Origin of the sequence: Escherichia sp. AM3, assembly GCF_032029835.1 — a bacterium.
Taxonomy (GTDB): Bacteria; Pseudomonadota; Gammaproteobacteria; order Enterobacterales; family Enterobacteriaceae; genus Escherichia; species Escherichia coli.
On sequence record NZ_JAVUPQ010000030.1, the window covers coordinates 1 to 46,651 of the forward strand.

The 46,651-nt window shown below is 52.2% G+C and carries 40 protein-coding genes, 6 tRNA genes and 3 pseudogenes; 15 read left to right on the forward strand and 34 right to left on the reverse strand.

Annotation, left to right across the window (positions count from 1 at the left end; translation table 11 throughout):
- The 3 genes and pseudogenes from RTW80_RS31360 to cyaY form a co-directional block, all read left to right on the forward strand.
- Positions 1-60, forward strand: a 60-nt coding sequence (locus RTW80_RS31360; protein ID WP_071528444.1) for an IS1 family transposase, incomplete at its 5' end; no start/stop codon positions are given.
- 16 nt (positions 61-76) lie between these two features.
- A pseudogene (locus tag RTW80_RS12745) lies at positions 77-866 on the forward strand (DKNYY family protein); the annotation flags it as partial.
- A gap of 47 nt (positions 867-913) precedes the next feature.
- Positions 914-1,234, forward strand: coding sequence for an iron donor protein CyaY (cyaY, locus tag RTW80_RS12750; protein WP_000999956.1), 321 nt, complete (start codon positions 914-916; stop codon positions 1,232-1,234).
- A gap of 39 nt (positions 1,235-1,273) precedes the next feature.
- Here the strand turns inward: cyaY and cyaA are convergent, their stop codons facing one another.
- On the reverse strand, positions 1,274-3,820 hold the full coding sequence (gene cyaA / locus RTW80_RS12755) for a class I adenylate cyclase (protein ID WP_000281680.1): 2,547 nt from the start codon (positions 3,818-3,820) through the stop codon (positions 1,274-1,276).
- A gap of 386 nt (positions 3,821-4,206) precedes the next feature.
- On the opposite strand from cyaA, the gene hemC reads away from it, so the two are divergent.
- The 5 genes and pseudogenes from hemC to RTW80_RS12780 form a co-directional block, all read left to right on the forward strand.
- The gene (gene hemC / locus RTW80_RS12760; protein ID WP_001338644.1) at positions 4,207-5,148 is read left to right on the forward strand and encodes a hydroxymethylbilane synthase; all 942 of its coding nucleotides are present in this window, start codon (positions 4,207-4,209) and stop codon (positions 5,146-5,148) included.
- Entirely contained in the window at positions 5,145-5,885 is a 741-nt protein-coding gene (gene hemD, locus RTW80_RS12765; protein ID WP_000026069.1) for a uroporphyrinogen-III synthase, read from the forward strand. Before hemC ends, hemD begins: the two co-directional genes overlap by 4 nt.
- Before the next feature lie 21 nt (positions 5,886-5,906).
- A complete protein-coding gene (hemX, locus tag RTW80_RS12770; RefSeq protein ID WP_000139053.1) occupies positions 5,907-7,082 on the forward strand; it encodes a uroporphyrinogen-III C-methyltransferase in 1,176 nt (391 codons plus the stop codon).
- Between the two features lie 2 nt (positions 7,083-7,084).
- Positions 7,085-8,281, forward strand: coding sequence for a protoheme IX biogenesis protein HemY (gene hemY, locus RTW80_RS12775; RefSeq protein WP_000921791.1), 1,197 nt, complete (start codon positions 7,085-7,087; stop codon positions 8,279-8,281).
- Between the two features lie 678 nt (positions 8,282-8,959).
- Positions 8,960-9,097, forward strand: a pseudogene (locus RTW80_RS12780) (arylsulfatase); the annotation flags it as partial.
- A gap of 107 nt (positions 9,098-9,204) precedes the next feature.
- Here the strand turns inward: RTW80_RS12780 and RTW80_RS12785 are convergent.
- The 21 genes from RTW80_RS12785 to trxA form a co-directional block, all read right to left on the reverse strand.
- Entirely contained in the window at positions 9,205-10,440 is a 1,236-nt protein-coding gene (locus RTW80_RS12785) for an anaerobic sulfatase maturase (protein WP_312719252.1), read from the reverse strand.
- A 146-nt stretch (positions 10,441-10,586) separates the two neighbouring features.
- Positions 10,587-10,663: transfer RNA gene (locus tag RTW80_RS12790), tRNA-Pro, on the reverse strand.
- A 42-nt stretch (positions 10,664-10,705) separates the two neighbouring features.
- Positions 10,706-10,792, reverse strand: a tRNA-Leu gene (locus RTW80_RS12795).
- A gap of 20 nt (positions 10,793-10,812) precedes the next feature.
- Positions 10,813-10,888 (reverse strand) — tRNA-His (locus RTW80_RS12800).
- A 58-nt stretch (positions 10,889-10,946) separates the two neighbouring features.
- A tRNA-Arg gene (locus tag RTW80_RS12805) sits at positions 10,947-11,023 on the reverse strand.
- A 102-nt stretch (positions 11,024-11,125) separates the two neighbouring features.
- Positions 11,126-12,511 carry a bifunctional threonine/serine APC transporter ThrP gene (gene thrP / locus RTW80_RS12810; protein WP_000774731.1) on the reverse strand — a complete coding sequence of 462 codons (1,386 nt, stop codon included), beginning with the start codon at positions 12,509-12,511 and terminating at the stop codon, positions 11,126-11,128.
- 190 nt (positions 12,512-12,701) lie between these two features.
- Positions 12,702-13,442: a lipopolysaccharide N-acetylmannosaminouronosyltransferase gene (wecG, locus tag RTW80_RS12815; RefSeq protein ID WP_032247435.1), complete on the reverse strand. Its 741-nt coding sequence runs from the start codon at positions 13,440-13,442 to the stop codon at positions 12,702-12,704.
- A 2-nt stretch (positions 13,443-13,444) separates the two neighbouring features.
- Positions 13,445-14,797 (reverse strand): ECA oligosaccharide polymerase, encoded by a 1,353-nt coding sequence (wzyE, locus tag RTW80_RS12820; RefSeq protein ID WP_000055132.1) that lies wholly within the window; start codon positions 14,795-14,797, stop codon positions 13,445-13,447.
- The gene (rffT, locus tag RTW80_RS12825; RefSeq protein WP_000217248.1) at positions 14,794-15,873 is read right to left on the reverse strand and encodes a TDP-N-acetylfucosamine:lipid II N-acetylfucosaminyltransferase; all 1,080 of its coding nucleotides are present in this window, start codon (positions 15,871-15,873) and stop codon (positions 14,794-14,796) included. The genes wzyE and rffT overlap by 4 nt, the downstream gene beginning before the upstream one ends.
- The gene (wzxE, locus tag RTW80_RS12830) at positions 15,870-17,120 is read right to left on the reverse strand and encodes a lipid III flippase WzxE (RefSeq protein ID WP_000050265.1); all 1,251 of its coding nucleotides are present in this window, start codon (positions 17,118-17,120) and stop codon (positions 15,870-15,872) included. The genes rffT and wzxE overlap by 4 nt, the downstream gene beginning before the upstream one ends.
- Before the next feature lies 1 nt (position 17,121).
- Complete coding sequence (gene rffA, locus RTW80_RS12835) at positions 17,122-18,252, reverse strand: dTDP-4-amino-4,6-dideoxygalactose transaminase (protein ID WP_000612043.1); 1,131 nt, start codon at positions 18,250-18,252, stop codon at positions 17,122-17,124.
- Positions 18,253-18,256: 4 nt separating this feature from the next.
- Positions 18,257-18,931 carry a dTDP-4-amino-4,6-dideoxy-D-galactose acyltransferase gene (gene rffC, locus RTW80_RS12840; RefSeq protein ID WP_001145183.1) on the reverse strand — a complete coding sequence of 225 codons (675 nt, stop codon included), beginning with the start codon at positions 18,929-18,931 and terminating at the stop codon, positions 18,257-18,259.
- The gene (rfbA, locus tag RTW80_RS12845; RefSeq protein ID WP_000676056.1) at positions 18,909-19,790 is read right to left on the reverse strand and encodes a glucose-1-phosphate thymidylyltransferase RfbA; all 882 of its coding nucleotides are present in this window, start codon (positions 19,788-19,790) and stop codon (positions 18,909-18,911) included. Before rfbA ends, rffC begins: the two co-directional genes overlap by 23 nt.
- 18 nt (positions 19,791-19,808) lie before the next feature.
- Positions 19,809-20,876 (reverse strand): dTDP-glucose 4,6-dehydratase, encoded by a 1,068-nt coding sequence (gene rffG / locus RTW80_RS12850; protein WP_001226588.1) that lies wholly within the window; start codon positions 20,874-20,876, stop codon positions 19,809-19,811.
- Entirely contained in the window at positions 20,876-22,138 is a 1,263-nt protein-coding gene (gene wecC, locus RTW80_RS12855; protein WP_000006621.1) for a UDP-N-acetyl-D-mannosamine dehydrogenase, read from the reverse strand. The genes rffG and wecC overlap by 1 nt, the downstream gene beginning before the upstream one ends.
- Positions 22,135-23,265, reverse strand: coding sequence for a non-hydrolyzing UDP-N-acetylglucosamine 2-epimerase (gene wecB / locus RTW80_RS12860; RefSeq protein WP_000866670.1), 1,131 nt, complete (start codon positions 23,263-23,265; stop codon positions 22,135-22,137). Before wecB ends, wecC begins: the two co-directional genes overlap by 4 nt.
- Before the next feature lie 55 nt (positions 23,266-23,320).
- Complete coding sequence (wzzE, locus tag RTW80_RS12865) at positions 23,321-24,367, reverse strand: ECA polysaccharide chain length modulation protein (protein WP_001295256.1); 1,047 nt, start codon at positions 24,365-24,367, stop codon at positions 23,321-23,323.
- An 11-nt stretch (positions 24,368-24,378) separates the two neighbouring features.
- Positions 24,379-25,482 (reverse strand): UDP-N-acetylglucosamine--undecaprenyl-phosphate N-acetylglucosaminephosphotransferase, encoded by a 1,104-nt coding sequence (gene wecA, locus RTW80_RS12870; protein WP_001050943.1) that lies wholly within the window; start codon positions 25,480-25,482, stop codon positions 24,379-24,381.
- Positions 25,483-25,721: 239 nt separating this feature from the next.
- The gene (gene rho / locus RTW80_RS12875) at positions 25,722-26,981 is read right to left on the reverse strand and encodes a transcription termination factor Rho (protein ID WP_001054527.1); all 1,260 of its coding nucleotides are present in this window, start codon (positions 26,979-26,981) and stop codon (positions 25,722-25,724) included.
- Between the two features lie 84 nt (positions 26,982-27,065).
- Entirely contained in the window at positions 27,066-27,167 is a 102-nt protein-coding gene (gene rhoL, locus RTW80_RS12880; protein ID WP_001295255.1) for a rho operon leader peptide RhoL, read from the reverse strand.
- 140 nt (positions 27,168-27,307) lie between these two features.
- Positions 27,308-27,637, reverse strand: coding sequence for a thioredoxin TrxA (trxA, locus tag RTW80_RS12885; RefSeq protein WP_001280776.1), 330 nt, complete (start codon positions 27,635-27,637; stop codon positions 27,308-27,310).
- 130 nt (positions 27,638-27,767) lie between these two features.
- Between trxA and rhlB the strand changes: the two genes are divergently transcribed.
- Complete coding sequence (gene rhlB, locus RTW80_RS12890; protein ID WP_000047499.1) at positions 27,768-29,033, forward strand: ATP-dependent RNA helicase RhlB; 1,266 nt, start codon at positions 27,768-27,770, stop codon at positions 29,031-29,033.
- 135 nt (positions 29,034-29,168) lie between these two features.
- Positions 29,169-30,653, forward strand: a complete 1,485-nt coding sequence (gppA, locus tag RTW80_RS12895; RefSeq protein WP_001295254.1) for a guanosine-5'-triphosphate,3'-diphosphate diphosphatase — start codon at positions 29,169-29,171, stop codon at positions 30,651-30,653.
- A 46-nt stretch (positions 30,654-30,699) separates the two neighbouring features.
- On the opposite strand, the gene rep is transcribed toward gppA, so the two are convergent.
- On the reverse strand, positions 30,700-32,721 hold the full coding sequence (rep, locus tag RTW80_RS12900; RefSeq protein WP_001238886.1) for a DNA helicase Rep: 2,022 nt from the start codon (positions 32,719-32,721) through the stop codon (positions 30,700-30,702).
- A gap of 216 nt (positions 32,722-32,937) precedes the next feature.
- Between rep and RTW80_RS12905 the strand changes: the two are divergent.
- A pseudogene (locus tag RTW80_RS12905) lies at positions 32,938-33,386 on the forward strand (type II toxin-antitoxin system PemK/MazF family toxin).
- Positions 33,387-33,584: 198 nt separating this feature from the next.
- Complete coding sequence (gene ppiC / locus RTW80_RS12910; RefSeq protein ID WP_001140251.1) at positions 33,585-33,866, forward strand: peptidylprolyl isomerase PpiC; 282 nt, start codon at positions 33,585-33,587, stop codon at positions 33,864-33,866.
- A gap of 86 nt (positions 33,867-33,952) precedes the next feature.
- Here ppiC and ilvC read toward each other — a convergent pair whose 3' ends face one another.
- On the reverse strand, positions 33,953-35,428 hold the full coding sequence (gene ilvC, locus RTW80_RS12915; RefSeq protein ID WP_000024939.1) for a ketol-acid reductoisomerase: 1,476 nt from the start codon (positions 35,426-35,428) through the stop codon (positions 33,953-33,955).
- Positions 35,429-35,577: 149 nt separating this feature from the next.
- Here ilvC and ilvY point away from each other — a divergent pair, with 149 nt between their 5' ends.
- Positions 35,578-36,471 (forward strand): HTH-type transcriptional activator IlvY, encoded by an 894-nt coding sequence (ilvY, locus tag RTW80_RS12920; protein ID WP_000365791.1) that lies wholly within the window; start codon positions 35,578-35,580, stop codon positions 36,469-36,471.
- Between the two features lie 51 nt (positions 36,472-36,522).
- Here the strand turns inward: ilvY and ilvA are convergent, their stop codons facing one another.
- The 7 genes from ilvA to ilvL all read right to left on the reverse strand — a co-directional run bounded on the left by ilvA (position 36,523) and on the right by ilvL (position 43,078).
- Complete coding sequence (gene ilvA / locus RTW80_RS12925; protein ID WP_001338652.1) at positions 36,523-38,067, reverse strand: threonine ammonia-lyase, biosynthetic; 1,545 nt, start codon at positions 38,065-38,067, stop codon at positions 36,523-36,525.
- 2 nt (positions 38,068-38,069) lie between these two features.
- Positions 38,070-39,920, reverse strand: a complete 1,851-nt coding sequence (gene ilvD, locus RTW80_RS12930; RefSeq protein ID WP_312719266.1) for a dihydroxy-acid dehydratase — start codon at positions 39,918-39,920, stop codon at positions 38,070-38,072.
- Positions 39,921-39,984: 64 nt separating this feature from the next.
- Positions 39,985-40,914: a branched-chain-amino-acid transaminase gene (gene ilvE, locus RTW80_RS12935; protein ID WP_000208520.1), complete on the reverse strand. Its 930-nt coding sequence runs from the start codon at positions 40,912-40,914 to the stop codon at positions 39,985-39,987.
- Between the two features lie 19 nt (positions 40,915-40,933).
- The gene (gene ilvM / locus RTW80_RS12940; RefSeq protein WP_000983255.1) at positions 40,934-41,197 is read right to left on the reverse strand and encodes an acetolactate synthase 2 small subunit; all 264 of its coding nucleotides are present in this window, start codon (positions 41,195-41,197) and stop codon (positions 40,934-40,936) included.
- Positions 41,194-42,840, reverse strand: coding sequence for an acetolactate synthase 2 catalytic subunit (gene ilvG, locus RTW80_RS12945; RefSeq protein ID WP_001012620.1), 1,647 nt, complete (start codon positions 42,838-42,840; stop codon positions 41,194-41,196). Before ilvG ends, ilvM begins: the two co-directional genes overlap by 4 nt.
- Positions 42,841-42,842: 2 nt before the next feature.
- Positions 42,843-42,893, reverse strand: a complete 51-nt coding sequence (ilvX, locus tag RTW80_RS12950) for a peptide IlvX (protein ID WP_001387183.1) — start codon at positions 42,891-42,893, stop codon at positions 42,843-42,845.
- An 86-nt stretch (positions 42,894-42,979) separates the two neighbouring features.
- Entirely contained in the window at positions 42,980-43,078 is a 99-nt protein-coding gene (gene ilvL, locus RTW80_RS12955; RefSeq protein ID WP_001311244.1) for an ilv operon leader peptide, read from the reverse strand.
- 352 nt (positions 43,079-43,430) lie between these two features.
- Here ilvL and RTW80_RS12960 point away from each other — a divergent pair, with 352 nt between their 5' ends.
- Complete coding sequence (locus tag RTW80_RS12960; RefSeq protein ID WP_000058966.1) at positions 43,431-44,951, forward strand: YifB family Mg chelatase-like AAA ATPase; 1,521 nt, start codon at positions 43,431-43,433, stop codon at positions 44,949-44,951.
- A gap of 24 nt (positions 44,952-44,975) precedes the next feature.
- Here the strand turns inward: RTW80_RS12960 and maoP are convergent, their stop codons facing one another.
- Positions 44,976-45,314: a macrodomain Ori organization protein MaoP gene (gene maoP / locus RTW80_RS12965; protein WP_000841001.1), complete on the reverse strand. Its 339-nt coding sequence runs from the start codon at positions 45,312-45,314 to the stop codon at positions 44,976-44,978.
- A gap of 118 nt (positions 45,315-45,432) precedes the next feature.
- On the opposite strand from maoP, the gene hdfR reads away from it, so the two are divergent.
- Positions 45,433-46,272 (forward strand): HTH-type transcriptional regulator HdfR, encoded by an 840-nt coding sequence (gene hdfR / locus RTW80_RS12970; RefSeq protein WP_000379245.1) that lies wholly within the window; start codon positions 45,433-45,435, stop codon positions 46,270-46,272.
- Between the two features lie 95 nt (positions 46,273-46,367).
- On the opposite strand, the gene RTW80_RS12975 is transcribed toward hdfR, so the two are convergent.
- Positions 46,368-46,443 (reverse strand) — tRNA-Trp (locus RTW80_RS12975).
- Between the two features lie 8 nt (positions 46,444-46,451).
- A tRNA-Asp gene (locus RTW80_RS12980) sits at positions 46,452-46,528 on the reverse strand.
- Between the last annotated feature and the right edge of the window lie 123 nt (positions 46,529-46,651).

Here is a 46,651-nt window from a genome sequence, read left to right on the forward strand (position 1 = left end):
TCGGTGGAGCTGCATGACAAAGTCATCGGGCATTATCTGAACATAAAACACTATCAATAAGTTGGAGTCATTACCCAGTGATGTTACTGTATTAGAAAAAAGATGGTGGGGTATTAATCCACGTCTTATGACGTGTAAACAGAAATTCGTATTCCAATGATCTGCTTATCCGCAGTGGGCAGAATATTTATTTAAATGGCGTTCACCTTACGGCGAATGCAGACTCATTTGAGATAATTCGCTGGATACCTCATTCACTGCTGGTTTTTCGCGACAATAAGGGTCTGCATCGTTATCCCTTTGGTCAATTATCAGGCAAAGCGATACCCGTAGATGATGACGTCTCTTTTGAAGTAGGGGAAAGTCGCGTTCGCTGGCGTAAACAGCTCACGCCCGACCGTCAGTGGAGCAAGTGGATAGACCTACCAGGTATTGAACCTGAACAATTTCATCTGATTACTGGCAATATTGCGCAATATAAAGATCGGCTGTATGTAACAAAATTATCGACATTTGGTGAAGACCAGCTTGAGATAATCCCGCTGGATACGCCAGACCTGGTCATTGATCGCTCATTTAATAGCGGCAAACAGCATGCTTACTTTATCCGCCAATTACGGTCAAAGAGCTTGCAAATTATTCCAGTTAACGGTCCGCTAACTAAAAACGATCGCTTCGCTTATGACGATCGCAATGTTTATACATGGACCGATACAGAGGTAAGGATTACGCCCTCCCCCTGCCCGGCGAAAACTCGTGTCAGAGAGGAGAACGTACGTGAAGTTCAAAACAGAGACATCATTATTCCGGTGACGGATGAATCATGCCGGAACGCAGCAGCAGAGGTGCAAACTTTGAAGCCCTGACCCCATACCGCTATACTGCCGCCATCACTTAAAAACAGGATACAACAATGAACGACAGTGAATTTCATCGCCTGGCTGATCAACTCTGGCTGACCATTGAAGAACGCCTGGACTACTGGGATGGCGACAGCGATATCGACTGCGAAATCAACGGCGGCGTACTGACCATTACCTTTGAAAATGGCAGCAAAATCATTATCAACCGCCAGGAACCGCTGCACCAGGTATGGCTGGCAACCAAACAAGGCGGCTACCATTTTGATCTGAAAGGCGATGAGTGGATTTGCGATCGCAGCGGCGAAACCTTCTGGGATTTGCTGGAACAGGCGGCGACGCAGCAGGCGGGTGAAACAGTCAGTTTCCGCTAAGATTGCATGCCGGATAAGCCTCGCTTTCCGGCACGTTCATCACGAAAAATATTGCTGTAATAGCGGCGTATCGTGATCCTGATTGGCAGGCGGCATGTTACCGATAGATTTTGTGCGGAACGGAATCACCTGTTCACGACCATCAACCTTCACAATCTGATAGAACTGCGGCAGGTTGAAGTTGATGAAGCTTGAGCCGTAGGTAAAACGGTCATGCGATGACGAGTAGAAGCGACTGACGTCACGTACCAGCTCCTCTTTGCTGCCTTCGCAGTGGTGATATACCTCAACCCGGTTGCTTTCGTCGAGAATGTAGATATTAAAGCCATTCTCGTCTTGCGTTTCTTCGAAAAAGAACTGGATGATCCCTTCGCTGGCAAAGCCGTCCACCACCGCCGGTAATTTGACGTGATTGGTTTCAACCTGCACTGACAGGCCGTGCAGTTTGTTATGCGAAATCGCGCCATAAAACTCGATGGCGTTTTCCAGTTTCTGTACCGATACATTCAGGCGTTCGAAGAACAACCCCCAGGTTTGACCAGAAACGCGCAGCGCCTTGAAACGCCCGGTTTCCTGGCGGGTGCTGGAAAGGCGCAGTTCAATACACTCAGAAACCAGTTGCTGCACGCGAGTACGGATTAAGCCGCGCAGATGCTGGCTATAACAGAAGACTTCCACGCTATCTGGCGGTGCGGCGTCCTGATGCATTTTGCCGAGAATAGTTTTCAGGGCTTCGATCATCGATTGCTCGCCGTTGAAGTGCAGCGTACGCACTTCGTTCCACGAGTTGCGGTACAGCAGGTCAACGCTACCTACCAGGCAATTTTGATTCTCGCCAAAGCTGAAGACATCCAGCTTACGGAAATCAAAATGCACCACCTGATTGCGGAACGCCGCTGTCGGGTCATATTCCAGGTTAACGATAATCGCCAGATGGCGGATCTCACACGGGCTGTAGAGCGCCTTCGGTGTCGGTGCAGGTAAGCGCAGCGGGAAATGGTGCGACACGTCGGCGACCATCTCCTGCAACTTAGGCAAATCGACAATGCCGTTACCTTTAATATACAAACGGGTGCGCGAGGTCAGCAGGCCGTTAAACCATGCCCACGCCACCAGTTTATTCAGGTAACGGTTATATTCCAGCGGCTGATGGCTGATGATCGACTCAATATTTGGCGCGCGGTTATACAGATACCAACCTGAACGGTTAGCCCGGCCCGGCGGCACATAAATAAAGGTCAGATTCGGTTCCGAGAGATCGGGTGAAATCTGCGGGTTTACCAGCGTCACTTTACCTGGTAATGCTTCAAACGCGGCATACAGCTTACGCGTCAGCACGCCGATATCCTGCGGACTGGCGGAGACGCTAAGGTTATTGCGACGCGCAAAGCGGATCAGATTACGGTAGCTCTGCATCATCGCGTCGAGCAACTCGTTGTGCGCCTCACGCACCTGATCAATCTTCCAGTTAGCGCGGTTATCGAGCATTGCCAGACGAGCTTCGTCCCAACCCCACTCGCTCACTAACTGGCTCAACACTGCGCGACGCCAGCCTACGCAGGCGCGTTCACGGCTGAGCTTTTCGCACACTTTTAAATAGAAGCAGCGACGTACTAAATCCAGACGGGTAAAATCTTCAATCGCCGTCAGGTATTCAGTAACACGCTCCAGCATCATGCAGTATGGATCGAGACCAAACGATACAATCTCGCCGTCGTGCAAACGCTGTTTGATATCTTTCGCCAGCAGACGTGGGTTCGGGTATTCCCAGGAATAGGCTTCCAGCAGCAGTGTTTTCAGTACCGCTTTGTATGGGGAATCGATACTCTTGTAGAGCTGCCAAAGGCTGGCACCAAAGTACTCTTCAGCAGAAAGCGAGCTTAAGCCACCGAGATCCAGCCATTCATTTGGCGTCAGCACGCCCTGCGCGTAAAGCGTCATCACATAGTCGTCGTAATGCTCTTCTTCGTCGCACGGCACCATATTCCACAGAATACGCTTACCGGCGAGACGCACGGCGGTACGATAAAATTCGTCAAGCAACAGTATATGCTGGGTGGAGCCACAATCTTCGCCCCCCAGACTGCCACTTTCATTATGACGGAAACGGTTTTCATCAATCAGGAAGAAGCTGACTTCCACACCCAGCGAGGCGGCCCAGCTTTCCAGCAGGCTACATTTACGTTGTAGCAACTGGCGCTCTTCGCTATCGAGCCAGGATTGATGACAGACCCAGATATCCAGGTCAGAGGAACAACTTTGCCCTACGGACGAGGTGCTGCCCATGGTGTATACACCAGTAATTGGAAGCTCACCTTTCGGCGGGTCCTGTACTGACATTCCACGATACAGTTCAAGCTCGTTCAGGTAGTGGCGTTGAGTTTCATCAGGCGTGTAAAGGCAAATGCCTTTGGGAACGTTACCATCAAGGTAACCCGGCATTAGCGGATGGTGATAGTGCAACAATGTCGGCAGTAGACTGTAGACCTGTTGGAATGCAGGCCCCATAGCAGCAAGCGCGCGATCCACACGCAATTGATTTATGGCATCCAGTCTCTGTTTCAGAGTCTCAATATAGAGGTACAAGACGTATCGCCTGATTTGCTACCCGTCATGACTGTGATTCCGCCAACATCAACGGTAACACGCGGCATTCGGGATATTTCGTATGTCAAAGGTAACCGTTACCACTTTTCGCGCCTGGTTTTTTTAGTTTCACGACGAAAAAATGGTCTAAAACGTGATCAATTTAACACCTTGCTGATTGACCGTAAAGAAAGATGCGCTACATACAAGTGTAGCACCGTTTATTCTCTGTAAATTCCTTATTACGACGGCGTGAAACGCCTGTCAGGATCCACTGCCAGACCTCATTTTACGGTTTGCGCAGGCGTCTACGTTTCACCACAACACTGACATCACTCTGGCAAGGATGTTAGGATGGACCACGGATGATAATGACGGTAACAAGCATGTTAGACAATGTTTTAAGAATTGCCACACGCCAAAGCCCACTTGCACTCTGGCAGGCACACTATGTCAAAGACAAGTTGATGGCGAGCCATCCGGGCCTGGTCGTTGAACTGGTACCGATGGTGACGCGCGGCGATGTGATTCTTGATACGCCGCTGGCGAAAGTAGGCGGAAAAGGCTTATTTGTAAAAGAGCTGGAAGTCGCGCTCCTCGAAAATCGCGCCGATATCGCCGTACATTCAATGAAAGATGTGCCGGTTGAATTCCCGCAAGGTCTGGGACTGGTCACTATTTGTGAGCGTGAAGATCCTCGCGATGCCTTTGTGTCCAATAACTATGACAGTCTGGATGCGTTACCGGCAGGCAGTATCGTCGGGACGTCCAGTTTACGTCGCCAGTGCCAACTGGCTGAACGCCGTCCGGATCTGATTATCCGCTCCCTGCGCGGCAACGTCGGCACTCGCCTGAGCAAACTGGATAACGGCGAATACGATGCCATCATTCTTGCCGTAGCCGGACTAAAACGTTTAGGTCTGGAGTCACGTATTCGCGCCGCGTTGCCACCCGAGATTTCTCTTCCGGCGGTAGGACAAGGTGCGGTGGGTATTGAATGCCGCCTTGATGATTCACGCACTCGCGAGCTGCTTGCCGCGCTGAATCACCACGAAACTGCACTGCGCGTTACCGCAGAACGCGCCATGAATACCCGTCTCGAAGGCGGATGTCAGGTGCCAATTGGTAGCTACGCCGAGCTTATTGATGGCGAAATCTGGCTGCGTGCGCTGGTCGGCGCGCCGGACGGTTCGCAGATTATTCGCGGTGAACGCCGCGGTGCGCCGCAAGATGCCGAACAAATGGGGATTTCGCTGGCAGAAGAGCTACTGAATAACGGCGCGCGCGAGATCCTCGCTGAAGTCTATAACGGAGACGCCCCGGCATGAGTATCCTGGTCACCCGCCCGTCTCCCGCTGGAGAAGAGTTAGTGAGCCGTCTGCGCACACTGGGGCAGGTGGCCTGGCATTTTCCGCTGATTGAGTTTTCTCCGGGTCGACAATTACCGCAACTTGCTGATCAACTGGCAGCGCTGGGGGAGAGCGATCTGTTGTTTGCCCTCTCGCAACACGCGGTTGCTTTTGCCCAATCACAGCTACATCAGCAAGATCGTAAATGGCCCCGACTACCTAATTATTTCGCCATTGGACGCACCACCGCACTGGCACTACATACCGTAAGCGGACAGAAGATTCTCTACCCGCAGGATCGGGAAATCAGCGAAGTCTTGCTACAATTACCTGAATTACAAAATATTGCGGGCAAACGTGCGCTGATATTACGTGGCAATGGCGGTCGTGAGCTAATTGGGGATACCCTGACGGCGCGCGGTGCTGAGGTCACTTTTTGTGAATGTTATCAACGATGCGCAATCCATTACGATGGTGCCGAAGAAGCGATGCGCTGGCAATCCCGCGAGGTGACGACGGTCGTTGTTACCAGCGGTGAAATGTTGCAGCAACTCTGGTCGCTGATCCCACAATGGTATCGTGAGCACTGGTTACTACACTGTCGACTATTGGTCGTCAGTGAGCGTTTGGCGAAACTCGCCCGGGAACTGGGCTGGCAAGACATTAAGGTCGCCGATAACGCTGACAACGATGCGCTTTTACGGGCATTACAATAACTCTCATAACAGGAAGCCATAATGACGGAACAAGAAAAAACCTCCGCCGTGGTTGAAGAGACCAGGGAGGCCGTGGACACCACGTCACAACCTGTCGCAACAGAAAAAAAGAGTAAGAACAATACCGCATTGATTCTCAGCGCGGTGGCTATCGCTATTGCTCTGGCGGCGGGCGTCGGTTTGTATGGCTGGGGTAAACAACAGGCCGTCAATCAGACCGCCACCAGCGATGCCCTGGCTAACCAACTGACGGCATTGCAAAAAGCCCAGGAGAGCCAAAAAGCCGAGCTGGAAGGCATTATTAAGCAACAAGCTGCACAACTTAAGCAGGCGAATCGTCAGCAAGAAACGCTGGCAAAACAGTTGGATGAAGTCCAACAAAAGGTCGCCACCATTTCCGGCAGCGATGCTAAAACCTGGCTGCTGGCTCAGGCCGATTTTCTGGTGAAACTCGCCGGACGGAAGCTGTGGAGCGATCAGGACGTCACGACCGCTGCAGCGTTGCTGAAAAGTGCAGACGCCAGCCTGGCGGATATGAATGACCCGAGTCTGATTACCGTTCGTCGGGCAATTACCGATGATATCGCCAGCCTTTCTGCAGTATCGCAGGTGGATTATGACGGCATCATCCTTAAGCTTAATCAGCTTTCAAATCAGGTAGATAACCTGCGTCTGGCCGATAATGACAGCGATGGTTCGCCGATGGATTCAGACGGTGAAGAGCTTTCCAGTTCCATCAGCGAATGGCGTATCAATCTGCAAAAAAGCTGGCAGAACTTTATGGACAACTTCATTACGATTCGCCGTCGTGATGACACCGCCGTACCGCTGTTAGCGCCAAATCAGGATATCTATCTGCGCGAAAATATTCGCTCTCGCCTGCTGGTCGCAGCACAAGCTGTACCGCGTCACCAGGAAGAGACTTATCGCCAGGCGCTGGAGAACGTCTCCACCTGGGTACGTGCTTACTACGATACTGATGATGCCACCACCAAAGCGTTCCTCGACGAGGTGGACCAGTTAAGCCAGCAAAATATCTCGATGGATCTTCCGGAAACCCTGCAAAGCCAGGCGATGCTGGAAAAACTGATGCAGACTCGCGTGCGTAACCTGCTGGCACAACCGGCAGCAGGGACAACGGAAGCTAAACCTGCACCGCAAGGTGATACTCCGGCAGCCGCGCCGCAAGGAGAATAACCATGCTAAAAGTGTTATTACTCTTTGTTTTGCTGATTGCGGGGATAGTGGTTGGCCCGATGATTGCCGGTCATCAGGGTTATGTGCTGATCCAAACCGACAACTACAATATCGAAACCAGCGTCACGGGCCTGGCGATCATATTGATTCTGGCGATGGTAGTGCTGTTTGCCATTGAGTGGCTACTGCGGCGGATCTTCCGCACTGGCGCGCACACCCGTGGGTGGTTTGTCGGGCGTAAGCGTCGCCGTGCACGTAAGCAGACCGAACAGGCGCTGCTGAAACTGGCGGAAGGCGATTATCAGCAAGTTGAAAAGCTGATGGCGAAAAATGCCGATCACGCTGAACAACCGGTGGTGAACTATCTACTGGCTGCCGAAGCCGCGCAACAACGTGGTGATGAAGCGCGCGCCAACCAACATCTGGAACGCGCAGCGGAGCTGGCCGGCAATGACACCATTCCGGTAGAAATCACCCGTGTACGTCTGCAACTGGCCCGTAATGAAAACCATGCTGCACGCCACGGCGTGGATAAGCTGCTGGAAGTTACGCCACGCCATCCGGAAGTATTACGTCTGGCGGAACAGGCGTATATCCGCACAGGTGCATGGAGTTCGCTGCTGGATATTATCCCATCAATGGCGAAAGCCCATGTTGGTGATGAAGAACATCGTGCAATGCTGGAACAACAGGCATGGATTGGCCTGATGGATCAGGCTCGTGCCGATAACGGTAGCGAAGGTTTGCGTAACTGGTGGAAAAACCAAAGCCGGAAAACGCGTCATCAGGTAGCGTTGCAGGTGGCAATGGCGGAACATCTTATTGAATGTGACGATCATGATACTGCCCAGCAAATTATCATCGACGGCCTGAAACGCCAGTATGACGATCGCCTACTGCTGCCGATCCCGCGTCTGAAAACCAATAACCCGGAACAGCTGGAAAAAGTGCTACGCCAGCAGATCAAAAACGTCGGCGATCGCCCGCTGTTGTGGAGCACACTGGGCCAGTCACTGATGAAGCACGGAGAATGGCAGGAAGCATCGCTCGCCTTCCGCGCGGCGCTGAAACAACGTCCGGACGCCTACGATTACGCATGGCTTGCCGACGCGCTGGACAGACTGCACAAGCCGGAAGAAGCTGCAGCGATGCGTCGCGACGGTTTGATGTTAACGTTGCAGAACAACCCACCACAGTAGTTCCTTCTCACCCGGAGGCAAGCACCTCCGGGACCTTTCTGATGCATAAAAAAACGCCTGCTCTTATTACGGAGCAGGCGTTAAAACAGGTCTGTATGACAACAAGTGGGTGCTTCACTCAACGTTGTGTCCATGGTGTCTGATGAGGCATAAGCGACATCTGTCAGTGGACGATAAGCACCGTAAACGGCTCTGCGTCATTCCGGAGTTTATGAGGCACTAAGGCGAACATAAGAGATGGAATGAGCATCTACCCGTTTATTATGCCACAGAGAATCGGGAAATAACATCCCTTAACACTTGTTATGAGATAATTCTGTAATCCTCTTTGCTTCCTGAGTAATAACTTCCTGAGTGAATATTTAACCTGAGCTTGATCCTACACATACTTATTATGAATGATAAAATTCATTCAATTAATAACACATATATTAATTGCCGTTAAAACTAAAAAAAGCATCAATAATCAACGCGATATAATAAACCTGCCTTACATATCAACTGCGCCAGAGGTAGGATTGAAAACGCTCTCCTGATTTTCCAATTCATTTTCTGGATAAATAAATAATTTATTTTTGTCACTATTATTTATGTAATCATCCTGTCAGGGAGAGGGATCTCAATTATCAATGCTTAATTACGTCATCATTTTGATGACATGAAACCGGAGCATTTTGCATGGAATTTTCGTTTTCACCCAAACTTCTTGTTGTTGCTGTCGCCGCCGCTCTTCCTCTCATGGCCAGCGCAGCAGATACCCCGTCAACTGCCACCGCACGCAAAGGCTTTGCCGGATACGATCACCCAAACCAGTATCCACAGAACGCTGCAATTTATTGAATTTGCACGATCATGTAGGCCGGATAAGGCGTTTACGCCGCATCCGGCAATCAACCGCAGGCGGCCACAAAATGGCCGCTTTTTTACTTACTCACCACCAGCAAATGCGCATGCATAATGTCACTGGCCGGGCGACCGTGCGCCAGCAAATCAGCCATTGCTTTAAGATATGGCGGTAGATGGCGGAAATAACGCTGATACCCGGCACACAAATAATTCAGCCCCGGTTTGCCGCTGGCATCGAGCATGAAGCGGTGTTTCGGGCAGCCTCCCCAGCACGCTTTTAACACGTTACAACTGCGACACTGCGCCGGTAATTGCTTAAATTTATCTTCACCAAACACCTGCTGTTGCGGGGAATCGATCATTTCTGCAATTGTTTGCTGGTGCATATTCCCCAGCCGATATTGTGGATAAACATAGTGATCGCAGGCGTAAACGTCGCCGTTGTGCTCAACAATCACCGAGCGCCCACAGGTTGGCTGATGATGGCAAACCGTACCCGGCGCACCGACAAAATTGGCAAACGCCCATTCGATATTCATCACGAAAATCTTGCCGACGTCGCGTTTGATCCAGTGGTCGAATATCGCCACCAGAAATTCACCGAACTCCTCGGGGCGCACCGACCATTCCGTTAGCTCACCCTGAATATCACCAGGCGCATGCAATTTCAGTCCTTCGCGGGCAGCCGTTTCATCAGCCAGGCGCTCGACCACCGGAATAAACTGGATGAATTCCACTCCCGCATCGCACAAAAAATCATATACCTGCAACGGTTGCTGCGCGCTGGTGCGATTAACGCAGACCAGCACGTTATAGTCGACATGATGTTTTTGCAGCAGCGTCAGGGCACGCATCACCAGCTTATGCGTGGGTCTGCCACCTTTAGTCACGCGATATTGATTGTGGATCTCAGGCGGACCATCCAGCGATAAACCAACAAGAAAATGATGCTCCGCGAGAAACGCGCACCATTCGTCATCCAGCAGCACGCCGTTAGTCTGGAAGCTGTTACTTATCTTCCTGCCAGCACCATATTTCGCCTGTAGCGCTACGGCACGGCGGTAAAACTCCAGCCCGAGTAGCGTTGGTTCGCCGCCCTGCCAGGTAAAAGCCACTTCGTTTTGCAGTTCGCTGGCGGCGATATAGTGACGGATATACGCTTCCAGCGTGTCATCGTCCATATGCGTGACTGGCTTTTCGCGGTAAAGGGATTGTTTTTCGAGATAAAAACAGTAGTCACAGTTCAGATTACAATCGGAACCACTCGGTTTCGCCATCACATGAAAAGCACGCGTTGGAACCTGTTGCAGCATGGTCACTCCTTGCCTGAAGTCATCCTTCAATACGTTAAGGGCGAAATCATACCGTGGGGCAATGAGTTATTACGGGCGTTTATTGCGAAGGGAGGGTGACGAAATGCACAGAAAACAAAAAACCCCGCCGAAGCGGGGTTCAAAATTGGTCGGCGAGAGAGGATTCGAACCTCCGACCCACTGGTCCCAAACCAGTTGCGCTACCAAGCTGCGCTACTCGCCGAAATACTGCTTTTTGAATTTTTAGTTCAATTCTTTAAAGTCGTGGTGCGAGGGGGGGGACTTGAACCCCCACGTCCGTAAGGACACTAACACCTGAAGCTAGCGCGTCTACCAATTCCGCCACCTTCGCATTGTCACAACTTCTAATAATGGGGTGGCTAATGGGATTCGAACCCACGACAACTGGAATCACAATCCAGGGCTCTACCAACTGAGCTATAGCCACCACTACAAATCTTGTTACGCGGTATTACTACCACCGCAGCTCAAGCGCCGGGACTAAATGGCGCGCCCGACAGGATTCGAACCTGAGACCTCTGCCTCCGGAGGGCAGCGCTCTATCCAGCTGAGCTACGGGCGCTTAGCGCCGTTGCGGGGGTGGATAATACGGACTTCCCACCCCTCTGTCTAGTCCCTTTTTAAATAAATTGCGCGTTTGGTTACGGTTTGTGCGTTTTGCTGCTTATTCCTCCAGTTTATGCGCTTTCCCGTGGCGATTAAGGCCAAAAACTTTATAAATCGCCGTCACCGCCAGCATAAAGATGATGCCAACAAACAGCGACATACGCGTATCTTCATTAAAGTACATGCCGATCAAAACGCAAATCAGGAATGCCATTGTTACGTAGTTGGCCCACGGGAACAGGATTGAGCGGAACGGATGGCTGGCAATCGCCGCTTTATGTGCACGCCGAAAACGCAGCTGGCTTATCAATATCACAAACCATGGCACCATCCCCGGAAGCACGCTGGCACTGTAGACGTAGACAAACACACGCTGCGGATTGGGAATGATGTAGTTCAGGCATGAGCCAATTAGCAGAATAGCAATAGATACTGCCACACCCGCAACTGGTACGCCGTGACGGGAAACTTTCGCCATCGCCGCCGGTAACTGACGGTTTTTCGCCAGTGCGTAGAGCATACGTCCGCAACTGTACATGCCGCTGTTACAGCCAGAGAGCGCAGCCGTCAGCACCACAAAGTTGATAATGCCCGCCGCTGCGGTAATACCGATTTTGGCAAAAGTCAGTACGAACGGGCTGCCGTTGCTGCCAATTTCATTCCACGGGAAGATGGTGACGATAACGAAAATCGCGCCTACGTAGAAAATCAGGATCCGCCACAGCACTTTGCCTACGGCACTGCGCAGTGTCACCTGCGGATTCTTCGCTTCACCGGCAGTAATGCCAATCAGCTCCACGCCCTGGTAGGACGCCACCACAATACACAGCGCGGTCAGGAACCCTTTCCAGCCACCCGCAAAGAAACCGCCATGCTCTGTGAGATTGCTAAAACCAATCGACTGCCCGCCATTGCCAAAGCCAAAGAAAATCACGCCCAGGCCAATGACAATCATCACGATAATCGTGGTGACTTTGATCATCGCGAACCAGAACTCGATTTCGCCGTACAACCGCACCGCCGCCAGATTCGCCAACGCCACCAGCGCCACTGCGATCAATGCGGGTATCCACTGCGCCATCTCCGGGAACCAGAACTGGACATAAACGCCAATGGCGGTGATTTCTGAGATCCCCACCGCCATCCACATAAACCAGTAAGACCAGGCGGTGAGATAACCAAAAAACGGGCTCATATAACGATGCGCATAAACGGCGAACGAACCGGTAACCGGTTCGAGGAACAACATTTCGCCCATTGAACGCATGATGAAAAAGACGAACAGCCCGGCGATGATATAGGCCAACAATACGGATGGCCCGGCCCATTTCAGGGTACTGGCGGCCCCCATAAACAGGCCGACGCCAATGGTGCCCCCCAGGGCGATGAGTTCGATATGTCGAGCTTCCAGCCCACGCTGTAGCTCTGGTTTGTTATCTGCCATAAATCCTCGTGTTGTGTTTGCATGCTTTCCGGTGTTACCGGTTATCGTTATGGGTACATCGAGTGTTGCGAATGTTTTCGTAATTCAGGAGAAATGGCAAATAAAGCATTAAAAATTTGAATGCTTTGTGTAATAAAAAAGCAGACAGGCGACGAAGTGACCACTCCGTCGCTTTACAAAGAGAGGAAAATCAGAGGTTGCCGGTGTAATGCCAGCGTAAATAACGCAGCAAACGAAGCTGACGCTTAATGCGGCTCGGCTGCGAAAGCAGGCGGTAGAGCCACTCCAGTCCCAGCGTTTGCCAGATTTTCGGTGCGCGTTTTACGTGACCGCTGAAAACATCGTAAGTCCCGCCAACGCCCATATACAGCGCATCTGGATGCACCAGACGGCAGTCGCGCATGAAGATCTCCTGCTTTGGCGATCCCATCGCAACGGTGACGATTTGCGCTCCGCTGGCATGAATGCGTTCAAACAGCGCCTGACGCTGCTCGGGTTTAAAATAACCATCCTGACTGCCAACGATATTCACATTCCATTGGTTGCGCAGTTTAGCTTCAGTTTGCGCCAGCACTTCAGGTTTACCGCCCACAAGAAATACCGGCGTCCCTTCTTTGCCTGCGCGCGCCATCAGCTCTTCCCAGAGATCGGCACCGGCAACGCGGGAAACCTGCGCCTGCGGGTACTTTTTACGTACTGAACGTACAACGCTGATGCCATCCGCATATTTAAATTCGGCAGCGTTAATTAGCTCCCTGACCTCAGCATTATCTTCAATGGTCAGCATTTTTTCGGCATTAATGGCAACCAGCGTTCCCTGCTTAAGATGCCCGTCAGCAAACAGATAATCGAGGGCGTGCTGCATATCACGCCAACCAATCAACTGTAAGCCACGCAGCGTATAGGTCGGTGCCGTGGTGTTGTTATTCATTGTTATCCTTCAACCTGCGTCCGGAGCGATGATTTTGTACGTTTATGAATGAGTCCGGCGCTTTCAAAAAGCCAGTACAACAGTTTTGCGATCATCAGACATGCGCCGAAGACCACGATAAAAAAGACTACGCGTGAGACAAACGAATCCAGCCCTTCACGTGCCAGCACGATCATATTGAAGATCGCCCCAAAGCAGAAACTGTGCAATATCGCAGCCTTATAGCGATTAGTCTCGCGGTTGCCCAGCTCATACAGCCAGTCGAACCATTTGATGATCAGTCCAACCACAATCGCCCCGAGCGGGATGAACAACGCGCCGCCCATCACCACCAGTGAGCCTATAAGCGTAGGCGAGATCGCCAGTCCGGAGTGGTTATTCAGCACTTCCCAGGTAAAGTAGTTGGCGGAGTTCAGCACCATACTCGGGCGACCCGGCCACAGCCAGGAAGGGATAAAGACATAGAAATCGCGGACAATTGGAGCCAGGCCCTGGAAGTCGATGTTGTCGTAGTTCTGCAACAGCAACGCCAGATTCTCCCACGGCGAGAAGGTGTCGCGAGTGAGATAGAGAAACGTATAGAACGCTTCATCGCCGCTCACATTCATTCCATAGCGTTTTAGCGCCAGCCAGAACATGCCAACAATCCCCAGCACGCCCGCCGCCGCCAGCATCCACAACGAAATCCAGCCGCGAATAATGCCAATAAACAGGAAGATAGCGAATGCGATGATGATATTGGCGCGAGTGCCACCGACAATCATATAAGTCAGCAAGCCAAAGGCGACCGTGCTGACGAGGAAAAACAGCCACGCTTTGCTGTCCTGGCGCAGAAAGTAGACCACCAGCATCGCCGGGATGAAAAAGTAAAAGAAGCGTTTTAACGCCACGCCGGAGACTTCACTGGAAAAGATCTGACTGTAGGAGTTAAGCCGGAACAGCAAAAAGCCGTTGTGCATGAAGAAGATGCCGACGCTTACCAGCGCGATACCCATCAGGATCACCCACGTAAGATTGGTCTCCACGCGATTCATGGTAAACAGCGGACGGCGCGGTACATCAGCAACGCGTTTGCGTAGGCGGGTTTTGTAGGTGACATAGTAAACCGCGTAGAAGCAGCCCGCAGAAAGCAACGCCTGCAACAAGATTTCTGGCGGCGCGACACCAACATCAAAGCGAAATACCAGCACGCTGGTCAGCGGGAAGCCGAAGAAAAAGGTGAGCAAAAACAGCAATGAAAAGAAGACATTGAAGTTAAAGCGCACACGGCGAAACTCAAACCAGGTCAGCGTGGCAATAAACAGCGTGCAGAGCAGCCAGACCACAAACAGGCCACTGAATTGCAGCAGACTCATGCGACCTCCCCGGCGGCAATCGCCAACGCCCGCTGCCAGCCTTGTAGATAGTTAGGGCTAAAGAAGGCAATGGTGTTTTTATCCACCGACGCCAACTGGCGCTGCGCTTCACGCACAATATCCTCGTTGAGATCGTCGGTAGTAAACAGCACCGGCAAATGCTGTTCCGTCATATCCTGCCAGAACGGATTTTCCCGGTTAAGCACACAAGGAATGCCCGCCTGAATCAGTAAGCACAGCGTACCAATGCCCTGCTGGCGGGCAAAAATAAAGTAACCGAGATCGCACTGACGAAGTAGCGCCAGATAGGCGTCAAATTCCAGTTTTTCGCTCAGAACTTGCAGATTTTCTTCGCTGAATAACTCCAGCCCCGCCTGACGAACTTCCTCAATGTACGCTTCGTTATTAGGCGGATATCCCATCGGCACCACCACTTTTACCGTATCGCCAAATTGCTGATGAACGGCACGTAAGGCGGCGACATGCTCATTGCTGCGGTCGCCGGAGTTCCCCACCAGAATGGTCATTTTCCCTTCACGTTGCCGATCGTTCGCCATCGTATTGAGAGAAGGGTCCATCCGCGTCGGGAAGTACAGCAGTTCGCCCCGCACCTTTGGATGCGTTTTGGCAAAAAAGCTCAAATCGCCGCGGGTGGCAAATACACAGCCGACTCGCTTTTGCGCCAGGCGACGTAGTGGGTAAAAAAGCTTATATCTCAAGCCACTGGAAAGCTCATACAGGTCTGCCCCCCAGATATGCCAGAAAAACTGGCTGGGCTTAATGCCACCACTCAGCAGAGCCAGCCACAGTGTGGGATTGAACTGACCGTGGAAGAAAAAACGCTGCTGACGGTTAGCTTTTGCTTTCGCGATGACCGCTTCCGCCAGCGATTTTTTCCCAGGGAAAAATTGCACAGAAAGCGCCGGACAGCTATCACTTAAGCCGTCGTCCTTGCCAACAACCATAAACTCGCGCGCGTGCTCGCTCGTCGCGGCCAGCGCGTCATTGAAAAACCGCAAAACGGTTCGGTTATGGTGAGGGATATCCGATCCCAGTACGTGAATCAGTACAGTCATGCCCGCCTACGCCAGAGTAAAAACACGCCACAACAAAGAGAAAAATAGACGATATAAGTTGCCATATATGCCTGCGCCGCGCCCAGTGCACCATGCGCAGGGATTAGCCAGTGGGCAAATACCATCAATAAAGTGAACTGGCTGACTTCCGCCAGAATATAAAACCGCAGTGACGCTTTGGCGATCACCAGATAACCAAAGACATAAGCGCCCACTTTTAACACATCACCCACTAACTGCCAGGCAAAGAGATCGCGCATAGCGGTAAATTTATTCGACAACAGCAGCCAGATAGCAAAATCACGCAGCAGCCAGACGGTAAAACTCGCCGCCGCCACTGCCGGTAAGACGAATTTCAGCGATTTAACCACTTCCCGGGTGATATCGCGCTTTTCCGTTAGCCGCGACAACGTGGGCAGCAAATATACGCTGAACGATGCCGTAATAAATTGCAGGTAGGCATCGGAAATACTGCTCACCCCTTGCCAGATCCCCACCTCATCCCAGCTATACTGCGCCGCCAGCAGTTTACGCATCATGATGTAAGCAACAGGCAAGGTCACCGACGTAATCAACGCCATGAGCGTAAATTTGCTCAACTGCCCTGCCAGACCGTTATCCCAGCTGGGTTTCAGATAGCTTAACGGGATGACACCACGTTTGATCAACATGATGGCGGCAGGAATTACCACCAGCGCGGGAATCAGCGCCAGACCCAGCAACGCCCCTTCATAACCGCCCAAACGGTAACTGACGTAGTACGCGAGAACGCCAATCAAGCTGCCGACAATCAGCGATAACGCATTACCTGCGGCATCGCGAAAGCCTTTCATCAGCGCCAGTAACAGGTTGCCCCAGGCGATCCCCATTTGCACCAGCGCCACTAAACGCACCAGCCCCTGATAGTCGGTATTACCAAACAATCCCTGGCTGATTGGCGCAGCTGCCAGCACAAAAACCAGCGCCATCAGCGTAGAGAAACCAAGTACCATCGCTGATGAAGTGCCGACCACGCGGCGCAGCTGTTGCGGATTATCATGGTACTGGGCAACGTATTTGGTTACACCGTTAAAGATGCCAGCTCCGGCAAGCACGCCGAGCACGGTAATCAACTGGCGGAAATTTGCCGCCAGCCCAAGCCCCGCCGGACCAAATGACACAGCCAGCAACTTACCGACCAGTAACCCGGCACCAATCTTGACCAGTGTACTGGCCGCCGTCCACAAGGACGCTTTTGCCAACGACATATCAGGAGAAGTAGTTCAACAAAGTCGCAATTACCGTACGCTGATTGACGGGCGACAGGTTGTAGAACAGCGGCAGGCGCAGCAGGCGCTCGCTCTCTTTGGTGGTGTAGCGATCTTCACCGTGGAACTCACCAAAGTGTTCCCCCGCAGGGCAACCGTGCAGCGGAATGTAATGAAACACCGCCATGATTTCCGCTTCTTTCAGAAAGTTAATCAACGCGCTCCGGTCATCAATATCCCGCAGTTTAATGTAGAACATATGCGCGTTCTGCACGCAGCCATCGGGAATCGACGGCAGCTCGATACGCCCGGCTTTCGCCAGAGGCGCTAACGCATCGTAGTAGTTTTGCCACAGCGCCAGACGTTGCTGGTTGATACGATCCGCTGCTTCCAGTTGCGCCCACAGGTACGCAGCTTGCAGATCGGACATCAAATAGCTGGAGCCAATATCGCGCCATGTATATTTATCGACCTGACCACGGAAGAACTGGCTGCGGTTAGTGCCCTTTTCACGGATGATCTCGGCTCGTTCGATTAACGCTTTATCGTTAATCAGCGTCGCGCCGCCTTCACCACCCGCCGTGTAGTTTTTGGTTTCATGGAAGCTAAAGCAGCCAATATGACCAATGGTTCCCAGTGCACGCCCTTTGTAAGTGGACATCACGCCCTGAGCGGCATCTTCCACCACAAAAAGATTATGCTTTTTCGCCAACGCCATAATGGTGTCCATTTCGCAGGCCACACCCGCGTAATGGACCGGCACGATAACGCGCGTTTTGTCGGTGATCGCCGCTTCAATCAGCGTTTCGTCGATGTTCATGGTGTCCGGGCGAACATCCACAAAAACGATTTTTGCGCCACGCAGCACAAAGGCATTGGCGGTGGAGACAAAGGTGTAGCTCGGCATGATCACTTCATCGCCAGGCTGGATATCGAGCAGCAGCGCCGCCATCTCCAGCGAAGCGGTGCAGGACGGCGTCAGTAACACTTTGGCGCTGCCAAAACGTTGCTCCAGCCACTGCTGGCAGCGACGGGTAAAACCGCCATCGCCACACAGTTTGCCGCTACCCATTGCCGACTGCATATAGTCGAGTTCGGTTCCCACCACCGGCGGTGCGTTAAATGGAATCATGTGATCACCTGTATAACCAGTACGCGGTGCTTTCTACATTCGCACCACTTTGTATGTATCGTTTAAGCGCGGCGGTGTTGCCCATCTGGGTCGCCACCCGCAAAGTTGTTTTACCGCGAGCATACGCCCAGTTTAGCGCCGTTTGCATCAGCTCAGCACCTGCACCGCGTCCAGCCAGCAGGCCAATTCGCGCATCTGTCGCATTGAGTTCCCGTAAAGAGACATAGCCGCGAATATCGCCGGACGCCGCACGTAAAATCAGACATTGATGATCAAAGGTGCCGCGCACGGCATTTTCAATCCACTGTGCATAAAAGCGACTGCTGGCGTCAGGCGCATACCACGGCGCACGAAAACGGCTTTGCGCAAATGCGGCGCTGGCTAACTGACGTAATGCGGGAATATCGGTCTCTTGTGCCACTACAGCACCGCTATCACTGGCATTGTTCACGGGTAGCGCCAAATCAACTTCACCTTCTACCAGGGAGAATCCCAGCTGTTGCAGGGCATCCAGTTCACCCGTATTTGATGCCGCAATTTTGGCCTGCACCCGTGACCACGGCGCTAACGCGTCTGGCGTCAGGAGCGGTGCTTCAGACGTAATGCGCACGATGGCGCTGTTAACACCAAAGAAGGCGTTTTCCCAAGTTAGTGGCTCAATACTGGCGCGGACGGGCACGAAGTAACTCCAGCAGATATTGGCCGTAGCCAGTTTTCGCTAATGAACTGGCAGCACGCTTCACACCCTCGTCATCGAGCCAGCCGTTACGCCAGGCGATCTCTTCCAGGCAGGCAATCTTAAAGCCCTGGCGTTTTTCTACTGTCTGCACAAAAGTGCTGGCCTCAATCAGGCTGTCGTGAGTGCCGGTATCCAGCCAGGCAAATCCGCGCCCGAGCAGTTCAACGGTCAGGTTGCCCGCCTCGAGGTACATCTGGTTGATGGAGGTAATCTCCAGTTCACCGCGCTCCGACGGCTTCACCTGCTTTGCGTACTCCACGACTTTACTGTCGTAGAAATAAAGCCCGGTCACCGCCCAGTTTGACTTCGGCTGTTTTGGCTTTTCTTCCAGCGAGATAGCGCGGAAATTGTCGTCAAATTCCACCACGCCAAAGCGTTCCGGGTCCATCACCTGATAGCCAAAAACCGTCGCCCCTTCCGTGCGCGCCGCAACATGACGCAGCTTCGGACTGAAGCCCTGACCGAAGAAGATGTTATCGCCCAGCACCAGACAAGAAGGTTCACCATTAAGGAAGGTTTCACCGATGATAAAGGCCTGCGCCAGACCGTCCGGGCTGGGCTGTTCGGCATATTCCAGCTGGATACCGAACTCACTACCATCGCCCAGCAGGCGCTGGAAATAACCTTTATCTTCCGGCGTAGTGATGATGAGAATTTCGCGGATACCGGCCAGCATCAGCACCGACAGCGGATAGTAAATCATTGGCTTATCGTAAATCGGCAACAGTTGCTTCGATACGCCGCGCGTAATCGGATGCAATCGGGTGCCGGAACCGCCCGCCAGGATAATACCTTTCATGTTTGCCTCCGCTGAAAATTAGCCTTTCAGACCTAAACGCTCGCCCTGATAGCTGCCGTCCTGCACCTGCTTCCACCAGCTTTCATTAGCCAGATACCACTGCACCGTTTTACGCATTCCACTTTCAAAGGTTTCCTGTGGCAGCCAACCAAGTTCACGGGCAATTTTCGAAGCATCAATGGCATAACGCAGATCATGCCCCGGACGGTCAGCGACAAAGGTGATCAAGTCACGATAGTGCACCACGCCGTGCGGCTTGTTCGGAGCCAGTTCTTCCAGCAGCTCGCAAATGGTTTCCACAACATCGAGATTCTTACGCTCGTTGTGACCACCAATATTATAGGTTTCACCGACTTTCCCGGTGGTCGCCACGCAATACAGCGCGCGGGCGTGATCTTCCACATACAGCCAGTCACGGATTTGCTGCCCGTTGCCATATACCGGCAGCGGTTTACCCGCCAGCGCGTTGAGGATCATCAGCGGGATCAGTTTTTCCGGAAAGTGGTAAGGACCGTAGTTATTCGAGCAGTTGGTGATCAGCGTCGGCAGACCGTAGGTCCGCAGCCAGGCGCGCACCAGATGGTCGCTGCTGGCTTTTGACGCGGAATAAGGGCTGCTCGGCGCATACGGCGTGGTTTCGGTGAAGAAATCATCCGTCGAGTGCAGGTCACCATATACTTCGTCGGTGGAGATATGATGAAAACGGAACGCTGATTTTTTATCTTCCGTCAGCGTATTCCAGTAAGCCCGCGCCGCTTCAAGCAATGTATAAGTCCCGACAATGTTGGTTTCAATAAACGCTGCCGGGCCGTCAATAGAACGGTCAACATGGCTTTCGGCTGCCAGATGCATGACACAGTCTGGCTGATGCTCAGTGAATACGCGTGCCAGTTCTGCCCGATCGCAGATATCAACTTTCTCAAAGGCAAAGTGCTCGCTTTGCGCGACCGGTGCCAGCGACATCAGGTTTCCGGCGTAGGTCAGCTTATCGACCACTACCACCGCATCGCTCGTTTCGTTGATGATATAACGCACCAGCGCCGAGCCAATAAACCCGGCACCACCTGTTATCAGAATTTTTCTCATCAGCGCCAGACTCCTTTGGCATCGACGACATACTGCTGATGGACATTGTCGCCATTGATAACTTTGAACTGACTATGATCGACCAGCATCACCAGCACGTCTGCCGTTGCCAGCGCCTCGTCAAGCTGCGCCAGAGTACAAAGCCCGGTCAGTTTTTTCGGCAACTGGTGGATGTTAGGCTCAACAACCAGCGTTTCGCCGCTGTGCCACTGGGCGATCAGTTCAGCGATTTCCATCGCCGGGCTTTCGCGCAGGTCATCAATATTCGGTTTAAACGCCAGACCAAAGCAGGCGATTTTCAGTTCACTGGCGCGTTTATCGGTAGCAGCAAGGCAGTCGGCAACCGCCGCTTTCACCTGATCGATAACCCAGAACGGTTTGTGATCGTTAACTTCGCGCGCGGTACGGATAAGCCGCGCCTGCTGGGGGTTCTGTGCCACGATAAACCACGGATCAACAGCAATGCAGTGACCGCCCACGCCAGGGCCAGGCTGAAGAATATTAACGCGAGGGTGACGATTCGCCAGGCGAATCAGTTCCCAGACGTTAATCCCCTGATCGGCACAAATCAGCGACAATTCATTAGCAAAAGCGATATTCACATCGCGGAAGCTGTTTTCGGTGAGCTTACACATTTCCGCCGTCCGCGAGTTAGTGACGACACACTCACCTTCGAGGAAAATTTTGTACAGTTCGCTGGCGCGGGCCGAACAAACCGGCGTCATACCACCAATCACGCGATCGTTTTTAATCAGCTCGACCATTACCTGTCCTGGTAACACGCGTTCCGGGCAGTAAGCAATGTTGACGTCCGCCTGCTCGCCCACCTGCTGCGGGAAAGTGAGATCCGGACGCATCTCTGCTAACCATTCTGCCATCTTCTCGGTTGACCCCACCGGCGAGGTGGATTCAAGGATCACCAGCGCGCCTTTTTTCAGCACTGGCGCAATGGAGCGAGCAGCCGATTCAACGTAGGTCATATCTGGCTCATGATCGCCCTTAAACGGCGTGGGTACAGCAATCAGCCAGGCATCCGCTTCAACTGGCGTCGTGCTCGCTCGTAAAAAACCGCCTTCTACGGCAGTTTTTACTACACTCGCCAAATCAGGTTCGACGATATGGATTTCGCCACGATTGATGGTATCAACCGCATGTTGGTTGATATCGACACCAATTACCTGTTTTTGCCGTGAGGCAAACGCTGCTGCCGTTGGCAGCCCGATATAACCCAGTCCGATAACAGAAATGGTCGCAAAACTCATAGTGATATCCGATTATTTTTTAACGCTTCCAGAATGCGAGAGCATGCCTGACCATCACCATACGGGTTATGGGCGCGGCTCATAGCTTGATATTCGTTTTCGTCTTTTAAAAGACGCGTCACTTCCTCGACAATTCGCTGCTTATCCGTGCCTACCAGACGCACCGTACCCGCCGTCACCGCTTCCGGACGCTCAGTGGTATCGCGCATCACCAGCACAGGTTTCCCCAGCGAAGGCGCTTCTTCCTGAATGCCGCCTGAGTCGGTCAAAATCAGCCAGGCGTGGTTCATCAGCCAGACAAACGGTAAATACTCCTGGGGATCGATCAGAATGACATTTTTCACATGCCCCAGAATGCGATTGACCGGCTCTCTGACGTTCGGGTTGAGATGCACCGGATAGACAATCTGGATGTCCTGGTGCGTGGTGGCGATGTCTGCCAGCGCGTGGCAGATTTCTTCAAAGCCACGACCGAAACTCTCACGCCTGTGACCGGTCACCAGAATCATCTTTTTATCGGGGTCGATAAACGGGTAATTTGCCGCCAGTTCTGAACGCAGCGTGTCGCTGCTCATCACCTGGTCACGCACCCATAACAGTGCATCAATGACTGTATTACCGGTAATGAAGATTCGGCTATCCGCAACGTTTTCACGCAGCAAGTTTTGCCGGGAAGTTTCGGTTGGAGAGAAGTGATACATCGCCAGATGCCCGGTCAATGTACGGTTAGCCTCTTCCGGCCACGGCGAATAGAGATCGCCCGTGCGCAGACCAGCCTCAACGTGACCAACAGGAATACGCTGATAAAACGCCGCCAGGCTGGTTGCCAGCGTCGTCGTCGTATCGCCGTGAACCAGCACGACGTCTGGTTTGAACTCGGCAAGAATAGGTTTTAGCCCTTCCAGAATCCGACAGGTTATCTCTGTCAGGCCCTGTCCTGGCTGCATTATGTTGAGATCGTAGTCAGGTACAATGGAAAAGAGTTTCAGCACCTGATCGAGCATCTCCCGATGCTGCGCAGTGACGCAAACTTTAGCCTCAAAAAAAGGATCTTTTGCCAACGCATGCACCAACGGCGCCATCTTGATGGCTTCCGGGCGCGTACCAAATACAGTCAGTACTTTCACATCGATTCTCTTCGAATAAGCGGCGAGCGCCTTTGCGCTCACCGCAGCAGTGTTGCTATTTCGAGCAACGGCGGGTTAATGCGACACCAGCCCCGATCAGCCCCCCGACAATGCCCCACATAATCATCAGGAAGGCACGACGTGGGCTATCGCGTTTTACCGGTTCTTCCGGCGTACGCAAATAGCGATAGGTCTGAAAACGCGGATCCAGGGTTGGACCAACATTCAGGGTGTTTAACATGGCCCGATTCTGATCATAGTCGAGATCAAAGGCCGGACCGACGGCCTGTAAATTTTCCAGTCGAGCCTGAAGCATTGGACGCCCAAGCAGGAACATTTCTGAATCAGGTAATTCCTCGGCAGGTACATCTGTCGCACTGCGCGAAATATTATGCTGCTCAGCAATTTTCAGCGCCTGCTCAATGCTGTTCATCCGGCGGTCGTAGATGGCTTTCGCCACCTCTTCCTGACGCTTCACCTGAGCTTTCATCTGGATGGTACGCGCCGCCCATGCGCCTTTCAGCTCATCATTCAGATGGCTGGCTGCACGCTGGCTGGCAAAAGCAACATACTGACGTAACAGGTTATTAGCGTCAGGCGCGGTTTCGGCAATAAGCTTCACGCTGTCATTGACCGCGCGGGTAAAGTCTCCGGGGATAAACTGGATGTTGTTAATCATTTCATCCAGCAACGCCGCATCGGCTTTGCTGTTGCCCACCATCCGCTGTTTGTAATAGTCGGTTTGCAGCCAGAACTCTCTGCGGGTATCCCACGAGGCCAGTTGCATAACAAACTCTTTATAGGCTTCGTCCATGACCGATGGTTGGTCGGCAGAAGCCATGTTTGAACGGACATCCAGGTTACGCAAAAATTGCTGCTGCGAGTAATATCCCCCCAGCATATTCACCGTTGGACGATCGGTAATCGCCGTCGAGCTCCACTCCTGACGAGCAAAAAACGTATACGCCAGCGCGATTAACGCAAACGCCAGCCCCATGCCAATAATCCATAGCTTCCCAGCCCACAAGGTACGAAACAACCCACGAATATCCAGTTCATTTTCAGCGTCTTCGGCCGGTTTCCCAGGCATTGGTTGTGTCATCACATCCTCATTTATTTGGTTAAATTGGGGCTGCCACCACGATTTCTACGCAGTCTGCGTTTTACGCGCTTAATAAAGCGAGCAACTTTCCAGGCACGCTTAATGCAATATCCATAGAGGAAGAATGCTAGCAAAAAGAGCACCAGCATGACCCACTCCGGGACAAAATGAGAATATTCTGCCAGCACGCCAATGGAAGCGAGCAGTGCTGCGGCAAGGGTAATCAGCACAAACGCCTGACGGGAAGTAAACCCGGCACGCATGATCAAATGGTGAATATGCTGACGGTCAGGAGAGAATGGGCTCATGCCTTTACGCAGGCGACGGTACATAATCGCCACCATATCCATTAGCGGAATGGCGATTATCCACAAAGCGGTAACCGGGCTGATGGGATGGGTTTTGCCCTGGGTCGTTTCGAGCAGGATCCAGATAACGGTAAAACCAATCAGCGTACTGCCCGCATCACCCATAAAGACTTTGTAGCGGCGACCCAGGATACCAAGGTTAAGCATGATGTATGGCAGGATGGCGGCGATCATCGCAAAGCACCAGATTGCGAGGCTGGTTTGCCCGTCGAACCACAAAATCATACCGATTGCTGCAAACGAGACGCAGGACAACCCGCCCAGCAAGCCATCAATGCCATCAACCATGTTGAACGCATTAATGGCCGCCCAGACGGCAAATAGCGTCAGGAAGTAACCAAACGGTCCGAGCACCATCTCCCAGGAGCCAAAGATATAACCCAGGCTACTGAGATAAAGCTTGCCGAACACCATCATAACAATGCCAACAGCGGCCTGTATGGTGGCACGGATTTTTACGCTGATATCAAAACGGTCATCCAGCGCGCCAATGAAAACAAGCACACCGGCACAAGCGAGATAGAGAGATACATGCGGAATATAGTAATCGACAATTCCGAACGTGAAGCAAATCCCTGCGTAAACCGAAATCCCCCCAACGAGAGGTATCAATCCCTGGTGACGTTTGCGGAAGTTTGGTTTATCCACTAAACCGACTTTTTTTGCCACCTTACGGGCAAAAAACAGAAACAGTGTCGTGAATAAAAAAATACTGATGAGATCAATACTCACTGTCAGTAAATTCACAATGCATGCTCTCAGAGAAAATTATTAGCAGAAGTATAACCACGAAGACCTTTATTCAGAAGGGAAAGTCCGTTCCGAACCCACCAGTCCTGTGCAAAAATTAACCATTTGATATGCAAATTGCATAACACGCCAGCAAATTCCAGGAATTTTCCTAACATCGCCAGCGCGGCATTAAGATTACAGATATAAAAGCAAAACGCCACGTAAACACGTGGCGTTTTTGGCATAAGACAAATTTATGAGCGTTTCATCATTTCGAAGAAATCGTCATTGGTCTTGGTCATGGCCAGTTTATTAATGAGGAATTCCATTGCATCGATTTCGCCCATCGGGTGAATGATTTTGCGCAGGATCCACATTTTCTGCAGTTCTTCCTGAGTCGTGAGCAGCTCTTCTTTACGGGTACCGGAACGGTTGTAGTCGATAGCCGGGAAGACGCGTTTTTCAGCGATCTTACGAGAGAGGTGCAGTTCCATGTTGCCTGTACCTTTAAACTCTTCGTAAATAACTTCGTCCATTTTAGAACCGGTATCGATAAGCGCCGTCGCGATAATGGTCAGGCTGCCGCCCTCTTCCACGTTACGCGCCGCACCGAAGAAGCGTTTCGGACGATGAAGGGCATTGGCGTCCACACCACCGGTCAACACTTTACCTGACGCCGGAACAACAGTGTTGTAAGCGCGCGCCAGACGAGTGATGGAGTCGAGCAGAATGATAACGTCTTTCTTGTGCTCAACCAGGCGTTTGGCCTTCTCGATCACCATTTCCGCAACCTGAACGTGGCGAGATGCGGGTTCGTCAAAGGTAGAAGCAACAACTTCACCTTTTACCAGACGCTGCATCTCGGTTACTTCTTCCGGACGTTCGTCGATCAGCAGAACCATCAGCACACAATCCGGGTGGTTGTAAGCAATGCTCTGAGCAATGTTCTGCAGCAGCATAGTTTTACCGGCTTTCGGCGGTGCCACAATCAGACCACGCTGACCACGACCGATAGGTGATGCCAGATCCAGTACGCGAGCGGTTAAATCTTCCGTAGAACCGTTACCACGTTCCATACGCAGACGAGAGTTTGCGTGCAGCGGGGTTAAGTTCTCAAAGAGGATTTTGTTGCGGGCGTTTTCAGGTTTGTCGAAGTTAACTTCGTTAACTTTCAGCAGCGCAAAATAGCGTTCACCTTCTTTCGGCGGGCGAATCTTACCAGAGATGGTATCACCAGTGCGGAGGTTGAAACGGCGGATTTGGCTAGGGGAAACGTAGATGTCATCAGGACCGGCGAGGTAGGAGCTGTCTGCGGAACGGAGGAAACCAAATCCATCCTGCAATATCTCCAGTACGCCATCACCAAAGATATCTTCGCCACTCTTTGCGTGCTGCTTCAGGATGGCAAAAATAATGTCCTGCTTACGCATACGAGCCAGGTTTTCCAGCCCCATATTTTCGCCGAGAGTGATCAGCTCAGAAACCGGCGTATTCTTTAATTCGGTAAGATTCATAGTGGTGTGAGTTCTTAAACTTGGGGTAAATCTCGAACTTAATGTTGTGAATGGTATGGCAGGATCATCCATGCCTGTTTACGGTCATCGACTCATGTCTTTTCGCTGCCTGGTCACAGGAGAGTACGCAGAACTGAAACGACAAGACGGATTGAGTGACGAGCCAGAAATCTGTTCACTTCGCATTTAAGATAAAACGGGAAGCGTTGGAAATTACAAGATTCAAACTTAATAAGGTATGTTTAATACGAAGTCAACACTAAGTTAGCATGACTCACGCCGGGCGTCCAGTTTTTAGCGACGGGGCACCCGAACATGAAATTCCCTTACGCCAGGTTAGCGTCGAGGAACTCTTTCAACTGACCTTTAGACAGTGCACCCACTTTGGTTGCCGCCACTTCACCGTTTTTGAACAGCAGCAGAGTCGGGATACCACGGATGCCATATTTCGGCGCAGTGCCAGGGTTTTGATCGATGTTCAGTTTTGCAACGGTCAGTTTGCCCTGATATTCGTCAGCGATTTCATCCAGAATCGGGGCGATCATTTTGCACGGACCGCACCACTCTGCCCAGAAATCGACGAGGATCGCCCCGTCCGCTTTGAGTACATCCGTGTCAAAACTGTCGTCAGTCAGGTGAATAATTTTATCGCTCATATATAACTCCACAGGAATAAGCCTGGCGTGTTGGTTTCGTTGTTGGTGTAACATTAACCAACTAAAGGTTGACTTTATTTCACCGGATACGCTTTCGTAAAGCAATAGTAAGCTGATATTCTACCACACTATGAGCAAAACACATTTAACAGAACAGAAGTTTTCCGACTTCGCCCTGCATCCGAAGGTTGTAGAAGCCCTTGAAAAAAAAGGGTTTCATAACTGTACGCCCATTCAGGCACTGGCCCTTCCGCTGACGCTGGCGGGTCGTGACGTAGCCGGGCAGGCGCAAACCGGTACCGGGAAAACGATGGCGTTTCTTACGTCAACGTTTCATTATCTTCTCTCTCATCCTGCGATTGCCGATCGCAAGGTGAATCAACCGCGTGCCTTAATTATGGCACCGACGCGTGAACTTGCCGTGCAGATCCATGCCGACGCAGAACCGCTGGCGGAAGCTACTGGCCTGAAGCTGGGTCTGGCTTACGGTGGTGATGGCTACGACAAACAGCTGAAAGTGCTGGAAAGCGGCGTTGACATTCTGATTGGCACCACGGGTCGTTTAATTGACTATGCCAAGCAGAACCATATTAACCTCGGTGCCATTCAGGTAGTGGTACTGGACGAAGCCGATCGCATGTACGATCTGGGCTTTATTAAAGATATCCGCTGGCTGTTCCGCCGTATGCCGCCTGCAAACCAGCGCCTCAACATGCTGTTCTCCGCCACGCTTTCGTACCGGGTACGTGAACTGGCGTTCGAGCAGATGAACAATGCCGAATATATTGAAGTGGAACCGGAACAGAAAACGGGCCACCGTATTAAAGAAGAGCTTTTCTACCCTTCTAACGAAGAAAAAATGCGTTTGCTGCAAACGCTGATCGAAGAAGAGTGGCCAGACAGAGCGATTATTTTCGCCAATACCAAACACCGTTGTGAAGAGATCTGGGGCCACCTGGCGGCAGATGGTCATCGTGTCGGTTTGTTGACAGGCGATGTCGCGCAGAAAAAACGTCTGCGTATTCTTGATGAATTTACCCGTGGCGATCTGGATATTCTGGTTGCCACCGACGTTGCCGCGCGTGGTTTGCATATTCCGGCAGTGACGCACGTCTTTAACTACGATTTACCCGATGACTGTGAAGATTACGTTCACCGTATTGGTCGTACAGGTCGCGCAGGCGCAAGCGGTCACTCTATCAGCCTGGCGTGTGAAGAGTATGCATTGAATTTGCCTGCTATTGAGACCTATATTGGTCACTCAATTCCGGTAAGCAAATACAATCCGGACGCATTGATGACCGATCTGCCAAAACCGCTGCGCCTCACGCGCCCGCGCACAGGCAATGGTCCGCGTCGTACTGGCGCTCCGCGTAATCGTCGTCGTTCAGGTTAAATAAAAAATGTCATACTCAAAATCATTCAAACTGTATCAAGATGGCAAGAGAATGAATCCCGATGAGCTTACTGTAGTAAGTGATTCAGGTGAAAGAATGCAGCCAACACAGAGACAGATTGAAGGATGAAGAGTATGGGTTCCACCTCGTCGCTGTATGCAGCCATTGATCTCGGTTCGAATAGTTTTCATATGCTGGTTGTGCGCGAGGTGGCTGGAAGCATCCAGACGCTGACGCGAATAAAACGCAAAGTGCGTCTGGCTGCTGGCCTGAATAGCGAAAATGCCCTCTCCAATGAAGCAATGGAGCGCGGTTGGCAATGTTTGCGCCTGTTTGCTGAACGTCTGCAAGATATTCCTCCCTCGCAAATTCGCGTTGTCGCTACGGCGACGTTACGCCTTGCCGTCAATGCGGGTGATTTTATTGCCAAAGCGCAGGAAATTCTCGGTTGTCCGGTACAGGTGATCAGCGGTGAAGAGGAAGCACGTCTGATTTATCAGGGCGTTGCTCACACCACTGGTGGTGCCGATCAGCGCCTGGTGGTGGATATAGGCGGAGCCAGTACTGAACTGGTAACCGGCACGGGTGCACAAACCACCTCGTTGTTCAGCCTGTCGATGGGCTGCGTCACTTGGCTGGAACGCTATTTTGCCGATCGTAATCTGGGGCAGGAAAATTTTGATGCTGCAGAAAAAGCGGCACGCGAAGTGTTACGTCCGGTTGCCGATGAATTACGGTATCACGGCTGGAAAGTGTGCGTTGGTGCTTCCGGCACCGTGCAGGCGTTACAGGAAATCATGATGGCACAGGGGATGGATGAACGCATTACCCTGGAAAAGTTGCAGCAATTGAAACAGCGAGCCATTCATTGCGGTCGGCTGGAGGAACTGGAGATTGACGGGCTGACGCTGGAACGTGCGTTAGTGTTCCCGAGTGGTCTGGCGATCCTGATCGCCATTTTTACCGAACTGAATATTCAGTGTATGACCCTGGCGGGCGGTGCGCTGCGTGAAGGCCTGGTCTACGGCATGTTGCATCTGGCCGTCGAGCAGGATATTCGCAGCCGTACGCTGCGTAATATTCAACGCCGCTTTATGATCGATATTGATCAGGCACAGCGCGTAGCCAAAGTTGCGGCTAACTTCTTCGATCAGGTGGAAAACGAATGGCATCTTGAAGCAATAAGCCGCGATTTGCTCATCAGCGCCTGTCAGCTTCATGAAATCGGCCTGAGCGTTGACTTCAAACAAGCGCCGCAACACGCTGCTTATCTGGTGCGTAATCTGGATCTTCCCGGTTTTACCCCCGCACAGAAAAAATTGCTGGCGACGCTACTGCTCAACCAGACTAATCCGGTCGATCTCTCATCGCTGCATCAGCAAAATGCCGTACCGCCGCGCGTCGCAGAACAACTCTGCCGTTTACTACGCCTGGCCATCATTTTTGCCAGCCGTCGCCGTGACGATCTCGTGCCAGAGATGACATTACAGGCTAACCATGAACTGTTGACCTTGACGCTTCCGCAAGGTTGGCTAACCCAACATCCGCTGGGTAAAGAGATTATTGCTCAGGAAAGCCAGTGGCAGAGCTATGTCCACTGGCCGCTGGAAGTGCATTAATGAGTAAGTGCCGGATGCGATGCTGACGCATCTTTTCCGGCCTTGATTATTTCCCTCGTTTTGCCGCCATCATCGCTTTCAGATTCGCCAGATGGCTTTGCCCTTTCTGCATCCGTTCTTCGGCGCTGACCACTTTGCGCTCCTGTTCCCAAATCAGATCATCCTGCGGCAGCTCCAGCAAAAAGCGGCTCGGCTCCGGGCGCACCAGTTCGCCGTACTGACGGCGTTCTTTACACAGCGTAAAGGTCAATTCCTTCTGGGCGCGGGTAATGCCGACATAGGCCAGCCGCCGCTCCTCATCGATATTATCTTCATCGATGCTGCTCTGGTGCGGCAAAAACCCTTCTTCCATACCGACCATGTAGACATAAGGAAACTCCAGCCCTTTCGACGCGTGGAGAGTCATCAGTTGCACCTGATCCAGCTCTTCTTCACTCTCACCACGCTCCATCATGTCGCGCAAAGTAAAGCGCGTCACCACCTGGGTGAGCGTCATCGGCTCATCCAGTTCACTGCCTTCCAGCATCTCCGTCATCCAGCTAAACAGTTGGTTGACGTTCTTCATGCGCATTTCGGCGGCTTTCGGGCTGGGCGATGTTTCGTACAGCCAGGATTCATAATCCATGCCATGGATCAGATCACGCACCGCGGCAATCGGCTCCCGCTCCGCCAGACGCTGGATTTCTGCCAACCAGTGAGTGAAGCGGGTCAATGCTTCATAACCACGTCCGCTAAGCGTCTGACTCAGGCCCATATCAAAGCTGGCGGTAAACATGCTTTTATTGCGCGTCATCGCCCACTCACCCAGCTTTTTCAGCGTAGCCGGGCCAATCTCTCGCTTCGGCGTGTTAACAATACGCAGAAATGCGCTGTCATCGTCCGGGTTAGTCAGCACGCGCAGATAAGCCAGCAAGTCCTTGATTTCAGGACGAGAGAAAAACGACGTACCACCAGATATTTTGTACGGGATGCGGTTTTGCATCAGGAATTTTTCAAACACCCGCGACTGATGGTTACCGCGATAAAGAATGGCGTAATCTTTGTACTGCGTTTTATTGACGAAGTGATGGGCGATCAGCTCGCCAGTAACGCGCTCAGCCTCATGTTCTTCGTTATTCGCGCTTAATACTTTTAGCTCCGCGCCATAACCCAGTTCGGAGAACAGACGCTTTTCAAAGACGTGCGGGTTATTGGCGATCAGGATGTTCGCCGCTTTCAGAATACGCCCGGAAGAGCGATAGTTCTGCTCAAGCTTAATCACCTTCAGCGCCGGAAAATCCTGACTCAGCAGCACCAGGTTTTGCGGACGTGCACCGCGCCAGGAGTAGATCGACTGGTCATCGTCACCCACCACGGTAAAGCGCGCGCGGCTGCCCACCAGCAGTTTCACCAGCTCATACTGGCTGGTGTTGGTGTCCTGATACTCATCCACCAGCAGATAGCGAATTTTGTTCTGCCAGCGCTCGCGGACTTCTTCATTGCGTTGCAGCAGCAACGTCGGCAATAAAATCAGATCATCGAAGTCGAGAACGTTACAGGCTTTCAGGTGTGCATCATACAGCCCATAACAATGGGCAAAAATACGGTCCCGCTCGCCAATCGCACTTGCTGCCGCCTGGGACGGTGTTTTGAGATCATTCTTCCAGTTAGAGATGGTCGAAATCAGTTGTTGCAGGAGAACTTTGTCATCTTCAATCAGCCCCTCGGTCAACTCTTTAAGCAAAGCAAGCTGATCGGTATCGTCAAACAACGAGAAGTTCGCTTTCATCCCAAGCGCCGCATACTCGCGTTTGATGATATCCAGCCCCAACGTATGGAAAGTGGAGATCATCAGCCCACGCGCCTCTTTGCGCCCCAGCGTCTGCCCTACACGCTCTTTCATCTCGCGCGCTGCTTTATTAGTAAAGGTCACCGCCGCAATGTGCCGCGCCTGATAACCGCAACCGCGGATCAGATGGGCGATTTTATTGGTGATAACACGAGTTTTACCGGAACCCGCGCCCGCCAGCACCAGGCAGGGGCCGGTAACGAATTCGACAGCTTGTTGTTGGCCGGGGTTTAGACGCATAGGTGTATTGCTCAATCTTCGAACGGGGGGAGGATTGTAGCAGAATCGCATTTGAATGTGACCGCGTGTAAGCCGCTAACCGGTTGGCTGCGGATGTTTAAATCAGAGAGAGAAGACCGAAATCGGAGTTCATCGTGAATCCATTAGACTTAGAAAATATCGGGTCGTAACGTTGTGTTATTACTTTTTCAGAGTTTACTAAGGAGAGGTTTACTCGTGGCGATTAATTTCAGCCCTAAGGTTGGTGAAATACTGGAATGCAACTTTGGTAACTATCCTGTTAGCCAAAATGGACCGTTCAGCACGACGTATTACGATGGCCGCATTCCTCCTGAAATGATAAAAAACAGGTTAGTTGTCGTGCTCAACGGAAAAATTAATGGCAACGCATGCATCGTCGTTCCATTATCAACCACTCGCGACCAGACAAGTTAAAACGTGGAATGCATGTTGAAATAGCCAGTAATGTTATCAATGACCTGCAATTCTTTGATCAGCAGATTCGTTGGGCCAAAGCCGACCTGGTACAACAAGTCAGTCGAAACAGATTAAACAGAGCAAGGACTTACAGAGGGTATCTTAATCAATGTTTGCCACATGAGTTGGTTGCAGACATACAGAGGGCGGTCATCAAGTCAATCAATGCCATATCGCTCATAAATTGACAATAAAATAACCATCCCCGATAATGACTTTGTAGCCCATAGAGGCCCTAAGTTTTCTCCCCTTGAGGGACCTGCGAAGCCCGGATTTTCCGGGCTTTTGCCATATATGTACCAGCCACTCCCTGACTGACAATTACGTTAGCATCTGCGGATCATGCTAAAATCGCCGCCTGACAATTATTCACTCAAGGCACGATCATGGCAAAAACAGCAGCAGCACTGCATATCCTTGTAAAAGAAGAGAAACTGGCTCTGGATCTTCTCGAGCAGATTAAGAACGGGGCCGATTTCGGCAAGCTGGCGAAGAAACACTCCATTTGCCCATCAGGCAAACGCGGCGGTGATTTAGGTGAATTCCGCCAGGGTCAGATGGTTCCGGCGTTCGATAAAGTGGTTTTCTCTTGTCCGGTACTGGAGCCGACCGGCCCGCTGCACACCCAGTTCGGATATCACATCATTAAGGTGCTGTACCGCAACTAATAGCAAGGCCTTCTCCAGGAGAAGGCCTTGAGTGTTTTCTCCCTCTCCCTGTGGGAGAGGGTCGGGGTGAGGGCATCAGCGCGCACTTAACCCGCAACAGCAATACGTTTCATATCTGTCATATAGCCGCGCAGTTTCTTACCTACCTGCTCAATCGCATGGCTGCGAATCGCTTCGTTCACATCACGCAGTTGCCCGTTATCTACCGCGCCTTCCGGAATAGCTTTACCCAGGTCGCCCGGTTGCAGCTCTGCCATAAACGGTTTCAGCAACGGCACACAAGCGTAAGAGAACAGATAGTTACCGTACTCAGCGGTATCAGAGATAACCACGTTCATTTCGTACAGACGCTTACGGGCGATGGTGTTGGCAATCAGCGGCAGCTCGTGCAGTGATTCATAATATGCAGACTCTTCAATGATGCCGGAATCGACCATGGTTTCGAACGCCAGTTCAACGCCCGCTTTCACCATCGCGATCATCAGTACGCCTTTATCGAAGTACTCCTGCTCGCCGATTTTGCCTTCATACTGCGGCGCGGTTTCAAACGCGGTTTTGCCGGTCTCTTCACGCCAGGTCAGCAGTTTCTTATCATCGTTGGCCCAGTCCGCCATCATACCGGAAGAGAATTCGCCGGAGATGATGTCGTCCATATGTTTCTGGAACAGGGGTGCCATGATCTCTTTCAGCTGTTCAGAAAGCGCATAAGCACGCAGTTTCGCCGGGTTAGAGAGACGGTCCATCATCAGGGTGATGCCGCCCTGTTTCAGTGCTTCGGTGATGGTTTCCCAACCGAACTGAATCAGTTTTTCTGCGTATGCTGGATCGGTACCTTCTTCCACCAGCTTGTCGAAGCACAGCAGAGAGCCAGCCTGCAACATACCGCACAGGATGGTTTGCTCGCCCATCAGGTCAGATTTCACTTCCGCAACGAAGGACGATTCCAGCACACCCGCACGGTGACCACCGGTTGCAGCCGCCCAGGCTTTGGCAATCGCCATGCCTTCGCCTTTCGGATCGTTTTCCGGGTGAACGGCAATCAGCGTCGGTACGCCGAACCCACGTTTGTACTCTTCACGCACTTCGGTGCCTGGGCATTTCGGCGCAACCATCACTACGGTGATATCTTTACGGATCTGCTCGCCCACTTCGACGATGTTGAAACCGTGCGAGTAGCCCAGCGCCGCGCCGTCTTTCATCAGTGGCTGTACGGTGCGCACTACATCAGAGTGCTGCTTGTCCGGCGTCAGGTTAATCACCAGATCCGCCTGTGGGATCAGTTCTTCGTAAGTACCCACTTTAAAACCATTTTCGGTCGCTTTACGCCAGGACGCGCGCTTCTCGGCAATCGCTTCTTTACGCAGAGCGTAGGAGATATCGAGACCAGAATCACGCATGTTCAGGCCCTGGTTCAGACCCTGTGCGCCACAGCCGACGATGACTACTTTTTTACCCTGAAGGTAGCTCGCGCCATCGGCGAATTCATCGCGGCCCATAAAGCGACATTTGCCCAGCTGTGCCAGCTGCTGGCGCAGATTCAGTGTATTGAAGTAGTTAGCCATGGTGATTCCTCGTGATGTTGTGCTTCTTATTGTTCGGTTCGCGTTTGCGAGATTGAATTCACTATATGACAGGAAATTTATTGCGGAAATTGATATATTCACAACGTCACATTGCAATTTTTGCAACGTCAACATCGAGGGCTGTCCCTGTGGATTTACGCGATCTGAAAACCTTCCTGCATCTGGCGGAAAGCCGCCATTTTGGCCGCAGCGCGCGGGCGATGCACGTTAGCCCATCCACGCTCTCACGGCAGATTCAGCGCCTGGAAGAAGATCTCGGTCAGCCGCTGTTTGTGCGCGATAACCGCACGGTGACGCTGACTGAAGCGGGCGAAGAGCTGCGCGTTTTCGCCCAGCAAACGCTGTTGCAGTATCAGCAGTTGCGCCACACCATCGATCAGCAAGGGCCGTCGCTCTCTGGCGAATTACATATCTTCTGCTCGGTGACCGCTGCCTACAGCCATCTGCCGCCGATTCTGGATCGCTTCCGCGCGGAACACCCGTCGGTGGAGATTAAACTTACTACTGGTGATGCGGCAGATGCGATGGAAAAGGTGGTCACTGGTGAAGCGGATCTGGCGATTGCGGGTAAACCGGAAACCTTGCCCGGCGCAGTGGCGTTTTCGATGTTGGAGAATCTGGCAGTAGTGCTGATTGCCCCCGCGCTGCCCTGCCCGGTGCGTAATCAGGTGTCGGTAGAGAAGCCGGACTGGTCAACGGTGCCGTTTATTATGGCCGATCAGGGGCCGGTACGCCGCCGCATTGAACTGTGGTTTCGACGCAATAAAATCAGTAACCCGATGATTTACGCCACGGTTGGCGGGCATGAAGCGATGGTATCGATGGTGGCACTCGGCTGTGGCGTGGCATTGTTGCCGGAAGTGGTGCTGGAAAACAGCCCCGAACCGGTGCGTAACCGCGTGATGATTTTAGAGCGCAGCGATGAGAAAACGCCGTTTGAGCTGGGCGTGTGTGCGCAGAAAAAGCGGCTACATGAGCCGCTAATTGAGGCATTCTGGAAGATTTTGCCGAACCACAAATGACGTTGTCGCGCGGGTAGGCCTGATAAGCGAAGCGCTATCAGGCATTTTTCCCTAACCCGCCAAAAAGAACCTGAACGCCGGGTTATTGGTTTCGTCGTGGCAATCGTAGCCCAGCTCATTCAGCCGGGTTTCGAAATCCGGTTCATGGTCGCCAAGTTCGAACGCCGCCAGTACGCGCCCGTAGTCGGTGCCATGGCTGCGATAGTGGAACAAAGAAATGTTCCAGTACGTACCCAGCGTGTTGAGGAAGCGCAGCAGCGCGCCCGGTGATTCCGGGAATTCGAAGCTGTAGAGGCGTTCCTGCAACGGATGCGATGGACGTCCGCCGACCATATAGCGCACGTGTAGCTTCGCCATTTCGTCGTCGGAGAGATCAACCACGCTGTAGCCGCCGTCGTTGAGCATCTGCAAAATTTCTTTGCGCTCTTCGAGGCCGCGGCTCAGGCGCACACCGACAAAGATGCAGGCGTTTTTGGCATCGGCAAAACGGTAGTTGAACTCGGTGACCGAACGCCCGCCAAGCAGTTGGCAGAATTTGAGGAAGCTGCCTTTTTCTTCCGGAATGGTCACCGCCAACAACGCTTCACGCTGTTCGCCCAGTTCGCAGCGTTCTGAGACGTAGCGCAGGCCGTGGAAGTTCACGTTGGCACCGGAAAGAATATGCGCCAGCCGTTCGCCGCGAATGTTGTGCAGGGCGATATATTTTTTCATTCCCGCCAGCGCCAGCGCGCCAGAGGGTTCCGCCACCGCGCGCACATCTTCGAATAAATCCTTCATCGCCGCACAGATCGCATCGCTATCGACGGTGATGATGTCGTCGAGATACTCCTGGCATAAACGGAAGGTTTCGTCACCGATGCGTTTTACCGCTACGCCTTCAGCAAATAGCCCTACGCGCGGCAGATCAACCGGATGACCCGCATCCAGCGCTGCTTTCAGGCAGGCGGAGTCTTCCGCTTCTACGGCGATCACTTTGATTTGCGGCATCAGTTGTTTGATCAGCACCGCCACGCCAGCAGCCAGACCGCCGCCGCCGACTGGCACAAATACGCGGTCGAGATGGGCGTCCTGCTGGAGCAGTTCCAGCGCCAGCGTGCCTTGCCCGGCAATCACCATCGGATGGTCGAACGGCGGCACCCAGGTGAACCCCTGCTGCTGTGACAGTTCGATCGCTTTGGCTTTCGCTTCATCAAAGTTCGCACCGTGGAGCAGCACTTCGCCGCCGAAGCCGCGCACCGCATCAACTTTGATATCGGCGGTGGCGGTTGGCATGACGATCAGTGCCTTCACGCCTAACCGTGCGGAAGAAAACGCGACGCCCTGCGCGTGGTTACCCGCAGAAGCGGTGATCACGCCGTGCGCTTTTTGTTCTTCCGTCAGGCCCGCCATCATGGCGTATGCACCGCGCAGCTTAAAGCTGTGCACCGGCTGGCGATCTTCGCGCTTCACCAGAATCACGTTATCAAGACGCGACGACAGTTTTTCCATTTTCTGTAGCGGCGTAACCTGCGCCGCTTCATAGACCGGCGCGCGTAGCACCGCTCTTAAATATTCGGCACCTTCCGGGGTGCCGGACAGGGGTTGCGAGTCAGCCATCATTAACCCCCCAGTTTCGATTTATCGCGCACCGCACCTTTGTCGGCGCTGGTCGCCAGGCTGGCGTAGGCACGCAGCGCAAAGGAAACCTGACGTTCACGGTTTTTCGGCGTCCAGGCTTTGTCACCCCGGGCTTCCTGCGCTTCACGACGCGCCGCCAGTTCGGCATCGCTTACCTGTAACTGAATACCACGGTTCGGAATGTCGATAGCGATAAGATCGCCGTCTTCAATCAGGCCAATGCTGCCGCCGCTTGCCGCTTCCGGTGAGACGTGCCCGATAGAAAGGCCAGAGGTGCCGCCAGAGAAACGACCGTCGGTGATCAGCGCACAGGCTTTACCGAGCCCCATTGATTTCAGGAAGCTGGTTGGGTAGAGCATTTCCTGCATCCCCGGACCGCCTTTCGGGCCTTCATAGCGAATTACTACCACATCTCCGGCGACAACTTTACCGCCGAGAATCGCTTCTACCGCGTCGTCCTGGCTTTCGTACACTTTCGCCGGGCCGGTGAATTTGAGGATGCTGTCATCGACGCCCGCGGTTTTAACGATGCAGCCGTTTTCTGCGAAATTACCGTAGAGCACCGCCAGGCCGCCGTCTTTGCTGTAGGCGTGTTCCAGCGAGCGGATACAGCCGTTTGCGCGATCGTCATCGAGAGAATCCCAACGGCAATCCTGCGAGAATGCCTGTGTAGTCCGAATGCCCGCCGGGCCTGCGCGGAACATATTTTTTACCGCGTCATCCTGGGTCAGCATAACGTCGTATTGTTCCAGCGTTTGCGGCAACGTCAGGCCAAGTACGTTTTTCACATCACGGTTCAGTAACCCCGCACGATCCAGTTCGCCGAGAATACCGATAACACCACCAGCACGATGAACATCTTCCATATGGTATTTCTGGGTGCTCGGCGCAACTTTACACAGCTGCGGAACCTTGCGGGAGAGCTTATCGATATCACTCATGGTGAAGTCGATTTCCGCTTCCTGCGCCGCCGCCAGCAGGTGAAGTACGGTGTTAGTCGATCCACCCATCGCGATATCCAGCGTCATGGCGTTTTCAAACGCCGCCTTACTGGCGATATTACGCGGCAGTGCACTTTCGTCGTTTTGCTCGTAATAACGTTTGGTCAATTCAACAATGCGTTTACCAGCATTAAGGAACAGCTGCTTACGGTCCGAGTGGGTTGCCAGCAGCGAGCCGTTGCCTGGCTGCGACAAACCCAGCGCTTCGGTCAGGCAGTTCATTGAGTTAGCGGTAAACATCCCGGAGCAGGAACCGCAGGTTGGGCAGGCGGAACGTTCAACCTGATCGCTCTGGGAGTCAGAGACTTTCGGGTCTGCGCCCTGGATCATCGCATCAACCAGATCGAGCTTGATTATCCGATCGGACAGCTTGGTTTTCCCGGCTTCCATCGGGCCGCCGGAAACAAAGATCACCGGAATATTTAATCGCAGGGAAGCCATCAACATCCCAGGGGTGATTTTGTCGCAGTTGGAGATACAGACCATGGCATCGGCGCAGTGGGCGTTGACCATATACTCAACGGAATCAGCGATCAGTTCGCGAGATGGCAGTGAATAAAGCATCCCCCCGTGGCCCATGGCAATCCCATCATCCACCGCAATGGTGTTGAACTCTTTGGCAACGCCGCCAGCCGCTTCAATTTGTTCGGCGACCAGTTTACCGAGATCGCGCAGATGGACGTGACCCGGTACAAATTGGGTGAACGAGTTCACAACCGCGATAATCGGCTTACCGAAATCGGCGTCGGTCATCCCGGTGGCGCGCCACAGTGCGCGGGCCCCCGCCATATTACGGCCATGGGTGGTGGTAGCGGAACGATACTTAGGCATGCTTTATTTACTCCCAGTGTCTGTCTCGTAAATGGGACGGTGCGTGCCGTCCCATTTTTTGTATTTATTGATTAACTTGATCTAACCAGCCCCATTTATCTTCGGTTTCGCCAGTGAAGAGGCCGAAGAAGGCTTGCTGGATGCGTTTGGTAACCGGGCCGCAACGGCCTTCACCAACCTGAATACCATCTACGCTGCGCACTGGCGTGATTTCTGCCGCAGTACCGGACATAAACACTTCATCCGCCAGGTACAGGGATTCGCGCGACAGCACCTGCTCACGGACTTCAATTCCCAGCTCTTTTGCCAGTTTGATGATGGCATCACGGGTAATACCCGGCAGCGCGGAGGAGGTGAACGGTGGGGTGAACAGCACGCCGTCTTTCACTTCAAACAGGTTTTCGCCTGCACCTTCAGAGATGTAACCATTCACATCCAGCGCGATACCTTCCTGATAACCGTGGCGGCGTGCTTCACTACCCACCAGCAGGGAAGAGAGGTAGTTACCACCGGCTTTTGCCGCGGTTGGGATGGTGTTTGGTGCTGCGCGGTTCCAGGAGGAAACCATCGCATCGATCCCCTGCTCCAGCGCTTCTGCGCCCAGATACGCTCCCCACGGGAAAGCGGCGATAATCACATCGGTTGAGTATCCCGCTGGCGGGTTAACGCCCATGCCAACATCACCGACGAAGATCAGCGGACGGATATAGGCGCTGGTGAGATTGTTTTTGCGGATCACGTCACGACAAGCTTCCATCAGCTCATCAATGCTCTGCGAAACCGGAAAGCGATAGATTTTGGCGGAGTCATGCAGACGCTGCATATGCTCACGATGGCGGAATACAACCGGTCCTTTGTGCGAGTCGTAGCAACGGATGCCTTCAAAAACCGAGGTGCCATAGTGCAGCGCGTGCGACATCACATGCACCTTCGCGTCTTCCCAGCGAACCATCTCCCCATTGAACCAAATGTAATCAGCTTTCTTCGTGGTCATTTTTATATTCCTTTTGCGCTCAGGCGCGGATTTGTTGTGATGTGGTTGTGCTCTGGCAGATGGCAACGTGTGCGACGTCCACCAGTTTATTTAACTGACTAAACAGTAAGTCGACCGACCGTGGGCTGGCAACGGTCAATTCGATATTTATATTTTGTGCATCGCTGGCGGCGGCCATATTCATTGAGCAGACGTGGAAACCACGATGACGCACCACGCGTAAAACACGTTCTAAGGTTTCTGGATTGAAGCGAGCCGATACATTGACCTGATGTTGCATCATGATAATTTCTCCAACATTTCTGAATTACTGGCACCTGGCGGCACCAGCGGCCAGACGTTCTCAAGTTCGTCGATTGAGACATGAAGCAGGTATGGCCCATCACTGTTCAGCATGGTGTTGAGTGCCGCTTCAACCTGGTCTTTACGGGTGATGTGTTGGCCAGGGATGCCGAAGGCGCTGGCTAACATGAGGAAATCGGGGTTATCAGTAAGGGTGGTTTCGCTGTATCGTTCCTGAAAAAACAGTTGCTGCCATTGTCGAACCATCCCTAACCGTTGGTTATCGAGTAAGACGATTTTCAACGGTAACTGCTTGCGTTTTACGGTGCCCAGCTCTTGCACATTCATCATGAAAGAGCCGTCACCGGAGATACAGACAACGGTATCGTTCGGTCGCGCGACTTGTGCGCCAACCGCCGCCGGTAAACCAAAACCCATGGTACCTAAGCCGCTGGAGGTGATGAAATTTTCCGGGCGAGTGTGGGCGATGTGCTGCGCAGCCCACATCTGGTGCTGCCCCACATCTGTGGTCACGACGCAATCCGCAGGTTTACGATCCGACAGTTGTTTTAACAACAACGGCGCGTAGATAGCGTCACCGGGATGGTCGTAACGCCAGGCATGTTCATCACGCAGCTGCGCGCAGTGTTGCTGCCAGTCATTGATATTTAACGGCTGCTGTAATGCTGGTAACAGAGCATTTAAATCACCTTGTAATGCCACATGTGCCTGACGCAGCTTGTTCATTTCTGCCGGGTCGATATCCATATGGATAACACTGGCGTGTGGTGCGAAGGTGTTCAGTTTGCCGGTCACCCGGTCATCAAAACGTGCACCCACGGCGATCAGCAAGTCGCACTCCTGCACCGCGAAGTTCGCCGCTTTGGTGCCATGCATTCCCAGCATGCCCAGATAGTACGGATAATCTGCTTCAACTGCGCCCAGCCCTTTCAGCGTGCAGGTGGCAGGCATTTTTGTGGTAGCGAGAAATTCTCGTAAAGCAGGAACTGCCTGCGCCATACCCACGCCACCACCAACGTACAGCATCGGTTTTTGCGCTTTTGCCAGCATCTGGCGCGCTTGCTCGACTTCGGCATGTGGGAAAGTCACTTCGTTTTCAACGGTGGTGAACCACGGTTCCAGGTCGCCGCTGGCTAATTGGATATCTTTTGGGATATCGACCAGAACCGGACCAGGACGACCTGAGCTGGCAACGTCGAATGCTTCAGCCATGATGCGCGGCAACTCTTCCAGCGACTGCACCAGGAAGCTGTGCTTGGTACAGGCTAGCGACAATCCCAGGACATCCACTTCCTGAAATGCGTCCGTGCCGATAAACGGTGCGGACACTTGACCGGTGATGGCAACAACGGGGATGGAATCTAACAGTGCGTCCGCAAGCCCGGTTATCAGGTTGGTTGCGCCCGGACCAGACGTGGCGATACATACGCCAGTTTTGCCAGTAGCACGGGCATAACCGATAGCCGCCATTGCCGCACCCTGTTCATGTCGGCACAGCAAGTGCTCCACGCCGCCGTCATACAATGCATCGTAAACCGGCATAATTGCGCCACCCGGATAACCGAAAACGGTATTCACACCCTGTGCCCGCAACGCATGTACCACCCACTGTGCGCCATTCATAGTTAGTTCCCCGTCCTGAATCTTGAGAAACAGAATTTTGTGCTGTTATTCATTGTCTGCTCCTCGGTTATGTTTTTAAGGTCAAAAAAAACCCCCGGACCTTTCGGTGCGGGGGTCTTAGTTCGTTAAGGCTTGATTTCTAAGCCTTTCCTCGTCCAAGTGCAGCCCCGCACGGTGGGATAATAATCACCACCACGCTAATCACGACCAGGCTAATCACTCGTAGAAGGGCTGTCATTTTGTCTTTTCTTGCATCTTGTTCGAAGGAATGCTTAAAGAGTTACCATAGGTTTTGTAAATAGTACAAGATATTTTTTGGCCGATTTTTATGATGCGTTTAATAATTTCAATAGAAATTGTTGTTTTTTAAAAAGAAAATAGTGAGTGAAAAAAATTCAATTTCGGTCTGAATGTTGTTCCCTTCCTCTTAGTTCATCCTTTGTCCGCTGTATTTTTGCGAGCATCATTCCACCGCCAGAACAACTCAACTTCACTTGCACAAATAAACAGGAATCAGCCACTAAAATTCACGAATTAGCGGGCTACAGCAGCGATATCTTATGCACATAATGGTGACTCAAGGAGGGCTTATGTCACTGTCAATTGTTCATACCCGCGCAGCCCTGGGAGTAAATGCGCCCCCAATCACTGTTGAGGTACATATCAGTAAAGGTCTACCCGGCTTAACGATGGTGGGCTTACCAGAAACAACGGTGAAAGAAGCTCGCGATCGCGTGCGCAGCGCCATTATCAATAGCGGATATGAATATCCGGCGAAAAAAATCACCATCAACCTTGCTCCAGCCGATCTACCAAAAGAAGGGGGACGATATGATTTACCTATCGCCATTGCGTTGCTGGCGGCCTCAGAACAGCTTACAGCCAATAAGTTAGATGAATATGAATTAGTCGGAGAACTGGCGCTTACAGGCGCTCTGCGTGGCGTTCCCGGCGCAATCTCCAGTGCAACTGAAGCTATTAAGTCGGGCAGAAAAATTATCGTCGCGAAAGATAACGAAGATGAAGTGGGGCTAATTAACGGTGAAGGATGCCTGATAGCCGATCATCTGCAAGCTGTCTGTGCGTTTCTGGAAGGTAAGCACGCTCTCGAACGCCCGAAACCAACTGATGCAGTATCCCGGGCGCTACAACATGATCTCAGTGATGTTGTCGGTCAGGAACATGGAAAGCGAGGACTGGAAATTACCGCCGCTGGCGGGCACAACCTTTTACTGATTGGGCCTCCGGGAACAGGTAAAACAATGCTCGCCAGCCGTATTAATGGCCTGTTGCCAGATTTAAGCAATGAAGAGGCACTGGAGAGTGCTGCGATATTAAGTCTGGTAAATGCTGAATCAGTCCAAAAACAATGGCGGCAGCGCCCGTTCCGCTCACCTCATCACAGTGCATCGTTAACTGCGATGGTAGGCGGTGGCGCAATTCCAGGGCCCGGTGAAATTTCGCTGGCGCATAACGGCGTGCTTTTTCTTGATGAGTTACCTGAATTTGAAAGGCGTACACTGGATGCCTTGCGAGAGCCGATTGAATCCGGGCAGATCCATCTTTCACGCACGCGAGCAAAAATAACCTATCCAGCCCGTTTCCAGCTTGTCGCGGCGATGAATCCCAGCCCTACCGGACATTATCAGGGAAACCATAACCGCTGCACACCAGAGCAAACGCTGCGTTATCTCAACCGACTCTCTGGTCCCTTTCTCGACCGCTTCGATCTCTCACTGGAGATCCCATTACCGCCTCCCGGTATTTTGAGTAAAACGGTAGTGCCGGGAGAAAGCAGCGCCACCGTTAAACAACGCGTAATGGCCGCCAGAGAGCGCCAATTTAAGCGGCAGAATAAACTGAACGCCTGGCTGGATAGTCCGGAAATACGCCAATTCTGCAAACTTGAGAGCGAAGATGCGATGTGGCTGGAAGAAACGCTGATCCATCTGGGGTTATCGATTCGTGCCTGGCAGCGGTTATTGAAAGTTGCACGAACCATTGCTGATATTGATCAGTCTGACATTATCACACGTCAACATTTGCAGGAGGCAGTTAGCTATCGAGCGATTGACCGTTTGCTCATCCATCTGCAGAAACTACTGACATAAAAAAAGGGCATTTCGCCCTTTTTATTAATCGTCAGAATCGGTGTAGTCTTCAGCACCTTCAACCTGCGGTTTACCGCCGGAAAGGGTGTGAAAACGTTTTGGACGCTTAATACGCGTCATATACTTGGACCACACGCGTTCTGCTTCTGTCACTGGCTCACGTTCGCCACGGCATACTGCTACGAAGAGTTTCTCTTCCTCGGTAACCGGCTCGCGTTTGCCAAGATCCAACTCATTGAAGGCATAACCATGACGCTCAAGCAGTTGTGCCTCTTTGATGGTGAAATCACCATGACGAGAGAATCCACGTGGATAATGTTTATTGTCGAAATATCGATTAGTCGTCGTAAAGCTTTCCGCCATCCTGCACGCTCCTAATTCTTTGACCGAGCTAGTTATGGCGCGGAGTATTAGTTACGCTTGACAGAGTGTAAAACAAAACATTTAAATCATAACGACAAATAATTTTGCGGAGAGCACTGTGGATACGGAATTGTTAAAAACTTTCCTGGAAGTTAGCCGAACGCGTCACTTTGGTCGAGCGGCTGAATCGCTCTATCTGACCCAGTCAGCAGTGAGCTTTCGAATCAGACAACTGGAAAATCAACTGGGTGTGAACCTTTTCACCCGCCACAGAAACAATATCCGTTTAACCGCTGCCGGTGAAAAACTACTGCCTTATGCAGAAACGCTCATGAGCACCTGGCAGGCCGCCCGCAAGGAGGTGGCGCATACCTCACGACATAACGAGTTTTCTATCGGTGCCAGCGCCTCATTGTGGGAATGTATGCTTAATCAGTGGCTGGGACGTTTGTATCAAAATCAGGATGCCCATACAGGCTTACAGTTCGAAGCGCGAATTGCCCAACGGCAGTCTCTGGTAAAACAGCTGCATGAACGCCAGCTTGATCTTCTTATTACCACTGAAGCGCCCAAAATGGACGAATTTAGTAGTCAGTTGCTGGGATATTTCACTTTAGCGCTTTATACCAGTGCCCCTTCAAAACTAAAGGGAGATCTTAATTATCTGCGACTTGAGTGGGGGCCAGATTTTCAACAGCATGAGGCAGGTTTGATCGGTGCTGACGAAGTGCCCATTCTGACAACCAGTTCTGCTGAACTGGCACAGCAACAGATTGCGATGCTTAATGGTTGCACCTGGCTACCCGTCAGCTGGGCGCGTAAAAAAGGCGGCCTGCATACCGTTGTCGATAGCACAACACTTTCACGGCCGCTTTATGCCATATGGCTGCAAAATAGCGATAAAAATGCGTTGATTCGCGATCTTTTAAAAATTAACGTGCTGGATGAAGTGTATTAATATGAATGGCTGGCAAGGATGCCGGTAGAAGGATTTACTTCGGAGAGGGTTATTTCAGATAAAAAAAATCCTTAGCTTTCGCTAAGGATGATTTCTGGCAGGGGCGGAGAGACTCGAACTCCCAACACCCGGTTTTGGAGACCGGTGCTCTACCAATTGAACTACGCCCCTAATTAGGGTGGCGGAACGGACGGGACTCGAACCCGCGACCCCCTGCGTGACAGGCAGGTATTCTAACCGACTGAACTACCGCTCCACCGAATTCTTTTACAACCACCGGTTTTATGACCGGCTTACTGCTTAATTTGATGCCTGGCAGTTCCCTACTCTCGCATGGGGAGACCCCACACTACCATCGGCGCTACGGCGTTTCACTTCT

Coding starts and splice junctions, on each gene's coding strand:
- cyaY (WP_000999956.1), top strand. CDS start 914: ATGAACGACAGTGAATTTCATCGCCTGGCTGATCAACTCTGGCTGACC.
- ilvE (WP_000208520.1), bottom strand. CDS start 40,914: ATGACCACGAAGAAAGCTGATTACATTTGGTTCAATGGGGAGATGGTT.
- RTW80_RS12960 (WP_000058966.1), top strand. CDS start 43,431: ATGTCACTGTCAATTGTTCATACCCGCGCAGCCCTGGGAGTAAATGCG.
- rffT (WP_000217248.1), bottom strand. CDS start 15,873: ATGACTGTACTGATTCACGTACTGGGATCGGATATCCCTCACCATAAC.
- rffG (WP_001226588.1), bottom strand. CDS start 20,876: ATGAGAAAAATTCTGATAACAGGTGGTGCCGGGTTTATTGGCTCGGCG.
- ilvC (WP_000024939.1), bottom strand. CDS start 35,428: ATGGCTAACTACTTCAATACACTGAATCTGCGCCAGCAGCTGGCACAG.
- rffA (WP_000612043.1), bottom strand. CDS start 18,252: ATGATTCCATTTAACGCACCGCCGGTGGTGGGAACCGAACTCGACTAT.
- rho (WP_001054527.1), bottom strand. CDS start 26,981: ATGAATCTTACCGAATTAAAGAATACGCCGGTTTCTGAGCTGATCACT.
- rep (WP_001238886.1), bottom strand. CDS start 32,721: ATGCGTCTAAACCCCGGCCAACAACAAGCTGTCGAATTCGTTACCGGC.
- maoP (WP_000841001.1), bottom strand. CDS start 45,314: ATGGCGGAAAGCTTTACGACGACTAATCGATATTTCGACAATAAACAT.
- wecC (WP_000006621.1), bottom strand. CDS start 22,138: ATGAGTTTTGCGACCATTTCTGTTATCGGACTGGGTTATATCGGGCTG.
- trxA (WP_001280776.1), bottom strand. CDS start 27,637: ATGAGCGATAAAATTATTCACCTGACTGACGACAGTTTTGACACGGAT.
- wzzE (WP_001295256.1), bottom strand. CDS start 24,367: ATGACACAACCAATGCCTGGGAAACCGGCCGAAGACGCTGAAAATGAA.
- ilvA (WP_001338652.1), bottom strand. CDS start 38,067: ATGGCTGACTCGCAACCCCTGTCCGGCACCCCGGAAGGTGCCGAATAT.
- ilvG (WP_001012620.1), bottom strand. CDS start 42,840: ATGAATGGCGCACAGTGGGTGGTACATGCGTTGCGGGCACAGGGTGTG.
- wzyE (WP_000055132.1), bottom strand. CDS start 14,797: ATGAGTCTGCTGCAATTCAGTGGCCTGTTTGTGGTCTGGCTGCTCTGC.
- wzxE (WP_000050265.1), bottom strand. CDS start 17,120: ATGTCGTTGGCAAAAGCGTCCTTGTGGACGGCGGCCAGTACACTGGTC.
- wecG (WP_032247435.1), bottom strand. CDS start 13,442: ATGAATAACAACACCACGGCACCGACCTATACGCTGCGTGGCTTACAG.
- rhoL (WP_001295255.1), bottom strand. CDS start 27,167: ATGCGAAGTGAACAGATTTCTGGCTCGTCACTCAATCCGTCTTGTCGT.
- gppA (WP_001295254.1), top strand. CDS start 29,169: ATGGGTTCCACCTCGTCGCTGTATGCAGCCATTGATCTCGGTTCGAAT.
- hemY (WP_000921791.1), top strand. CDS start 7,085: ATGCTAAAAGTGTTATTACTCTTTGTTTTGCTGATTGCGGGGATAGTG.
- ilvL (WP_001311244.1), bottom strand. CDS start 43,078: ATGACAGCCCTTCTACGAGTGATTAGCCTGGTCGTGATTAGCGTGGTG.
- hemD (WP_000026069.1), top strand. CDS start 5,145: ATGAGTATCCTGGTCACCCGCCCGTCTCCCGCTGGAGAAGAGTTAGTG.
- ppiC (WP_001140251.1), top strand. CDS start 33,585: ATGGCAAAAACAGCAGCAGCACTGCATATCCTTGTAAAAGAAGAGAAA.
- ilvM (WP_000983255.1), bottom strand. CDS start 41,197: ATGATGCAACATCAGGTCAATGTATCGGCTCGCTTCAATCCAGAAACC.
- ilvD (WP_312719266.1), bottom strand. CDS start 39,920: ATGCCTAAGTATCGTTCCGCTACCACCACCCATGGCCGTAATATGGCG.
- rfbA (WP_000676056.1), bottom strand. CDS start 19,790: ATGAAAGGTATTATCCTGGCGGGCGGTTCCGGCACCCGATTGCATCCG.
- hemC (WP_001338644.1), top strand. CDS start 4,207: ATGTTAGACAATGTTTTAAGAATTGCCACACGCCAAAGCCCACTTGCA.
- RTW80_RS12785 (WP_312719252.1), bottom strand. CDS start 10,440: ATGCTGCAACAGGTTCCAACGCGTGCTTTTCATGTGATGGCGAAACCG.
- thrP (WP_000774731.1), bottom strand. CDS start 12,511: ATGGCAGATAACAAACCAGAGCTACAGCGTGGGCTGGAAGCTCGACAT.
- hemX (WP_000139053.1), top strand. CDS start 5,907: ATGACGGAACAAGAAAAAACCTCCGCCGTGGTTGAAGAGACCAGGGAG.
- rhlB (WP_000047499.1), top strand. CDS start 27,768: ATGAGCAAAACACATTTAACAGAACAGAAGTTTTCCGACTTCGCCCTG.